Origin of the sequence: Embleya australiensis, assembly GCF_051903075.1 — a bacterium.
GTDB lineage: Bacteria > Actinomycetota > Actinomycetes > Streptomycetales > Streptomycetaceae > Embleya.
Genome location: NZ_CP182423.1, coordinates 519,044 through 576,714, shown reverse-complemented (window position 1 = coordinate 576,714; position 57,671 = coordinate 519,044). Strand labels below are relative to the sequence as shown.

At 71.1% G+C, this 57,671-nt stretch carries 38 protein-coding genes (2 of these 38 running past the window's edge); 17 read left to right on the top strand and 21 right to left on the bottom strand.

Annotated features, from left to right (window positions below; translation table 11 throughout):
• On the bottom strand, window positions 1–522 hold the 5' portion of the coding sequence (locus ACMXN5_RS32830) for a DUF1365 domain-containing protein (RefSeq protein ID WP_439678530.1). 261 nt of this gene lie to the left of the window's left edge; 522 of the gene's 783 nt are visible here — the first part of the coding sequence; the start codon lies at window positions 520–522; the stop codon falls past the left edge of the window.
• A complete protein-coding gene (locus tag ACMXN5_RS32825) occupies window positions 519–1,790 on the bottom strand; it encodes an NAD(P)/FAD-dependent oxidoreductase (RefSeq protein WP_439681326.1) in 1,272 nt (423 codons plus the stop codon). The genes ACMXN5_RS32830 and ACMXN5_RS32825 overlap by 4 nt, the downstream gene beginning before the upstream one ends.
• A 422-nt stretch (window positions 1,791–2,212) precedes the next feature.
• Between ACMXN5_RS32825 and ACMXN5_RS32820 the strand changes: the two genes are divergently transcribed.
• Window positions 2,213–2,860, top strand: a complete 648-nt coding sequence (locus tag ACMXN5_RS32820) for a carbonic anhydrase (RefSeq protein WP_439678529.1) — start codon at window positions 2,213–2,215, stop codon at window positions 2,858–2,860.
• Window positions 2,861–3,032: 172 nt separating this feature from the next.
• On the opposite strand, the gene ACMXN5_RS32815 is transcribed toward ACMXN5_RS32820, so the two are convergent.
• The gene (locus tag ACMXN5_RS32815) at window positions 3,033–4,019 is read right to left on the bottom strand and encodes an L-threonylcarbamoyladenylate synthase (protein WP_439678528.1); all 987 of its coding nucleotides are present in this window, start codon (window positions 4,017–4,019) and stop codon (window positions 3,033–3,035) included.
• A gap of 311 nt (window positions 4,020–4,330) precedes the next feature.
• Entirely contained in the window at window positions 4,331–5,254 is a 924-nt protein-coding gene (locus ACMXN5_RS32810; protein ID WP_439681325.1) for an NmrA family NAD(P)-binding protein, read from the bottom strand.
• Window positions 5,255–5,360: 106 nt separating this feature from the next.
• Here ACMXN5_RS32810 and ACMXN5_RS32805 point away from each other — a divergent pair, with 106 nt between their 5' ends.
• Window positions 5,361–5,924 (top strand): TetR/AcrR family transcriptional regulator, encoded by a 564-nt coding sequence (locus ACMXN5_RS32805; RefSeq protein ID WP_439678527.1) that lies wholly within the window; start codon window positions 5,361–5,363, stop codon window positions 5,922–5,924.
• A gap of 335 nt (window positions 5,925–6,259) precedes the next feature.
• On the opposite strand, the gene ACMXN5_RS32800 is transcribed toward ACMXN5_RS32805, so the two are convergent.
• On the bottom strand, window positions 6,260–7,174 hold the full coding sequence (locus tag ACMXN5_RS32800; protein WP_439678526.1) for an MBL fold metallo-hydrolase: 915 nt from the start codon (window positions 7,172–7,174) through the stop codon (window positions 6,260–6,262).
• Window positions 7,175–7,275: 101 nt separating this feature from the next.
• Here ACMXN5_RS32800 and ACMXN5_RS32795 point away from each other — a divergent pair, with 101 nt between their 5' ends.
• From ACMXN5_RS32795 to ACMXN5_RS32780, 4 genes are all read left to right on the top strand, one after another.
• A complete protein-coding gene (locus ACMXN5_RS32795; RefSeq protein WP_439678525.1) occupies window positions 7,276–8,205 on the top strand; it encodes an AraC family transcriptional regulator in 930 nt (309 codons plus the stop codon).
• Between the two features lie 363 nt (window positions 8,206–8,568).
• A complete protein-coding gene (locus ACMXN5_RS32790; RefSeq protein ID WP_439678524.1) occupies window positions 8,569–9,741 on the top strand; it encodes a hypothetical protein in 1,173 nt (390 codons plus the stop codon).
• A gap of 269 nt (window positions 9,742–10,010) precedes the next feature.
• The gene (locus ACMXN5_RS32785; RefSeq protein ID WP_439678523.1) at window positions 10,011–11,723 is read left to right on the top strand and encodes an FAD-binding oxidoreductase; all 1,713 of its coding nucleotides are present in this window, start codon (window positions 10,011–10,013) and stop codon (window positions 11,721–11,723) included.
• Window positions 11,724–11,850: 127 nt separating this feature from the next.
• Window positions 11,851–12,648 (top strand): alpha/beta fold hydrolase, encoded by a 798-nt coding sequence (locus tag ACMXN5_RS32780; protein ID WP_439678522.1) that lies wholly within the window; start codon window positions 11,851–11,853, stop codon window positions 12,646–12,648.
• Between the two features lie 158 nt (window positions 12,649–12,806).
• Here the strand turns inward: ACMXN5_RS32780 and ACMXN5_RS32775 are convergent, their stop codons facing one another.
• The 9 genes from ACMXN5_RS32775 to ACMXN5_RS32735 all read right to left on the bottom strand — a co-directional run bounded on the left by ACMXN5_RS32775 (window position 12,807) and on the right by ACMXN5_RS32735 (window position 33,037).
• Window positions 12,807–13,280 carry an ATP-binding protein gene (locus ACMXN5_RS32775; protein ID WP_439678521.1) on the bottom strand — a complete coding sequence of 158 codons (474 nt, stop codon included), beginning with the start codon at window positions 13,278–13,280 and terminating at the stop codon, window positions 12,807–12,809.
• A 220-nt stretch (window positions 13,281–13,500) separates the two neighbouring features.
• Entirely contained in the window at window positions 13,501–14,655 is a 1,155-nt protein-coding gene (locus ACMXN5_RS32770; protein ID WP_439678520.1) for an acyl-CoA dehydrogenase family protein, read from the bottom strand.
• Window positions 14,652–15,443: an aspartate/glutamate racemase family protein gene (locus ACMXN5_RS32765; RefSeq protein ID WP_439678519.1), complete on the bottom strand. Its 792-nt coding sequence runs from the start codon at window positions 15,441–15,443 to the stop codon at window positions 14,652–14,654. Before ACMXN5_RS32765 ends, ACMXN5_RS32770 begins: the two co-directional genes overlap by 4 nt.
• Window position 15,444: 1 nt before the next feature.
• A complete protein-coding gene (locus tag ACMXN5_RS32760) occupies window positions 15,445–17,904 on the bottom strand; it encodes a condensation domain-containing protein (RefSeq protein ID WP_439678518.1) in 2,460 nt (819 codons plus the stop codon).
• A 1-nt stretch (window position 17,905) separates the two neighbouring features.
• Window positions 17,906–19,738 carry a non-ribosomal peptide synthetase gene (locus tag ACMXN5_RS32755; RefSeq protein ID WP_439678517.1) on the bottom strand — a complete coding sequence of 611 codons (1,833 nt, stop codon included), beginning with the start codon at window positions 19,736–19,738 and terminating at the stop codon, window positions 17,906–17,908.
• A gap of 26 nt (window positions 19,739–19,764) precedes the next feature.
• Complete coding sequence (asnB, locus tag ACMXN5_RS32750; RefSeq protein WP_439678516.1) at window positions 19,765–21,624, bottom strand: asparagine synthase (glutamine-hydrolyzing); 1,860 nt, start codon at window positions 21,622–21,624, stop codon at window positions 19,765–19,767.
• Between the two features lies 1 nt (window position 21,625).
• Window positions 21,626–25,507, bottom strand: a complete 3,882-nt coding sequence (locus tag ACMXN5_RS32745; protein ID WP_439678515.1) for a non-ribosomal peptide synthetase — start codon at window positions 25,505–25,507, stop codon at window positions 21,626–21,628.
• A gap of 34 nt (window positions 25,508–25,541) precedes the next feature.
• Window positions 25,542–31,928 (bottom strand): amino acid adenylation domain-containing protein, encoded by a 6,387-nt coding sequence (locus ACMXN5_RS32740; RefSeq protein WP_439678514.1) that lies wholly within the window; start codon window positions 31,926–31,928, stop codon window positions 25,542–25,544.
• 83 nt (window positions 31,929–32,011) lie between these two features.
• Window positions 32,012–33,037 (bottom strand): amidinotransferase, encoded by a 1,026-nt coding sequence (locus tag ACMXN5_RS32735; protein WP_439678513.1) that lies wholly within the window; start codon window positions 33,035–33,037, stop codon window positions 32,012–32,014.
• Between the two features lie 428 nt (window positions 33,038–33,465).
• On the opposite strand from ACMXN5_RS32735, the gene ACMXN5_RS32730 reads away from it, so the two are divergent.
• The 6 genes from ACMXN5_RS32730 to ACMXN5_RS32705 are packed head-to-tail and all read left to right on the top strand — an operon-like array spanning window position 33,466 to window position 39,508.
• Entirely contained in the window at window positions 33,466–34,413 is a 948-nt protein-coding gene (locus tag ACMXN5_RS32730) for a methyltransferase domain-containing protein (RefSeq protein WP_439678512.1), read from the top strand.
• Window positions 34,414–34,472: 59 nt separating this feature from the next.
• Entirely contained in the window at window positions 34,473–34,952 is a 480-nt protein-coding gene (locus ACMXN5_RS32725) for a VOC family protein (RefSeq protein WP_439678511.1), read from the top strand.
• On the top strand, window positions 34,949–35,914 hold the full coding sequence (locus ACMXN5_RS32720) for a hypothetical protein (protein WP_439678510.1): 966 nt from the start codon (window positions 34,949–34,951) through the stop codon (window positions 35,912–35,914). The genes ACMXN5_RS32725 and ACMXN5_RS32720 overlap by 4 nt, the downstream gene beginning before the upstream one ends.
• Before the next feature lie 5 nt (window positions 35,915–35,919).
• A complete protein-coding gene (locus ACMXN5_RS32715; protein WP_439681324.1) occupies window positions 35,920–36,813 on the top strand; it encodes an LLM class flavin-dependent oxidoreductase in 894 nt (297 codons plus the stop codon).
• Window positions 36,810–37,688 (top strand): PhzF family phenazine biosynthesis protein, encoded by an 879-nt coding sequence (locus ACMXN5_RS32710; protein WP_439678509.1) that lies wholly within the window; start codon window positions 36,810–36,812, stop codon window positions 37,686–37,688. Before ACMXN5_RS32715 ends, ACMXN5_RS32710 begins: the two co-directional genes overlap by 4 nt.
• 23 nt (window positions 37,689–37,711) lie before the next feature.
• The gene (locus ACMXN5_RS32705; protein ID WP_439678508.1) at window positions 37,712–39,508 is read left to right on the top strand and encodes a gamma-glutamyltransferase family protein; all 1,797 of its coding nucleotides are present in this window, start codon (window positions 37,712–37,714) and stop codon (window positions 39,506–39,508) included.
• A 54-nt stretch (window positions 39,509–39,562) separates the two neighbouring features.
• Here the strand turns inward: ACMXN5_RS32705 and ACMXN5_RS32700 are convergent, their stop codons facing one another.
• The 3 genes from ACMXN5_RS32700 to ACMXN5_RS32690 all read right to left on the bottom strand — a co-directional run bounded on the left by ACMXN5_RS32700 (window position 39,563) and on the right by ACMXN5_RS32690 (window position 44,271).
• Window positions 39,563–40,870 carry an MFS transporter gene (locus ACMXN5_RS32700; protein ID WP_439678507.1) on the bottom strand — a complete coding sequence of 436 codons (1,308 nt, stop codon included), beginning with the start codon at window positions 40,868–40,870 and terminating at the stop codon, window positions 39,563–39,565.
• A 217-nt stretch (window positions 40,871–41,087) separates the two neighbouring features.
• Window positions 41,088–42,242, bottom strand: a complete 1,155-nt coding sequence (locus ACMXN5_RS32695) for a hypothetical protein (protein WP_439678506.1) — start codon at window positions 42,240–42,242, stop codon at window positions 41,088–41,090.
• Between the two features lie 22 nt (window positions 42,243–42,264).
• Entirely contained in the window at window positions 42,265–44,271 is a 2,007-nt protein-coding gene (locus ACMXN5_RS32690; RefSeq protein WP_439678505.1) for a S8 family serine peptidase, read from the bottom strand.
• Between ACMXN5_RS32690 and ACMXN5_RS32685 the strand changes: the two genes are divergently transcribed.
• From ACMXN5_RS32685 to ACMXN5_RS32675, 3 genes are all read left to right on the top strand, one after another.
• Window positions 44,270–45,274 (top strand): DUF2278 family protein, encoded by a 1,005-nt coding sequence (locus ACMXN5_RS32685; RefSeq protein WP_439678504.1) that lies wholly within the window; start codon window positions 44,270–44,272, stop codon window positions 45,272–45,274. The genes ACMXN5_RS32690 and ACMXN5_RS32685 overlap by 2 nt on opposite strands.
• Before the next feature lie 193 nt (window positions 45,275–45,467).
• Window positions 45,468–48,281, top strand: coding sequence for a hypothetical protein (locus tag ACMXN5_RS32680; RefSeq protein ID WP_439678503.1), 2,814 nt, complete (start codon window positions 45,468–45,470; stop codon window positions 48,279–48,281).
• Between the two features lie 63 nt (window positions 48,282–48,344).
• Complete coding sequence (locus ACMXN5_RS32675; protein WP_439678502.1) at window positions 48,345–52,262, top strand: hypothetical protein; 3,918 nt, start codon at window positions 48,345–48,347, stop codon at window positions 52,260–52,262.
• Between the two features lie 167 nt (window positions 52,263–52,429).
• On the opposite strand, the gene ACMXN5_RS32670 is transcribed toward ACMXN5_RS32675, so the two are convergent.
• The 3 genes from ACMXN5_RS32670 to ACMXN5_RS32660 form a co-directional block, all read right to left on the bottom strand.
• The gene (locus tag ACMXN5_RS32670) at window positions 52,430–53,560 is read right to left on the bottom strand and encodes an rRNA adenine N-6-methyltransferase family protein (RefSeq protein ID WP_439678501.1); all 1,131 of its coding nucleotides are present in this window, start codon (window positions 53,558–53,560) and stop codon (window positions 52,430–52,432) included.
• Window positions 53,557–53,679, bottom strand: coding sequence for a hypothetical protein (locus ACMXN5_RS32665; RefSeq protein WP_439678500.1), 123 nt, complete (start codon window positions 53,677–53,679; stop codon window positions 53,557–53,559). The genes ACMXN5_RS32670 and ACMXN5_RS32665 overlap by 4 nt, the downstream gene beginning before the upstream one ends.
• Window positions 53,680–53,873: 194 nt before the next feature.
• Window positions 53,874–54,884 carry a zinc-binding dehydrogenase gene (locus tag ACMXN5_RS32660; protein ID WP_439678499.1) on the bottom strand — a complete coding sequence of 337 codons (1,011 nt, stop codon included), beginning with the start codon at window positions 54,882–54,884 and terminating at the stop codon, window positions 53,874–53,876.
• Window positions 54,885–54,985: 101 nt separating this feature from the next.
• Between ACMXN5_RS32660 and ACMXN5_RS32655 the strand changes: the two genes are divergently transcribed.
• A complete protein-coding gene (locus tag ACMXN5_RS32655; protein ID WP_439678498.1) occupies window positions 54,986–55,939 on the top strand; it encodes a LysR family transcriptional regulator in 954 nt (317 codons plus the stop codon).
• Between the two features lie 263 nt (window positions 55,940–56,202).
• A complete protein-coding gene (locus tag ACMXN5_RS32650) occupies window positions 56,203–56,676 on the top strand; it encodes a Dps family protein (RefSeq protein WP_395795214.1) in 474 nt (157 codons plus the stop codon).
• A 481-nt stretch (window positions 56,677–57,157) separates the two neighbouring features.
• On the opposite strand, the gene ACMXN5_RS32645 is transcribed toward ACMXN5_RS32650, so the two are convergent.
• Window positions 57,158–57,671, bottom strand: partial view of an NIPSNAP family protein gene (locus ACMXN5_RS32645; RefSeq protein WP_439678497.1) — the 3' portion only. Its footprint extends 71 nt past the window's final position; only the last 514 of its 585 coding nucleotides appear in the window; the start codon falls outside the window, past its right edge; it ends in the stop codon at window positions 57,158–57,160.

Here is a 57,671-nt window from a genome sequence, read left to right as displayed (position 1 = left end):
CCCGCCCGGCTCGGGCAGGACCAACCGGTAGTGCCCGTCGACCGGGAAGAACGGTGAGACGGGAAACTCCTTGGCGGTTCGGGCCCGACCCGCGGGATCCGGGCGCAGGAGGTAGCGGTGCCGGCCACCGTGGGTGTTGTGCACCTCGGCGACGGTGCACAGCGGACGGCCCTGGTCGTCGCGGCACCAGTACACGGTCAGCGGGTTGAAGACGTATCCGAGGGACCGCGCCTGGGTGAGCATCAGCACCCGGCCGGTGCCGAGCCGCACGCCTCGCGCGGCCAGGTAGCGCGCCAGGTCCTGACGGATCGTCAGTTCCGGGTGGGCGGCGTCCTGGATGTGGTCGCTCGGCCGAAATCGCGCCAGGGGCCGCAGCGGTCGGGGCACGGCCGGAGGTCGGTCCGGGTCGATCAGCCACAGGTATCCGCGGTGGTGGAAGGCGTATCGGTGGGGTGTGGTGCGCACGTGGGTGATGCGGGTGTCGTAGAGGACGGCGCCCCATGGGCCGGGCGGGATGTTCACGGTGCGCTCACTCCCAGCAGGGATCCGGCCGCCTCGACGCCGGAGCGGCAGCCGTCCTCGTGGAATCCCCAGCCGTGGTAGGAGCCGGCGAACGCGGTACGCCCGCCGGCCAGTTCGGGCAGGCGGCGCTGGGCGGCGACGGTGCGTGCGGTGTAGACGGGATGCTCGTACACGGTGCGAGAGAGCACCAGGTGTTCGGGGATCGGGTGCCGCGGGTCCTCGTTGAGGGTGACCAGGTAGTCTCCGACGCCTTCCAGGCTCAACAGCCGGTTGAGGTGGTAGCTGACCCGCACCCGATCGGAGGGGGCGGTGCAGTGCGGCATGCGGTAGTTCCAGGAGCCGCGGGCCGATCGCGCGCGCGGCAGGACGGTGGAATCGCGGTGCAGCACCGTGGGATTGCGCGAGTAGGTGAAGGCGCCGAGGATCTCGCGCTCGCCCGCGGTGGGGTCCGCGAGGAGCCGTAGAGCCTGGTCGGCGTGGGTGGCGACGACGACGGCGTCGGCCGGGGTGCCGCGTCCGTCGTCGGTGATCACGGTGACGCCGTCACTGTGGCGGCGTACCGCCCGGACCGGGGCGGAGCGATGCACGGTGGTGAGGCGTTCGGCGATCTTGTCGACGTAGGTTCGGGAGCCTCCGACGACCGTGCGCCAGGTCGGTGAGCCGCTCACGCCGAGCATGCCGTGGTTGGCGAGAAAGACGAAGAGGTAGCGCGCGGGGTAGTCGCCGGCCAGATCGGGGGCGCAGGACCACACGGCCGCGACCACCGGGGTGATGAAGTGGTGCGCGAAGTAGGTCGAGAACCGCTCGGACGCGAGGAATTCGCGGAGGGTGGGATCACCTGCCGCAGGGTCGGCGAGCAGGCGGCGGGCCGCCCGGTGGAAGCGTGGTACTTCGGCGAGAAGCCGCAGATATCTGCCACGCAGCACGACATCGGGCCGGCCGAGCAGCCCGAGCAGGCCTCGGGCGCCCGCGTATTCCAGGCCGCACCCGTCGCAGCGCACGGACATGCTCATGTCGCTGTCCCGGGTGCGCACTCCGAGTTCCGCGAACAGTCGCACCAGGTGCGGGTAGGTGCGCTCGTTGTGCACCAGGAAGCCGGTGTCGAGCGCCGATACCCGGCCGTCGGGCTCCACGACCGTCCGGGTGTGCGCGTGGCCGCCCAGGCGCCCGTCGGCCTCGAACAGTTCGACGTCGACGCCCGCCCGGGACAACTCGTACGCGGCGGTGAGGCCGGCCACCCCCGAACCCACCACCGCCACCCGGCCCATGCGTGCGCCACGGCGTGCGGGTGGATGGCCCACGGAGGTGGAGACGGTGTCGAACATCGATGCGATCGCCCCTCGCGTCGGGACCGCGGCGCGGTCGCCTCGGTCTCCTTTACGGGATCTTCGGAGCGGATCGACGCGCGGATTGGTCCGTCGTGGTGACGAATGTCAACCGACGCGGCGACCGTCGACCCCATCGGTCGGGCGCACCACCCACTCGGCGCCGAACCAGGTGGCAGGCACCGATCGTTCCTTGTACCGACCACGACCCGATCCGACGGGAGTCTCCGCCGCGAGCGCTGCGGCCGGACCCCGTGGCCGGTCCGATCGTCCGCATGGCCCGCCGCCGCCGATTGGCGAACCCCAAGGCCGCCCACCCGCCGGCCGCCTCGGCAACCTCACTGGTCAATGCATAGGCTGCGGTCATGACCGACCCACGGATCCCGACGCCCCGCGAAGCCTTCGAACTGCTGTTGGCCGGTAATCAACGCTTTGTCTCGGGCTCTCCCGAGCATCCGAACCAGGACGCGACGCGCCGCGCCGAGACCGCTCCCTCCCAGCAGCCCTTCGCCGTGCTGTTCGGGTGCTCCGACTCCCGACTGGCCGCCGAGATCATCTTCGATCGGGGGCTGGGCGACCTGTTCGTGGTCCGCACCGCAGGGCATGTCGTCGGTGCGGAGGTGCTCGGCTCCGTCGAGTTCGGTGTGAGCGTCCTCGACGCGCCACTGGTCGTCGTCCTGGGCCACGACTCGTGTGGCGCCATCGCCGCGGCCAACTCCGCCCTGGCGGACGGGCAGACGCCGGGCGGCTTCCTGCGCGACGTCGTCGAACGGGTGACCCCGAGCGTGCTCGCGGCCCGCGCCGCCGGACGCGACACAGCCGACGAGATCCTGGCCGAGCACATCGAGCACACCGTCGACCTCCTGCTGGAACGCTCCCACGTCCTGGCCGAGCGATTGGCCGCAGGCCGCGTCGGCGTGGTGGGCCTGTCCTACCGGCTGGCCGACGGCAGCGCCCGCCTCGTCGCCTCCCGCGGACTCGACGAGGCGCGTCCCGGTCCCCCGGTTTCCTGAGCGCTTCGGCGCCGACCGCGCCGCCGCCCGGCAACGAGGGCGATACTTCGAGGAGTTCCGCGTCGGCGCGACGCACCGCCGCGTACGCGCCGACCGAGCCGAACGTGAACACTTCGGCCATCGCCGCGTGACGCGGATGCCGCAGCGCGCCCAGGCCCATCGCGATCAGCGGTTACGGGGTGGGTCGCGGTCCCGCGGCGCGGCGGAGCCGGTTGGCGATCGCCAGTCCCAGTCCCTCCTCCTCCGGCAAGGACGCGATGATGACGTCGCACCCCTGCCGGTCGAGTTGGCGCAGGAACCCGTACAGCCCGCGCGCGTAGGCGGCTGTCGAAGCGGGCACCGCCACCACGGCGTGGGCCTTCACCGGCGTGCCGGTGAGGGATGCCGGCAGGAAGACGCCCACCCGGTGTCCCAGATCCCGGGCGAGTTCCGCTTCGGCGACGATCTTCCCGGGCTCGACGAGGACGACGCGCGCCTGCGGCGCGTAGTGGGACGGATGCCGGCCCGGTACTCGAATGGGGCTGGTCGACGGGACCGAGAGCGGGAACCCCAGCACCGCTTCGAGCTCCTCGCGCGTCACCCCGCCGGGCCGCAGGATGCTCGGGACATCCCCCGTGACGTCGACGATGGTGGATTCGACGCCGACCTCGCAGGGGCCGCCGTCCAGGACGAAGTCGACGGCATCCCCGAACTCGGCACGCACGTCGTTCGCCGCGGTGGGACTGACCCGGCCGAACCGGTTGGCGGACGGAGCCGTCACACCCCCGCCGAAGGCCGCCAGCAGCGCGAGCGCCACGGGATGGTCGGGCACGCGCACGGCGACCGTCTCCAGGCCACCGGTCGCTTCGAGGGGCACCCGGCTGCCGCGCCGCAGAACCAGCGTGAGCGGCCCCGGCCAGAAGTGTTCCGCCAGCAGGCGCGCCGTCGCGGGCACGTCCTGCACCCAGTCGTCCAGGTGTTCCGCCCCGCCGATGTGGACGATGAGAGGATGGGAGGGCGGACGCCCCTTGACCTGGAAGATGCGCGCGACGGCGGCGGGATCCTCGGCGTCGGCGCCCAGTCCGTAGACGGTTTCGGTGGGCAGGGCCACCAGGCCGCCGGCGCGCAGCACGGCCGCCGCCTTCTCGATGTCATCGGTGCTTGCCGTCACCCTCGTCATCCAATCACGGTTTCGCGATCGCAACGAAGCGGGCCGCTGCCGGATCCCGTCGTGTGCGCGGCGGAACACTCGTCCGGTGTCTCGTCCCTCGGGTCCAACGGCTCGGATGTTCCGGGGAGTTGGGTGCGCGAGTGGTTCACCCGAACGTGGCGCGCATCGGGAGAGGGGTCATGCGAAGGGGGCCCAGAGCGCGCCCGGCGGGGGCGGTGCAGGCGCCGGCGACAGCGGCTCGGTCGGCGAGTGCGACACCGACGCGGCCCCCGGCCTGGCCGCACTCCTGTGATCACCACCGCGATGGATCGCGCTCCCGCTCAGGCGGCGGTTCGCAGATGCTCGTGCGCCCACTCTTCGAAGCCGGTCGGCTCGATGCCCAGCGCACGAGCGAACCGCGGCCGGGCCGGCTGGCCGACCACCTGTATGAACTCGTGCGTGGCACCCATGTCTCCCATGCCCGCCGCACGTGCCTGTTCCTCGGTCATGTCCGGGGCGCTCAGCGGGACTCCGACGGCGCGGGAGAGGATCTCGGCGATTTCGGCCATGGTCAGGTAGTCGCCGGCGAGCTCCAGTTCCACTCGATGAAACTCGGCGGGGGCGGACATGGCAGCCGCCGCTGCTCGGCCCACATCCTTGGCTGCCACGAGTGCCAGGTGCGTGCTCGGTTTGACGATGGTGACCAGTCCTCCCTCGAGGCCGCGGGGGAAGTAGAACCGCATGGACGGCTCGAAGTTCTCCATGAAGAACGACGGTTTGAGCAACGTCCAATACGGAAAGTCGAGTTCGCGCAGCCGGTCCTGGATCGCGGCCTTCGTGCCGAGCGGGGCTTCCAGCGCCGCCCACCGTCCTTCGGCCCAGCCCGGGGCCTCGACGTGCTGTCCCACGCCGCTGGTGGAGGACTGGACGAACTGCTCCACACCGGCGGCCCGCGCAGTCGTCATGAGGTTGTCCGCCTGGCGGACCTCGCCGGCGAAGTCGAACCCCTGCTCGGTGTATGCGGGCATCTGCACGGAGAAGACGGCCCGCACGCCGTCCACGGCCGCCTCAAGGGTCGCCGGTTCGGTGAGATCGCCCACGAACAGGTGTGCGCCGAGTTCTTCGACGGCTCGTGCTCGCGGCGTACTCGGGTCGCGCACCAGGGCGCGCACCGGTGTTCCTTGCGCGAGCAGGACGCGGGCGGTGGCACCGCCTTGACGGCCGGTGGCTCCGGTGACGAGAACCGGTATCGCGGCATCGATCATGTGCACGTCTTCTCCTCGGCGGCCACGCGGCATAAACGGCGGGGCCCGCCGTTTCGTGTTCGCTACGATACGGCGGGGCCCGCCGTTTATCAATGTTGGGGAGATCATGACCGGCCAGCGTTCGGACGCCCGCCGCAACCACACGCACATCCTGGCCGTGGCCGAGGCCGAGGTGGCGGCCCAGGGGGCCCAGGCATCCCTGGAACGGATCGCCCGTATCGCGGGAGTCGGATCAGCCACCGTGCGGCGCCACTTCCCCACCCGCAAGGCCCTACTCGAAGCCGTCTTCAAACAGCGCGTCCACGACCTGTGTGATCGCGCTCATACGCTCAGCGGCGAGCAGGACAGCCGCTCCGCGCTGGTGGAATGGCTGCGCGAGCTGCTCGCCTACTCGCTCGCCGCACGCGGTCTGGCAGACGTCCTCTCCTACGAGCCCCTCGGGAAGGAGGCCACCCCGGACTCCTGTGCGCCGGCCATCGGTGCGGCCGGAGCCGTGCTGCTGCGCAAGGCCATCGACGACCGGACCGTCCGGCCGGACATCACCATCGACGATCTGCTCGTACTGATCGTCGGAATCGCCCTGGCCACCGAGAATCACGCCGACCCGGCGACGCAGGCGGACCGCGCCTTCCGGCTGGCCGTCGCAGGCTTCGGCGCCGACGGCACCTGAGGCCGTCGCAGGCCATCCCTCTGCGGATTCGGGGGAGGGGCGGGCGCACCGGCGGACGGCGAAGGGGCGGCGCTTGTGAACGTCGGGCCGGTGGTGGCGATCGCTGGGTGAGCCCCCGATGTGGCACCGTCGTCGGGCGCGGGGAACTCGTCCGGCGCGAGTACTGCCGCCGTGGTGCCGAGCGCGGCCGACACGACGACGGCCAAGGCGGTCGCGGCCCGCCGGCCGTTGCGCCGGCCGCCTCTTCGGCCCTGCGGCGGCAGGTCCGACCCGGCGGCGACACGAGTGGACATCGCGGCGGGGCGGGCCCCGGGGCCGAGGGAGCGACCGCACACTCACAGCGTGCGGTAGGCGGCCCACGGTCCGAGGGCGAGGCCGCTCCCCGCGCGTCGGACCTCCACGGCTCCCGCTCCGCCGAAGTGCGCGGGGATGACCAACTCCCGCTCGTCAGCCGCCCGTTCGAGTACGCGCCGTCGACTGGCCGCAGCCCGTACCGGGTCCAGGCACAGGCAACTGCTGCACGCGGGGGCGAGGATCTGTACCGGGCTGTGCACCAAGTCGCCGACCAGGACCGCCCGTTCACCCCCGGAGTCGACCCGCAGCACGGACGAGCCGGGTGTGTGGCCCGGGGCCGATTCCAGCGTGAGAACCGCGTCGATGCGGTGCGCGCCGTCCCACGACACGACCTGCCCGGCCCGGTGGAGCGGGGCAATGCTGTCCTCGTAGATCAGCCGGTCGTCCACGCGCAGTTCGCCTCCGTACGCGTTGGCCGGGCCGAAGTGGAAGTCGTCGGCGGCGGGCAGCAGGTATTGGGCGTTGGGGAACGTCGGTACCCACTCGCCCGCGGGGCCCGTGGTGTTCCAGCCGACGTGGTCGGCGTGGAGGTGGGTGTTGACCACGATGTCCACGTCCTCGGGGCGGATTCCGGTTCGCCGGGTCAGCCGGTCGGGGAAGTCGCTGCGCCAATGGTGGAACACCGATCCCGGACGCTCGCGTTCGTCGCCCATCCCCGGGTCCACCACGATGGTTCGGCCGCCGCTGCGCAGGATCCACGTCTGCAACGCGACCACCGCCTGGTCGTCGTCCGGGTTCCAGTGATCCGGGGCGAGCCGGTCGCGGTTCTCCTTCCACAATCCCTCCGGCGAGTCGGGGACCAGCGTGCGGGCCGGTACGTACGGCCCCTGCCACTCCACGAGGCGGATGATCTCGACGTCTCCCAGCACGATGCTCGGTGCGTTCTCGATGCTCATGCCGTCGACCCTAGAAAGCAGGGATGGCGCTCTCAATGTCTCGAAAGCTCATTCGGATACGCGTACGTCTCACTCCTTCGACTCATGGATACCCTGACCCCATGGATGTCGTGAGCGACGCGATAGGCGCCGTACGGATCGGGCGCCCATCCTGCACCCGCGTCGGCATCAGCGGAAGCTGGTGCACCCGGCTCGCCCCGTATGACGGCGCGGGTTTCCACGTCGTACTCGAGGGCGGATGCCGCCTGTCGCCCGACGGCCCCGGCCCCTCGCTCCTGCTCGGCACCGGCGACGCGGTACTCCTGCCGCACGGCGCGGGGCACACGATCGCCGACCGCCACACCGAACCGGACGCCGCCGCGCGGGAACGGGCCGTCCCGTTCGAGCAGTGGCAGGCGACACGTCCCCCCGACCATCCGGCATCGGACACCGACGAAGTGCGAATGTTGTGCGGCAAGTACCGGCTCGACCGCGCCCGGATGCATCCGCTCATGGCCGAACTGCCCCAGGTCGTACACCTCCCGCACCAGGTGGGCGGCCATCCCGCGCTCCGGTCCGCCATCGACCTGCTGGGCCGGGAACTGGGCGAACGGCAGCCCGGGGCCTGCGTCGCGGTCCCCAGCCTGCTCGACCTGCTCCTCGTCTACATGATCCGCGCGTGGATGAGTGAGGACACGACGGGAATCTGGCCGACCGTACTGGGCGATCCGGTGACCGCCGCCGCACTCAGGGCCCTGCACTCCGATCCCGCGGCGCCCTGGACCAACGACCGCCTCGCCGCCGAGGTCGGCGTGTCGCGCCCCACTCTGGCAAGGCGATTCGCCGTCCTGGTCGGCCGCCCTCCGATGAACTACCTCACCTGGTGGCGCCTCACCCTCGCCGCAACCCTCCTGCGCGACACCCCCGACTCCCTGGCCACCATCGCCCGCCAGGTCGGCTACGGCACCCCCTACGCGCTCTCCCACGCCTTCAACCGCGAGTTCCACACCACCCCGGGACGCTACCGCGCGGCGCCGTCCCGACCGGAGTGACCACGAGCCGACCACCGGCGCCGCCGAGAGGGCGCCGCCCCGCCGGTGGCGAAACCGCGGGGCGCACATCGCCGACGGATCCGAACGGGACCCGACGACCGTGCCCGTCACCGACGGCCGGGGGCGCATCGAAGGCCGGAGTCGAGCATCGGATCGTCGACAATACGGGTCCCCGGGAGAGTCGCCCCCCCGGCGTCGAAGCGGGAGCATCCCTGCGGATGGGCCATGTCCGAGGCGCTCGCGCGCGATCTTCGACCGGGCCCACCCGCCGCAGACCGGGCCGAGCGTGCGACGAGTGGTGGCCCGCCGGACGAAGGCGCGTGGAGGGACCCGAACGCCGGTCGGCGAACGTACGATCACCGTGTGTCGATCATCTCGCATCTCTACCACGGTGAGTTGGGCGAATGGTGCCAGTCGAGGCTGACCGGCTCGGAAGAGGCAGCAAGGCGCGTGACCGAGCACCTGCGCGAGCACGCGATCATCCGGCCCGAAGGCAAGGTCGAGAGGCATCACTGGAGCCAGGCCGACCGGACCCTGGCTCTGCGGCTCGGCGCACTGATCCAGCCCGCCCCGCCCTATTCCGCGCTGCTGGGCCTGGCCCGGGCGGGGCTGGTCACGCGGTCCTGGGCCGACGCCCAGGCGGCACGGTATCCGACCCACGCCCCGCTCCCGGCACACTTCCGGCGTCGGGCGCTGGACATGCGCCCGACGCCGGACGGCTGGCTCGACCTGCAAACCATGCGGGATGCCGGAGCGACGGTCGGCGACGACTTCTCCTCGAACGAGCGCGACCACCGCCGCTTCTCGCGTCCCGGTCTGCCCGACGAGGCGCCGTTGGCCGAGCTGTTCGAGCGAATACGGGCCTATTTCGCCGCGCACGCTTTACCGGGCCGCTTCGGCGGGCCCGGACCGGAGAAGGGCCTGACCCGGTTGTGCTGGCTCCTCGGGTCGTTCCAGTACGCCTACCGCAACGACAGCGTCGAGCACCCGCTGTTCCGGATCTTTCGCGACGACGCACCGACCGTGACGCAACTGCACCGCACCGCCGACGACGAGGTGATCGCCGACCCGCTGGCCCTGACACAGCGGCTCAATGCCTCCGGCGCGCTGTCGCGGATGCGTCGTCTGGCCGGCGATCCACCGGTCGGCAGACCCTGGGGCATCACCAACCCGGTGATCTTCGAGCACTGGGACGACAACGTCTTCCTGCTCAACGGCCCCAACGGCGCGACATTGCTGGAAGTGGTGTCGCTGGTGAGGGCCGACGACGCGCACACCCGGGGTCGCCGTCGCCTGTGGAAGATGCTGACCGGCGCCTGGCTCGACACCGCCGACACCTTCCGCATCCGCGCCCTGGCCGTGTATTTCGCCCGGCACGGTGTGCTCTTCAGCTGGAACCTCGACTCCTACGCCGGCTTCCTCCTCGAGGGCCGCGACCCTGACAAGGCCCGGAAGGAGTTCGTCGCCCTCGCCGCGCGCCTGCGCGATACGGACCGCGCCCGCCGGACAGCCTGGCGCGAGACCCACGGCGCGTGACGGCCGTCAGCGCGGTCGGCTCAGTCATCCGGCCTGTCCCCGCCCAAGGGGGCGGACGGGGAGCCCGTCCGGATCGACGCCTACGGAGGCGAGAGCGGGAGCAAGGCGCACATCGAGGGCAGGGTGGCCGTTGGCTCCATCGGGGTTTTTGTCGAGTCGTGGGATTCGGCGGATGTCCCCGTCCTTCCGGGTGCGGGAGGATCGCCGTATGGGGCGCCGGAGGGCGGGAGTTCGGTCGGCGCCGCGGGTCCGGACAGAGGGAGATCGTGATGAATCCACCCGATCCGAAGCCCTACTCGATCGATCGTCGAGGGTTGCTCGCCGGCGCCGCCGGTGCGTTGGCCGCGAGCGGACTGGCCGGCGCGCTCGGCCCCGAAGCCGCCGCCGCGCCCACCGATCCGACGCCCGAGGCGCCGGCGGCCCCGGCGCCGCCCGAGACTCCCGCGCCGCCACAGGCAGCCGCACCGCCGGAGGCCACCGCGTTCGGGCCCGTGACGGTGCGGCCGAACGACGCTCGCTACGGCGCGTTGGTACGCGGCAACAACTTCCGGTTCGTGGGTCGTCCGAGCGAGATCCGGGTGCTCGGCTCGACCGAGCAGGTGGTGCGCGCCGTCTCCGACGCGGTACGCACCGGTCGGCGCATCGCGGTTCGCAGCGGCGGCCACTGCTTCGAGGACTTCACCGCGGACCCGGCCGTAAGGATGTTGCTCGACCTGTCACCGATGGACGCGGTCGGATACGACGCCGGACGCGGCGCGTTCGCGGTGCAGCCCGGGGCCACGCTCGGACACGTGTACCGGACCCTGGCCAAGGGCTGGGGTGTGACCATCCCGGCCGGCGGATGCCCCGAGGTGGGCGCCGGTGGCCATTTCGTCGGCGGCGGATACGGGCCGCTGTCGCGCCGCTACGGCTCGGTGGTGGACCATCTGTACGGCGTGGAAGTGGTCGTGGTCGGCCGGGACGGCACCGCGCGGGCGGTGGTCGCGACCCGCGAGGAGGGTGACCCCCATCGCGACCTGTGGTGGGCACACACCGGGGCGGGCGGCGGCAACTTCGGTGTGGTCACCCGGTATTGGCTGCGCTCGCCGGATGCCGTGGGCCACGATCCGTCCCACGTGCTGCCGCCCGCGCCGCGCGACATGTTGGAATACCTGGTCGTGTGGGCATGGAACCACCGGATGACCGCGCACGTGTTCACGTCCCTTCTGCGCAACTTCGGCCGCTGGCACGAGCGTTGGAGCGCACCGGACTCGCCGTACGCCGGCCTGTACGCGATCATGCTGCCCCGACACCGCAAGGCCGCGTCCTTCGAGATGATCGTGCAGATCGACGCGGACATCCCGAACGCGGCCGCGATGGTGGCCGACTTCGTGACGGCGGTCCGCGGCGACACCGACGTGGAACCGATCGTGAACCAGGGACTGACCATGCCCTGGATGCACCTCACCACCTGGCCCGGCCTGGGCGAACCCGGCGACGTGTTCACCCGTCGGTACAAGCTCAAGGCCGGCTATCTGCGCCGCTCCCTCACCGATACCCAACTCGACACCGTCCACCGCTACCTGACCGACGACACCGGCACCGAGCACGGCGGCATGCTGCTCATCGGCTACGGCGGCCGGGTCGGCGCGGTGGCCCCGGACGCCACCGCGATCGCCCAACGCGGCGCGATCATGAAGGCGGTCTACCAGACGCTCTGGCTGAGCGAGGACGACGACGCCGACAATCTGGCCTGGGTCCGCGCCTTCTACCGCGACGTCTACGCCGACACCGGCGGCGCCCCGGTGCCCGGCGAGGTCAGCGACGGCACCTACATCAACTACCCCGACAACGACCTGGCAGATCCGGCCCGGAACACCTCCGGCGTCCCCTGGTACACCCTCTATTACGGGGCCAACTATCCGCGCCTGCAACGCGTCAAGGCCAAGTGGGACCCCCGGGACGTCTTTCGTCACACCCTGTCGATCCGCCCGCCGAGCTGACGGTCGGATTCCGGGCCGGGCTCACCAGGGACGTACCCGGGGCATGCGGCCGCACCTCGTCGACCTCGCGTCGCTTCTGCTCCCGGCGTGAGCTTCGTTGTCGGTGACCCCAGGCATGCTGTTCCCCATGACACTACGGATATCGGGCGAGATCCCCGCCGAACCGTCGAGATCCTGTCTGGACGTGGACGGGAGGAGCTTGTCGTTCCTCGACTTCGGCGGGTCGGGGCGTGTCCTCCTCGCCCTGCACGGCCACTTCGACGAAGGCCGCACGTTCACCCGCCTGGCCGAGGAGTTGACGCCCGACTGGCGGGTGATCGCACTGGATCAGCGAGGGCACGGTTTCTCGGACCGTACGGCCGACTACTCCCGTGCAGGGTACGTCGACGATGCGGTGAGGTTGCTGGACCACCTCGGCGTCGGCCGGGCCGTCGTGCTCGGCCATTCACTGGGCGGGGTCAACGCCTACCAGCTCGCCGCTCGCGAGCCGCACCGCGTCGAGGCCTTGATCATCGAGGACATCGGGGTCGAACTGGATCACGACCTCTCGTTCGCTCTCGCCTGGCCGCGTCGGGCGGCGACTCGATCCGGTCTGATCGAAGGGCTCGGTGACTCGGCTCGCTACCTCACGGGTGCCGTGCGTGAGTTCCCCGACGGGTGGGGCCTGGCGTTCAGCCCGGAGGACATGGTCCGCTCCGGGCGCCAACAGGTCGGCGACTATTGGAGCCAATGGCTGGCCACCGATTGTCCGGCCCTGCTCATCCACGGCACCAAAAGCGACATCCTCGGATCCGTGGAGGCCAAGGCGATGGCGCAACGCCGCCCCGGAACACGGTTGGCCGAGCTCCCGACCGGCCACACCGTACATGCGACCGACCCAGCCGGGTTCATCGACGTCGTCCGCGAATTCTTGGAGTCGCTGTGATCCGGGTCGCCTACGGGCACCCGAAGCATCGGGGCGTGGATCTCAGGCGGATCCGGGCCGGCCCGGGGATCAACGCGGACGGGCCCGCGGAGCCGGGTTCGCGAGGGCTCCTGGTCGTCACCGTCGGCGGGCAGCGGTCCCGGGGCGGGTGTGGTCCGTCACGGTGGGCGGCCTGCGGGGTCTCCCGCGGGGTCGTCGGCCAAGGCGATGGTGGCGGTGATGCGTTTGCCGACGGGTTCGCGGCAGGCGGTGAAGCCCCGGGCGACGGCCAGGACGATCTCGAGTCCGTGTTGGCCGACCCTGCCCGGGTCGGCGGCGCGGGCGATCGGCAGCGTGGGATCGCCGTCCCACACCGTGACGTCGATCGTGCCGTCCGATGCCTCCAGGGTCAGCGTGCACGGGCCGGGGGCGTGTCTGCGGGCGTTGGTCACCAGTTCGCTGACGACGAGTTGCACCACGCCCATGACGCGGTTCGAGACGGGAAGGCCGTGCACGGCCTGCAGGTCGGTCAGGAAGTCGCGGGTCAGAGCGCGGGCGGCGGCAATCTCCTCGCCGCCCTCGAACATCGCGGTGACCATGACGGGGGCCCCGACCGGCACCCGCCGGTCCCCTTCGTCGACGACCCGAACCATGACGGCCCACCCCGCATCCCCCGTCGCGTGCATCCGAAGAGATCATGTATGCCCTCGAATCCTCACTCCATGCCTGCCCGGCCCACGGCGGAATGAAGATGTGATCGGAGCCCGGGGAGCGGGTTCCTCGCGCCCCGAGTCGTCGGCGCCGGCGTCCACTGCGCCGGGGTCGGGCCGCGCGGACGTCCGTCGCCATGCCCGGGCCTGCTCGGCGGTGGGGTCAGGACAGGCCGAGGTGCCTGGCGATCATCATCTGTTGTACCTCGGTGGTGCCTTCGCCGATTTCCAGGATCTTGGCGTCGCGGTAGAAGCGGCCCACGGGGCTGTCGTTCATCACGCCGGAGCCACCGAAGATCTGGGTCGCGTCCCTGGCGTTGTCCATCGCCGCCCTGGAGGAGACCAGCTTGGCCATCGCCGCCTCCTTCGAGAAGGACTCGCCGCGCAGCATCGAGGCCGCAGCCGAGTAGTAGGCCAGGCGTGCGGAGTGGGCGCGCGTCTCCATGTCGGCGATCTTGAACTGGATCGACTGGTACGCGCCGATGCGCTGCCCGAACGCCGTCCGCTCCTGGGCATGGCGCACACACTCGTCCACGCAGCCCTGGGCCATCCCCGCTCCGACGGCCGAGATCGCGATCCTGCTCTCGTCCAGCACCGACATGAACTGCGCGATGCCCAGGCCGCGTTCGCCGAGCAGGTGCTCGGCCGGCACCCGGCAGTCGGCGAAACCGAGTTCGTGGGTGTCCGAGGCGCACCAGCCCACCTTGGAGTACGACGGCGCCACCGTGAAGCCCGGTGTGCCCGACGGCACGACGAGCGCGGAGATCTCCTTGGCGCCGTCGGCGCGGGTACCGGTCACCGCCGTTACCGTGACCAGGCTGGTGATGTCGGTGCCGGAGTTGGTGATGAACGCCTTGCTGCCGTTGATCACCCATTCGTCGCCGTCGAGTTCCGCCTTGGTGCGGGCCGCCGCCGTGTCGGTCCCGCCGCCGGGTTCGGTGAGCCCGAAGCCGGCGATCCGCTCGCCGGTGCACAGGGCGGGGAGCCAGCGTTCCTTCTGTGCCGCGGTGCCGAACCGATGGATGGGGATCGCGCCGAGCGTCACGCCCGCGGACAGTGCGACGGCCACCGAGCAGTCCACTCTGGCCAGTTCCTCGATGGCCAGACACAGGGTGAACACGTCCCCGCCCATGCCGCCGTAGCGTTCCTCGAAGGGCAGTCCGAACAAGCCCATGCGGCCCATGGCGGCGACCAGTTCGTAGGGAAACTCCTCGCGTCGGTAGATATCGGCGATCACCGGAGCCACCTTGGCGCGGGCGAAGTCGGCGACCGTCTCGCGCAGCAGCCGGCGTTCCTTCGACAGGCGTGAGCGTGTCATCGTGCTCCTTCGGGGGGATCGGACGTGGACCCGGAGCCGGACCCGGCGACCGCCCGTCGGGCCGTCGACGAGAGCAGGCCCGGTACCGGTCCGCGGTGGGGGTACAGGGCGTGCGCGCAGGCCGACGCCAGCGCGTCGACGCTGGACACCTGGAATTCCGCCGGCAGCCCGCTGTGCGCGTAGGCGAGCGGGAGTTCGGTACAGGCGCTGATCACCGGCAGGCACCGAATGCGCAGCAGCTCGTGGACCGCCGAACCCAGGGTCGCGCCGGCAGCCGGCAGCCGGTTCGCCTTCACCAGCACGGTGGCGGCGTGGATGCGCTGCTGGAGCGCCTCGTCGGGGAGCAGGAGTCGGTATCCCCGGTGCCGCGCATAGCGCTGATAGATGCCGCCGGCGACGGTACCCGCGGTGGCCGTCAACCAGGCCCCGTCGGGACTGGCGACCTCGGCGGCCCGCACGCTCGCCTCCACGATGTGCACCAGGGGCACCGGCAGTCGGCTGCGGAATCGGTCGATGTAGACGTGCGCGGTGTTGCAGGGCACCGCGAGCAGCTCCGCGCCCCAGCCGGCAAGGGTGAACAGCGCCTGCCGGATCGGCAGGAGCGGTGCGTCGTCGCCCCTGAGCAGCGCGGCGGTCCGGTCCGGGATGCCCGGCTCGGACAGCATCAGGATCCGGGGGTGCTCCTGGTCGCCGCCGGCCGCGACGCGCACGGCCAGCAGCCGCAGGAACTCCGCCGTCGCCGCCGGTCCCATCCCACCGAGCACACCGAGGGTGCGTGAGCGCGCCACCTCAGCCGGCCTGCTCCCCGATCAGCCGCCGCGCGACGCGCTCGGGGATGTGGGCCGCCGCCAGCCGCGTGCCCACGGAGGCGGGACACCACCAGGTGAGCACAAGCTCGCCGGCGTCGACGACACCGGTGATCGTCGCATCGGTGTCGCCCGGGTGCCCCGGCCCGGCGAAGTCCCGCCACACCGTGTCGCGCAGCGTCCAGGCCACCCCCGACGGAAGCAGCGCGGCGGCCGGATCGCCGAAGTGTTCGTAGCGCACCCTGGCCGGCTCGGCCGCTCCCGCGGCCCGTACGACGCTCGCTCCCCGCACGAGCGGGGTCACCACCCAGCGGTCCGCTTCGGCCAGCGGACCGATCACCCGTGCCGCGGGCCTGCGCGTGGTGTGATCGAGGACGTCCGCGACCAGTCGCCCGCCGCCGAACTCCTCGACCAGCACGTGCGCGATCGCAGCGGCGACGTCACGGGCCGTCGCCGCGCGCACCGGACAGCGCGCTTCGAGCGGCTCCTCGGCGATCGGCTCGGGTGCGGGCGAACCCGGGAGGACACAGGCGGCCCCGGCGACCTCCGGGCCCGCCTCGTCCTCGACGCCGGCGGGCTCGGCCGGGTGGTCCAGGAACGACGCGGCAGGCGGCAACCGGACGTCCGAGCCCGCCTGGAGCTGTCCCAGCCCCAAGGCCAGGTCCGCCAACAGCACCCGCCAGGACTCGACATCCGCGGCCAGTTCGTGCACCACGATCAACAGACCCGCCGGCCGGGTGCCCCGGTCGACCACCGCGGCCCGCAGCAGCGGACCCCGATCGACGTGCAGCCGGGCCCGCATCCGGTCGGTGAGCCGACGCAACACCTGCCCCTGCGCGCCCGGGTCCTGGCCGGTGAGGTCCACCCGCGAGACGTGGACCGCACCGCCGAGGCCGCCCCGGGACTGCCGCCAGCCCTGATCCCCGTGGCCGAACCGCAGCCGCAACGCCTCGTGGTGCAACAGCAGTTGCAGCCACACCCGCTTCAGGTCGGTGACCGGGAAACCGGACTCCGAGGTCAGGAACAGGGCTCGGGCCCGGTGCGCCGCCCGGACCGGATCCCGATCGAGAATCCGACGCTGTACCGGACGGACCGCGACCGAGCGATCGGAATCCGCGTCCGCGGTGACGCCCCCGCCCCGCGAGCCCGGGGCCTTCGGGCGGTGCATCCCGCGCAGAGCCCACTGATCCACGGCGCCCGCGACCCTGGGGATCTCCGCCACCCGCACCCACTGCGCCGGTACCAGTGCGGGCGGCAGGGCATCGGCCACCGCGGCCGCGAGCCGGTCGCCCGACGCGCTCGGGTCGGCGACGTAGTAGACCGCCAGCCGGGCGCCCGTCCGGTCGGCGTCGGCCGGGTCCGGATAGCCGATCCTGGCCAGCATCCGTTTCACCTGCGCGGTCTCCACCGGAGGGCGCAGCTCCGCGTCCGCCTCGGCGACGTCCAGGTGCCCGAGCCGTACCTCCCAGCGGGTCGGCGCCTCGTAGTTGTGGAAACCGCGCTCCGCGGCGTGAACGTAGGTGCCCACATCGTTGATCATGCAGTTCGAGCTGCAGAACCCGGTATCGGTGGGCTGCGCCCAGAACGACGAGCGCTCGCGCAGGAAGGTTCGCACGTCCTCCTTGGTCACCGCCGAGTAGCGGAAGTAGTCGACGACCTGGACCGCGTTCACCGCGGCGGCGTCGACCGTGCCCGCGGCCCGGTGGTACACCTCCCGGCCCAGCCGCAGCTTCTCCTCGATCTCGGTCACGTCGAAGATGCCCCGCTCGTGGAACCAGGACAGCCGCTCGTCCATGATCTGGCCGCGGGAGAGCCCGGTGACCACCGTGGGGATGTCGCGCCGGTGCGCGAGTTCGGTGCTCAGGTCCAGGAGGGAGCGGAAGCACCCGTTGCATACGCTCTTGTGCTCCTGGAGCGAGTTCAGGAAGATCCGCTTCTGGTCGGCGTGGGTGGCGGTGACGTGTTCGATGCCCAGTTCGGCGGTGACGGTCTCGACGTTGCGCAGCGCGGTCCGCGAGATGAACCCGTTGTCGAAGGTGAAGGTCATCACCCGCAGACCCAGTTCCACGAGCTGGTAGAGCACATACGTGCTGTCCTTGCCGCCACTGAACAGCAGCAGGCAGTCGTAGTCCGAGCCGCGCCCCCGCGCGGCCTCGCGCAGGCGCGGTGCCAGCTCCCGCGGGTCACGGAAGTAGGCGTGCATCGCCGATCGATGGGCGGCGTAGCGCGCGCACAGCGAACAGACCCCGTCCGGGTCGAAGCGCAGTCCCGGGTACGCCGCGCTGATCCCGCACCGGACACAGGCGCGGGCGCCGGCCGCCGCGGGGTCGGCCTCGTTGAACACGACGGCGCAGTCGAGGACGCCGTCCTGGTCCAACACGGCCGTCCGCACCCGGCGTTCGACGGAATCGGCCTGCTCGGCGTCCAGTGGCTGGTCGGTCATGTCAGCTCCCGAAGAGGTCGTCGTCGGCGTCGTCGTCGGCGAGCAGCAAGCGCTCGACCAGGTTCGACAGGCCCTCGATCGTCTGGTTCGCCAGGAAGTCCGCCAGCGGGACGGACACCCCGAACTCCTCGGTCAGTCGCGCCAGTACCGAGATCACGGCCAGCGAGGTGCCCACGTCGAAGAACCGGGTGTGCACGTCGTCGACCGGGGCCGGCAGCGTACGCGCCCAGATCCCGGCGATCGTGCGTTCGGTGGCGGTGCGCGGTGCGACGGCGTCCGGGTCGGGTCGGGCGGGGGGCCGCACGGGCACGGTGAGCGCCTTGCGGTCGATCTTGCCGCTGATGGTGCGCGGGATGAGCTCCAGCGGCACGATCACCGCCGGGACCGCGCCGTCCGGCAGGTGCTCGCGCAGATGCTCGCCCAGCCGGGAGCGAAGCTCCTCGGGATCCGTTCCGGAGCCGGTCTCGACGAACGCGCACAGGTACGGCGGGGCGTCGTCCGGCTCGACCGACACGACGGCCGCCTCGGCGACCGACGGGTCCTCGCGCAGGAGTTGCTCCACCCCGTCCAGCTCCACCCGCACGCCGCCGACCTTGACCTGTCGGTCCCTGCGGCCGAGGAAGTCGAGCGTGCCGTCGGGTAGCAGGCGGGCGAAGTCCCCGGTCCGGTAGACGACTTCGTCGCCGCCCGGCCGGGTGGGGTCGGCGATGAAGGCGCGTTCGGTCTCCTGCGGCCTGCGGTGATACCCGAGGCTGCGGTAGGCCGTACGCAGGTAGATCTCGCCGACCCGCCCCGGCGGTACCTCCCGGCCGCGTTCGTCGAGCAGCAGGACGACGGTGTCGGGCATCGGGCGCCCGATCGGGACGGACCTGCCCCGGGCATCGGCGGCGGTGACGAAGTGGAAGGTCTTCGTCATGGTGGTTTCCGAGGGCCCGTAGAGGTTCAGCAGCCGGATCCGCTCGCCGAAGCGGTCGAACCAGCCGGCGGCGTCGGCGGGCAGCACGCGCTCGCCGGACAGGGCCACGCACTTCAGCGCCTCGAACCCCGGCCGGACCGCGTCGATCGCGCCCGCCAGGGCGCGAAGGACCGAGGGCACGCAGTGGATCAGATCGATCCGTTCCCGGTCCAGCCACCGGCACAGGGCGACCGGGTCGAGCCGGACGTCCTCGGGCGGCACGCATACCGTCGCGCCCACGCTCAACGGCAGGAGCAGGTCGCGCAGCACGGCGTCGAACGCGGGCGAGATCAGCTGGCCCACCCGCCATTGGGGACCGGCGCCGAGCAGCTCCGCCTCCCAGCGGATGTAGTGGTCCACCGCGCTCAGCCGGCCGAGAATCCCCTTGGGCCGGCCGGTGGAGCCGGAGGTGAAGAACAGGTAGCAGGGGTCGTCCGGCGCCGGCACGTGGGGCGGGTAGTCGTTCCCGGGTCGGTCCTTGACCGTGCCGAGATCGACCAGGCCGGCCCGGTCGCACGTGTCGCGCACGTCCTCCGCGAGGTCGCCGTCGTCGGCGCCGACGACCAGGAGATCAGGGTCCGCCTCGCGCAGCATCCGGCCCAGCCGATCCGGCCGGGTGCCCACATCGAGGGGGACCACCACACCGCCCAGCCGCAGGACGGCGAGCAGGGCCGCGGTCAGCTCGGCCCGGTCGCCGGCGAGGACCGCGACGACGGAGCCGGCCCGGGCTCCGCACCGGTACAGCTCGGCCGTGACGGCGTCGACGCGTTGATCCAGTTCGCGATAGCGCAGCGAGCCGTGCGCGGTCTGTACGGCCACTCGGTCGGGGAAGCGGTCGATCGCGCGGGCGACAAGCGACTGGATCGGTTCGAACGCCATTGCGGTTTCCTTTGCTCGACCCGCGTTCACACGTGACCGGGAAGGTTGAAGGTGTCCAGCAGAATTCCGAACGTCAGGACGACGAGCAACAGATCGTCGTCCAGGTGCGGATGCAGGTCGAAGCCCGCGTCCAGGCTGCGCGAGCGCAACCGCTCCACGACCGCCGGATCGAAATAGCCCTGCCGGGCGATGCGCGCCGGGGACAGCAGGTCGTCGACCCATTCGACGTTGCGCCGGAGCAGCCGAGGGCTCGCGGGCGCGCGGAACCCGTACTTCTCCCGGCGGATGATCTCCGGCGGCACCAGTGCCTCCGCGGCCTGTTTCAGCACGAGCTTCTCGCCCCGCGCGCCCACCTTGAGCCGGTTGGGAACCTGGGTGGCGAAATCGAGCACGGCGCGGTCGAGGAACGGGTAGCGGGCCTCCACGGAATTGGCCAGGGCCATCCGGTCCCCGTGGTCGGTCAACAGGTGGTCCGACAGCCGCAGGGTGAAGTCCAGATAGGAGCGCTGACTGAGCCGCGGCCTGCCCACCAGGCGCTCGTGGTCGACGACCGGGTGGTGCAGACAGTCGAACTCCTCGAAGGCGGCCCGGGCCTGCTCGGAGTAGAGCTCGAACTTCGCGTCCCGCCACGCGTGGTACCGGCGCTCGTAGAAGAGCTCCGGGTCGCCCCACAGCCGGGCGCGAAGGTCGTCCTCGAAGGCGTCCTCCAGCGGGTCGCCCGACACCGCCGGGCCGCGCCCACCCGCGTCGAACCGGTACCCGGGATACCCGCCGAAGAGTTCGTCGGCCCCCTCGCCGGTCAGGATCGCCTTGACGCCGTGTTCTCGCGCGAGCGCCGACAGCACCAGCGAGCAGGTGTTGTAGGTCTCCTTCACCGGGCACTCGGCATGGCGCACCATGCGCTGGAGTTCGGCGACGGTGTCCTGCTCCGTGAAGACCGCCTCGTGGTGCACGGACCCCACCTTGGTCGCCATCAGGCGCTGATACCCGGACTCGTCGATGGCCGCGTCGGGGAAGGTGATGGAGAAGGAGTGGGCGGGGGGCCCCGATTGCGACGCCAGCGCGCCGATCAGCGAGGAGTCGAGGCCGCCGCTGAGATAGAAACCGACCTCGACGTCGGCCCGCATCCGGAGCCGAACGGCCCGGGTGAGCAGTTCACGCAGGTGTTCCGGGTAGAACTCGTCGGGCCGGTGCGCGACGTCGTCGCGGGGGTAGTCCAGGGCCCAGTAGCACCGGTCGGTGACGACACCGTCCCGCACGATCAGGTAGTGGCCGTTGCGCACGCTCTCGATGCCGCGGAACATGGTCCGCGGACTCACCAGCCCGGGGAAGGTGAGGACCTGGTCCAGACCGGTGAGGTCCACGTCGCGCGGTACGCCGGGGTGTTCCAGGATCGACTTGATCTCCGATCCGAAGACGAAGTGCCCGCCGGTGTCCGTGTAGTACAGGGGAGCGATCCCGGCGTGGTCGCGCGCGAGGAAGAGCTGTCGCCTGCGCCGGTCGTGGATCGCGAACGCGAACTGCCCGTTGAGTCGCGCCAACAGCTCGGGCCCCTCGTCCTCGTAGAGGTGCAGGATCACCTCGACGTCGCAGGACGACCCGAATCGGTGGCCCCGGGCGAGCAACAGGGCGCGCAGCTCGACGTGGTTGAAGATCTCGCCGTTGCACACCATCGTGACGCTGCCGTCCTCGTTGGACATCGGCTGCCCGCCGCCGGCGAGGTCGACCAGACTCAGCCGGCGGCAGGCCAGCGCCACACCGTCCTGGATCAGGGCGCCCGCCGCGTCCGGGCCGCGGTGCGTCAACGTATCGCTCATCCGCTCCAGTACCTCGGCCGTCGTCGGTCGAGCGTTGTTCAGGACCATGGACCCGGTGATGCCGCACATGTCAGATCCGCTCCTTGACCGCCGGCGACAGGGGCATCGTCGATCGCAACGCCCGGGCGAGGACCGGTCCGATCACGCGCAGCGCCGCGGGGCGCATCATCCGCAGGTGCTCGCTGTCCACCGGCACCACCGCGATGTCCCCGCCGATGCAGGACCGCCACCGTTGCCCGACCCGCGTTGCCCGGCCGCCGGGCGCGGCCTCGAAGAGCAGCAGCGAGCCGTCGAAGAACTCCGGGACGATCCCCGGATCCCGCAGGAGGCGGATGTTGTTGCCGGTGGCCCGCAGCAGCGCGGCCACCGACTCCTCGTCCAGGGCCGCCATCGCCTCCCCACCGTCGAAGGCCACCAGCCGGACGTCGGAGGGCTCTTCGGTGTCGCGATCGGTACCGACGCCCGCCGGCCAGGCGTCGATGGCGGCGAGCAGAGCGACCGCATGCCCCGACGCGCGCAGTCGGACCGCGACGGCATGGGCCGCGGCTCCACCGAAGGACCAACCGGCAAGCAGGTACGGCCCGTTCGGTTGGATGTCGACGATCCGCGCGCAGTAGTCCCGGACGAGCTCGGGGAAACTGCCGGCCAGGGCGGTGGAGCCGTCGAGGCCGCGCGCCTGGAGGGCGTACACCGGGTGTCGGGCCGGAATGTACGGCAGCAGGCCCGCGTAACTCCAGCCCAGGCCACTCCCCGGATGGATGCACCACAGCGGCCGACCCGTTCCGCCGCGTAGGCGGATCAGCGGGCCGAGCAGGTCCGCCGTCGCGGGCCGGTCCCGGAGCAGCTGCGCCACGGTGGGTCGCACGAACAACTGCTTCAGGGTCAGTTCCAGCCCCAGGGCCTCCTTGGCCCGGGTGAGCAACCGCGGCATGAGCAGCGAGTGCCCGCCCAACTCGAAGAATCCGTCGTCGATGCCGACCGTGTCGACGCCGATCACCTCGGCGAACACCTGGCACAGCGACGCCTCCGCCGGGGTGCGCGGCGCCCGCCGGTCACCGACCGGTGCGTCGGTCTCCGGCGGCGGAAGAGCGGCGCGGTCGAGCTTGCCGTGTGGCGTGACCGGCAGTTGGGCAAGGACCACGACGGCCGAGGGGACCATCGGTGCGGGCAGCGCGTCGGCGAGGGCCGCCCGGACGGCTGCCGGGCTCACGCTCGCGTCCGGACCGGTCGGGACGACATACCCGATCAGGCGTCTGTCGTCGGAAGAACGCTCGTGGACCACGACCGCGCACCGGGAGATGCCGGGCAGGGCCAGCAGCGCGGCCTCCACTTCGCCCGGCTCGATGCGGTGGCCGCGCAATTTGATCTGGTGGTCCGCCCGCCCGACGTATTCGAGTTCGCCGTCGGAGCGCAGGCGAACCAGATCACCGGTGCGATACATCCGGGTACCGGCCCGGCCGAACGGATCCGCCACGAAACGCTCGGCCGTCAGCGCGAACCGGTCCAGATAGCCTCGCGCGAGGGCCGGACCCGCCACGTACAGTTCGCCCGCGACGCCGCTCGGCACCGGGCGCAGCCGCTCGTCCAGGACGTACAAGCTCAGGCCGTCGTGGGGGCGGCCGATGGGAACCGGTCCGGGCGGTGTGGGCTCGCCCGGGTCGAGCCGGAACCGGGCACAGTCGACGGTCGCCTCGGTGGGGCCGTAGACGTTGTGGACCACGACGTCCGGGTGTTGCTCCCGCCACCTGGCCAGCGACTCCCCGCGCAACGCCTCACCGCCGATCAGCAGGCATCGGGTCGGCGACGGATCCACCGGCATCGCCGCCATCAGGTCGAGATGGCTCGGCGTGACGTCCAAGAGGGAGTGGCGGAGCGGGCCGGTGTGAGGCCCCGCCAACTCGTCCAACCGCGCGTGCCCGCCGCTCACCAGCGGGGTGTACAGGGCGGTCACCGTCAGGTCGAAGGACAGCGAGGTATGGACAAGGCTCGACCCGGCCGCGTCCGGATACGCCGCCCGTGCCTGTTCCAGATAGGCGGCCAGGGAACGGTGTTCCACCACCACGCCTTTGGGGCGGCCGGTGGAACCGGAGGTGTAGATCACATAGGCGGCGTTCGCCTCGTGCGGCACATCGGCCCGCGCACTGCGGGTCGGTCCCGTTTCGGGCGGCATATCCACCGCCTCGTGCTGCCGGGCGGCGATGTCCAGCACGGGGACGGTGCCCGCCCCGGCGGGGCCGGCCGTGCTCCCCGTGGTGATGAGCAGCGTGGGCGCCGAGTCCGTGAGCATGAAGGCGATCCGGGCGGCCGGGTAATCCGGATCCACGGGCAGGTACGCGGCGCCGGCCTTGAGCACGCCGAGCATGGCGACGACCGCGTCGATGGAGCGGGGCAGCAGCAGCGCCACGATGTCCTCGGCGCCGATACCCCGGCCGGTCAGCCATCGGGCCAGCCGGTCGGCCCTCGCGTTCAGTTCCCGGTAGGTCGTCCGTGCCTGTCCGGCAATCAGTGCCGTCGCCTCCGGAGTACGCGCCACCTGTGCCTCGAAGAGCCCGGGGAGCAACTGCTCCCGGGTTCGAGCCGGGGCCGGGCGGCACCCGCCGAGGAGGGCGCCGCGCTCACCGGGCCGGAGAATCTCCACGTCGCCGATGGAGCGGTCCGGGTCCGCAGCCATGGCCGCGAGCACCGACTCCAGCCGTTCGACCATGCGTTCGGCGGTGATCGAGTCGAACAGATCGCGGGCGAACTCCAGGCCGCCTTCCAGGCCGTCGGGGCTGCCGTCGTCGGTCTGTCGCTCCCGGAGATGGAGCGACAGGTCGACTTTCGAGTCCGGGTTGTCGATCTCTTCCTCGGTGGCCGGCAGGCCCGGGAGGTAGGGGAGGTTCGTGGTGCGGTCCTCCAGGACGAGCATGACCTGGAACAGCGGGTTCCACGCCGCCGAACGGGAGGGGGCGAGCACGTCGACGAGCCGTTCGAACGGCACGTCCTGATGTGCGTACGCCGCCAGGTCCGTCTCCCGTACCCGGGCCAGGAGTTGCCGGAAGGACGGATTACCGCCGGTGTCGGTGCGCAGCACCAGCGTGTTGACGCACATCCCCACCAGATCGTCCATCGCCTCGTCGGACCGGCCGGCGACGGCCGAACCGATGGGGATGTCGGTGCCGGCGCCCAGCCGGGTCAACAGGGCGGCGAGCCCGGCCTGCAACACCATGAAGAGACTGACCCGCTCCTTTCTGGCCAACTCGATCAGGGCCAGGTGCGTCCGGGCTGCGATCAGCATCGGGATCGTCTCGCCGCGATGGGAGGCCGCGGCCGGCCGCGGCCGGTCCACGGGCAGCGACAGATTCTCCGGGATGCCGGCCAAGGCGCCGCGCCAGTGGGCCAGTTGCTCGCTGATCAGACTGTTCGGATCAGCCTCGTCGCCGAGCAGTTCACGCTGCCACAGGGTGTAGTCGATGTACTGGACCGGCAGCGGATCCCAGCCCGGCGCCCGCCCCGCGCACCGCGCCCCATAGGCGGTCGCCAGGTCGCGCAGGAGTGGTTCTCGCGACCAGCCGTCCGCCGCTATGTGGTGCAGGAGGATCAGCAGGACGTGCTCGTCCGGTCCGAGCGAGAACAGGGTGAACCGCACGGGCGCTTCGGTGGTGAGGTCGAAGACGTGCGCTCCCGCGGCTCGAAGGACCGCGGGCAGTTCCGGCGGCCGAATTCGTTCGACCGCCAGGACGGGCCAGGTTGCGGGGTCCTCCAGGACCACCTGGCGGGGGGTGCCGTCGGACTCGGGAAAGATCGTGCGCAGGCTCTCGTGTCTGGCCAGGACATCGGTGAACGCGACCCGCAGCGCCGGCACGTCCGGCTCCCCGACGAGTCGGTACACCAACGGGATGCGGTAGCCCGTCCCGTCGTCCAGCTTGTTGAGGAACCAGATCCGGTGTTGCGCGTACGACAGCGGAATCATCAGCGGTACCCCAGGTGGGTGCGGTCCGAGTGGATCACGAGCCGTCGCTCCGTTCTTCGGCCGCGGGCCCCGGGCGGGGCATCCGCCGCAACGCCGGCCGGCGCGAACGTTTCGTGCCCTTGATCCGGGCGGCCAGCGCCGCCGGCGTCGGCGCCTCGAACACCGCGCCCACCTCGACGTCGATGCCCAGCACGGTTCTGATCCGGCTCGTCAGTCGGGTGGCCAGGAGCGAATGACCGCCGAAGTCGAAGAAGGAGTCGTCCGGTCCGACCCGCTCCAGTCGCAGTACGTCCGCGAACAGCGCGCACAGGGCCTCCTCTTCCGGCGTGGCCGGTGCCCGGGTCGAGGCGAACTGCGCGAAGTCCGGGGCGGGCAGCGCCCGGCGATGGACCTTGCCGCTCACGGTCAGCGGCAGGTCGGCCAGGACCAGCACCGCGGTGGGCACCAGGAAGTCCGGCACCGACTCGGCCACGAAGCGGCGCAGCGCGACCGGGTCCGGACGGGTGCCCGCGGCCGGCACGACGTAGGCGACCAGCCGCTTCTCTCCCGCCTGGTCCTCGCGCACGACGACCGCGACCCGGTCGACGTCCGGGTGCCGGGCGAGCACCACCTCCACCTCTCCGGGCTCGATCCGAAACCCGCGCACCTTGACCTGATCGTCGACGCGGCCCACATAGTCCAACCGGCCGTCGCCGGACCAGCGCACCAGGTCGCCGGTGCGGTACATGCGCTCGCCGGGGCCGTCGAAGGGGTTCGGCACGAACCGGTCGGCGGTCAGGCCGGGACGATTCCAGTACCCGCGGGCCAGGGCCGCGCCGGCGATGTACAACTCACCGGTCACCCCCGGCGGAACCGGCCGCAGGGTCCGATCCAGCACGTACATCCGGGTGTTCCAGATCGGCGTGCCCAACGGCGCGGTCGAGGACTGCCAGCGCGTCAGGTCCGCCGGCAGCGAGAAGGCGGTCACCAGATGCGTCTCGGTGGGGCCGTAGAGATTGTGCAGCCGCACCTTCGGCCGCGCGGACAGGAACTCCCGGACCCCGGGGGTCAGTCGCAGCACCTCGCCGCCCTGTCCGATGTCGCGCAGTGCCGGCAGCGCCAACCCCTGGGCCAGGGCCGCCTCGCACACCGCCTCCACCATCACGTTCGGCGCGCAGAACTGCTCCACCTCGTGCTTGTCCAGCCATCTGGTGAACGCCGCCGGGTCGCGCCGGACCTCGTCGTCGGGGACGACCAGGTGCCTGCCGGAGGTGAGGGTCTCGATGATCTCCCAGGCCGAGACGTCGAAGCTGATCGCCGCGAACTGCGCCACCGGGCCGCCGATGCCCGTCCGCTCCCGCCGGACCCACCGGGCGTGCGCCTGCACCAGGTTCACCATCGCGCCCGTACCCATGGTGACGCCCTTGGGCCTGCCGGTCGAGCCGGACGTGTGGATTACATACGCTGGGTGCAGCGCCGACAACGGCCCGGTCCGTTCGTCGTCGCGCAGGTCGGCGGCCGACTCGGCGGCCGCCGCGGCGCCGGTCCGCGGCTCGTCCAGGAGCAGGCGCGGGACGCCGGGCGGCAGTTCCGCACTCGTGCGCACGGTGGTCAGCAGCAGGGCCGGCCGGACGTCGTCGAGGAGGAAGGCGATCCGCTCGGGCGGATACTGCGGATCCAGCGGCAGGTACGCCGCACCCGCCTTGAGCACCGCCCACACCGCCGCCACCAGATCGAGCGAGCGCGGCACGGCCAGGGCGACCACGGATTCGGGCCCCACTCCGGCGGCCACCAGCAGCCTCGCCAGCCGGTTCACCCGGGCGTTGAACTCGCGGTACGTCATGCTCCCGTCCGGCGCGGTGACCGCCGTGCGCTCGGGGCCCTGCTCGACCCGGGACTCGAACAGGGCCGGCAGCGTGGTCTCGACGACCGGGTGATCCGTGTCGTTCCAGTCCCGCACCACCCGCTCGCGCTCGCCGGGCGCCCACGGTTCGAACGCGCCGATCCGGCGGGTGGGCTCGCTCACCACCTGTGCGAGCAGGCGCCGCAGCCGGTCCGCGATGGACAACGCCGTGCTCCGGTCGAACAGGTCGGTGCCGAAGAGCAGGGCGCCGCTCAGTCCGGTGGGGCCCTGCGACCCGGCGGACTCGTCGTCGAACTCCACCACCAGGTCGAACGGGGACATGCCGGTCCACACCGACTCGGGGTGCACCTCGATGCCGGGCAATACCAGTTCGCCAGGGCGGGTGTTGCGCAGCACGAGCGCCACCTGGAACAGGGGATGCCGGGCGAGGGAACGCTCCACCGCCAGGTCGCCGACCAGCAGTTCGAAGGGGACGTCCTGGTGGGCGTAGGCGTCCAGGCAGGTTTCCCGCACCCGGGCGAGCAACTCGGTGAAGGTCGGATCTCCCGACAGGTCCGTACGCACCACGAGGGTGTTGGTGAAGAACCCCACCAGTTCCTCCAGCGCGTCGTCCAGACGTCCGGCCACCGGCGCACCGATGGGGACGTCGTCGCCGGCTCCGAGCTTGGACAGCAGCACGGCCAGCACGGCCTGGAGCACCATGAACGTGCTCGCGTCGTGCGCCCGGGCCAGGTTCACCAGCCCCAGGTGCACGTGCGCCGGGATCTCCAGCGGAACCGAGTCGCCCGTGTAGGAGGGCAGGGCGGGCCTGGGCCGGTCCGACGGGAGGCTGATCTCCTGCGGCAGCTCGGCCAGGGCCCGCCGCCAGTAGGCCAGTTGTCCGGCGTGGACACTGTCCGGATCCGCCGCCGAGCCGAGCCGGTCCCGCTGCCACAGGGTGTAGTCGGCGTACTGGACCGGGAGCGGCGCCCAGCCGGGTTCCCGTCCGGCGGCGCGCTCGGTGTATGCCCGGCCCAGATCGGCCAACAGCGGACGCAACGACCAGGCGTCGCCGGCGATGTGGTGCATCACCAGCAACAGGACGTGTTCCCTGGGCGACAGGGCGACCAACCGGGCGCGCAGCGGGATCTCCGACTCCAGGTCGAACGCCCGCCGGGTGGCCCGGGCCAGGTCCTGTGCCAGGTCGGCCGGGTCGATCGGCACCACGGGCAGGTCGAGGTCGACCGAGTCGGCGGGGAGCACGTGCTGATACGGATGGCCGTCGTCGGCCGGGAACACGGTGCGCAATACCTCGTGCCGGCCCACCAGGTCGCGCAGCGCGGCGCGCAGGGCGGCGACGTCCAAGGCACCGAGCAGACGCAGCCCCATGCCCTCGTTGTACGTGGCGATCGGCCCCTGGAATTGTCGAAGGAACCACAGTCGGGACTGGGCGAACGACAGCGGGATCCGGTCGGGCCGCACCGCCGGGACCAGTGCGGGCCGGGCCGGGCCGGCCGTGCCGAGGCGGGCGGCCAGCGCCGCGACGGTCGGTGCCTCGTATACGGTCCGAATACCCGTCTCCCGGCCCAGCACGGTCCGGATCCGGGTGAGCAGGCGCGTCGCCGACAGGGAGTGGCCGCCCAGCGCGAAGAAGCTGTCGTCGACGCCGACCGAGGTCAGGCCCAGCACCTCGGCGAAGATCGCGCACAGCGCCTTCTCCGCGGGTGTCCCGGGCTCGCGTCCGCCGCTCGGGGCCTGGCGGGAAGGCGCGGGAAGGGCGCGCTCGTCCACCTTCCCCGCGGTGGTCAACGGCAGCGCGTCCAGCACGACGAAGGCGGCGGGCACCATGTAGTCGGGCAGGAAGCCGGCCATCTGCGCACGGATCGCGGCGATGTCCGGCCGCGCTCCCGCCGCGGGCACCAGGTAGCCGACCAGGCGCTTGTCGGTGCCGGGGTCCTCGCGCACCACGGCGATCGCGGCGGCGACGCCGGCGCACCGGGCCAGGGCGGCCTGCACCTCGCCCGGCTCGATCCGGAAGCCCCGGATCTTGACCTGGCGGTCCGCCCGCCCGACGAAGTCCAGATCGCCGTCCCACGTCCAGCGCACCAGGTCCCCGGTGCGGTACATCCGCGATCCGGGCGCACCGAAGGGGTTCGGGACGAAGCGCTCGGCGGTCAGGCCGGGGCGCCGCAGATAGCCCCGGGCCAGGCCGGGTCCGGCGACGTAGAGCTCGCCGACGGCGCCCGGGGGCAGCAGGTGCAGACCGGCGTCCAGCACGTACGCCGTGGCGTGGGTGACCGGTGGGCCGATCGGCGGCGATCGGCCGTCGGAGGGCGCGACACACAGTTTCTGCGCGGCGTCGACGGTGGTCTCGGTGGGTCCGTATCCGTTCCAGAACTCTCGTCCGTCCGCGGCCCACTGGTCCACGAGCGTTGCCGGCACGCGCTCGCCACCGGCGGACACCGTACGCAGCGTGGGCAGTTCGTCGGGCCGCAGCAGATGCATCAGGGCCGGGGACAGATGCGCGACGGTGACCCGGTGGGCGGCCATCAGCCGTTGCAGGGCTTCGACGTCGAGCCGTTGGTCGTCGTCGGCCAGCACGATCCGCGCCCCGGCGGCCAGGGAGGCCCACAGTTCGAGCATGGAACCGTCGAAGGTGAAGGCGTACGCCGCCAGGACACGGTCCTGCTCGCCCACGCCGTACGCCTGGACGGCGTGCGTCACGTACCGGGCGATCGACCGGTGTTCGATCACCACCCCCTTGGGACGTCCGGTCGACCCCGAGGTGTAGATCACGTACGCCGGATGCGCCGGGAGGAGGTCGGGGGCGGGTGCGTCGCGTGACTCGGCGAGGGGCGTCCGGTCGGCGGCGCCGGTGACCTCGTCCACCACCAGACACCGTGGCCCGGTCCAGTCGGGTGGAAGTCCCCGCGCCAGGTCCGCCGTCGTCACCACCAGAGCCGGTCGCGCGTCGTCGAGCATGTACGCGATGCGCTCCGGCGGGTACCCGGGATCGATCGGCACGTAGGCGCCTCCGGCGGTGAGTGTGGCCAGGAAGGCCACCACGCCCGCCGGGGAGCGGGGCAGCAGTACGGCCACGAACCGCTCGGGTCCGACGCTCCGCTCGGTGAGCACGCGAGCCAGCCGCCCAGCCCGGGCCCGGAGTTCGGCATACGTCAAGGAGGTGTCCCCGTACACCAGCGCGGTCCGCTCCGGGGTGCGCAGGGTCTGCTCGGCGAGCAGCTCGGACAGGGTGCGCGGGGGGAGCGGTGCGGACGGCGGGTTCCACCGGGTCAGGAGCAGTCGTCGAACGGCGGCCGGCAGCACGTCGATTCGGCCCACCGGGGTGTTGCCCGGCGTGTCGAGGACGCGGTCGAGCGCTTCGTCGAGCAGGCGCGTGCAGCCGGCATGCGTGCGCTCGTCGAACCGGTCGGGATCGGTGTCGACGGCCAGTTGCAGGCTGCCGTCGCGCGAGATGTCCCACAGGTTCAGGGAGATCTCCTCGAAGGGCCCGGTGGCGAGGTTGTGGGCGACGAAGGGCCGGCCGGCGAGGGTGACTCGGTAGTCGAACGGCATGACGTTCAAGGAGACCGCCCAGGGCGCCTCCCCCGGGGCGAGGCCGAGGTCGTGGCGGATGTCCTCGTAGCGGTATCGCTGGTGGCGCATCGCCTCCAGGACCTGGACAACGCTTCGGTCGACCAGGTCCGCCAGGGTCGTCTCGGGACGCACCGACAGGCGGATGGGGACCACATTGGCCACGACTCCGGGAATCGTCTGCTCGATGCCGGGGCCGCGGCCGGGTACGGCGAAGCCGATGACCACGTCCGTCTCGCCCGTGGCCCGGGCGGCGAAGAGCGCGGTGGCCGCGACCGCGAGGCCGGCCAGGTTGGTTCCGAAGCCGCGGCAGGCGGACCGGAGTCGGTCGGCTGCCGCGGGGTCCAGGTTCCTCGTCTCGCGCCGGCGCGCGCGGGCCGGTCCCTGCACCGCCCCGCCGGCCAGGGACACCGGGCGGGGCCGGTCCGCCAGCAGGTCGAGCCAGTACCGCCGGTCCTCGTCGAACGCGGGGGAGGCGCGGTACGCCGCATCGGCGTCGACGAGGGCCTGCACGGACTCGATGGGTTCGCCATCGGCCGAGCCGCCCTCGAACAGGGCGGTGTAGAGCTCGGCGACGCGGGCGACCACCAGGGGAAAGCCGAATCCGTCGTTCACGATGTGGTGGCAGCCCTGGTACCAGTGGAAACGCCGATCGTGCAGCTTGAAGAGCGCGAACGTGACGAGCGGCCCGCGTTCGAGGTCGCGCGGGCGGGCCAGATCGGCGTTCATCCACTCCAGCGCGGACCGGTGCGGGTCCCGGTCCGCGCTCACGTCGACGACGTGCAGGCGATGTTCGAGGTCCGGGTCGACCTCCTGGCGGAGCCCGTCCTCGTCCTCGAAGAATCTCAGCCGCAGGGTCTCCGCCTCGGACACGGTTTGCCGCAACGCCTCCTCGAACAGGCCGATGTCGAGGGAGCCGTCGATGTCGAGATACTCGCCCTCGTTGAGGATCGGGCTCTCGGGGTCGAATCGATGGGCATACCACAGGCCTCGCTGCCCTGCCATGAGCTCGATACGTCCGGCGCTGCGGTCCGACATCTCACACTCCAGATCGAGACGACGCTTGGCGAGGTGCTCCCTGCGGTGGGTCAGCCGGGGTGGTCGAGATAGGAGTCGAGTCCGCCGCTGCGTCGCACGTCGAGGGTGGCGCAGTGGAAGGAGCCACCGAAACTGTTGAAGTTGCGGAAGCTGCACGGAATGGGGGTGAAGCCCCACTCCTTCATCGCGGAGATCATCGGCTCGTCGTCGCGTTCGACCACGACGCGGTTCTCGTCCAGCATCAGGACGTTCATGTTGATCCACTTGCTGGTCAGATAGAGCGGGTGACTGTCGGGAATCACCGGCCGGGGGGCGCGCATCACGTCCCAGCCCTTGAAGATCGCGGGTACCTTCGACACTCGCTCGGGGTGCACGAGCAACTTCCCGGGAGCCAGCGGGGCCAGCGTGGCGTCGATGTGCATGGGGTGCGTGTCGTCGAACTCGAGGACGTGGATCCGGTATCGGTCACCGAGATGGCGGCGCAGCCAGTCGATGCCGAACTCGTTCGTGACGTTGCTCTTCTGCGCGACGATGTCGCGCCCGAGCCGCAGGAAGTCGGCCGCGTCGAAGGTCGGCTCGAACTCGGTCACGATCAGCCGGGTCGGCATCCCCTCGGCCGGCTCGGTCCAGGTCAAGTCGTATTGTTCGTCGGTGAGTTCGGGCTTGGGTCCGGCGCTCCACCGGGCGCCGGACCGGAAGTACTCCTTCAGGAGCGGCCGGTAGGCGAGGGTTTCGTAGTACCGGGAGCGCCAGGCCATCGGGCACTCGATGACGTCCTCGCCCACCACCAGGAGGCAGTCGCGCGGCATGGCCGCGTACAGACCGGTGCTGGTCCAGTCGCGCGTGGCGTAGGGCGTGCGCTGCGCGACCGGCTCGGGGCGTCGGACCGTCACCCCCTCGGCTTCGAGGATGTGCACGAACTCGTCGAGTTCCTTGCGGGCCGCGGCGATCAGCTCCGCGGGAAACGGTTGCCCACCACGGCGGCGGAAGGTCTCGTGCTGGTGCGCCGGAATGACCGGTTCCAGTGACGCGTGCCACGGGGGAAACGTGGCGTCGTCGACTATCCCGACAATCACTTCTTCGAGTGGGTCCCACTCGGTATATGACGAGACGGAAGAATTTCGCGATAAGGGTATGTCTGCTGACGAATCGGACAACGTGAACTCCAGTCACTCTGCCGCATTCCGGTCCGACGGTCGCGCCAAGCCCTGTCCAGGGAGGCCGCAAGGCACGCGGGGTGACATGAATTCAAGCCGCCGTCCCGGCGTGCCGAGTGGTCGGCGGCCCTGGTCGTCCAGGTGGGTCATGGTGAACCTGCCGTCGGTGCGGTCGCCCTGTCAACACGGCGCCGATGTGACGCACGTCACTTGCGTTATCCGATCGTGATCATGGATATTAAATGTCGCCTGTCGTAAATTTTTGTTTCTCACCATTTTGCGTGAGAGGGGTGGATGTGACGCCGGGGGACAGCGAAAGAGCGATAATCCACATATACAATTCTGCGGTGGCGGCTTCGGCCATCGGTGCCGCCTGGGAACTCGGTATGTTTGACGAGTTACACACGCAGGGAATGCTCGACGTGCAGAGTTTCGCGGCCGAACGAGGACTCGACACCGTTTCCGTTCTCGCCCTCTTTCGGGCACTGTCGGCGGTCGAGATCGTCGAGCGCGAAGATTTCAAGATATTACCGGGCGTCCACTTCTCCGAGGCATACCGAAACAAATCGTTCTTTCACTGGCTCACCAGGGGGAGTGCCGATCTGTTCCGGCGGGCGCCCGAGGTCGTGCGCACCGAGAACCGGGTGGGAAATTTCTGCCCGCGCGACAGCGCCGCCATCGCCTTCGCGTGCCGGGAGATCAGCACGTTCTGCTACGACCCCTGGTTCTGGCAGACGGTGCAGGGACTGGACTTCGACTTTCACGTCGTCGCCGACCTGGGCTGCGGCAGCGGCGAGCGGCTCATGCAACTCCTCGACCGCCATCCGGGTACCCGGGCCGTGGGCATCGACATCGCCCAGCCGGCCGTACGCATGGCAACCGCCGCGGCGGCGGCGGCCGGCCTTGCCGACCGGACGACGTTCGTGCAGGCCGACGTGCTGACGATGGCCCCGGTTCCGGCGTTCGAAGAGGTCGAACTCCTGACCTGTTTCATGATGGGGCACGACTTCTGGCCCCGGCAAAGGTGCATCGAAAACCTTCGGCGGCTGCGCACCCTGTTCCCGCGGGCGCGCAGATTCCTGCTGGGTGACGCCACCCGCAGCGAGGGAGTCGCCGACCGTGACCTGCCGATCTTCGCGCTGGGATTCGAGGTCGCGCACGACATGATGGGCACCTTCATTCCGACCGTGCGCGACTGGGAATCCGTTTTCGAGGAAGGCGGTTGGCGGCTCAGGAGTAAGAATTCGATCGACATCGCCGTCGGCGAGGTCATCTTCGAACTCGAAAGGCTCTGAGCCACGCAGGATGTCGGAGACGGGCCGACGCAGGCCGCCGGCCACCGGAGAGGATTCGTATGCCCGATCTCGAATCGGTGCCCGTCCTGCACCACATCGCGGTGCAGACGGACAACCTCGACAACTCGATTTCATGGTACGAGGACTTCTTCGGCGGCCGGCTGACCTGGGCGACGGACATATTCTCGGACCTGACCGTCTCCCGCCTGCCCGGCGTCGTGCGGATGGCCGAACTGGCCGTCGGGGCCGCGCACTTCCATCTCTTCGAACGCGGCACTCCCGCCGAGGGCCGGGCCGCGCCGGACGCACCTCGTTTCCAACACGTGTGCCTGAGCGTCGAAACGCCCGCCGAACTGCGTACCTGGCGCAGCCGTTGGTTGGAGCTCTCCGGTTCGCACCGCTACACATTCGCCGACCCGGAGCAACCCACCGAGATCGTGACCGACGCGCAGGGCACCCAAAGTTTCTACTGTCTCGACGTGAACGGCCTGGAATTCGAGTTCACCTGCATCGGGGGAGCAGTGGGGGAAAACGCATGAGGCGCCCGTCGGCCGTCGCCGCACTCTCCCTGCCCGGCACCAACGGCTGGGACTTCGGCGACTACCCCTACGGCCTGGAACCGCTGACGATGCCGGCGCCGAACAGCGCCGCGCCCGACGGCGGCAGTCGCGACGAAGCCGACCTCGACGACGCGTGCCTGGGCTTTCTGGCCCGCGCCGAGGAGGGCTTCGGGATCACCTTGCCCGTCGACGACAACCGCCTGGGGCAACTGTTCTGGTTTCGCTGGATCATCGGCCATCACGTCTCCTTCGTGATCTGGCGCCTGCTGGCGGACGAACTGTCGCGACTGTCCTCGAACCCGAAGGACCGCGAGGCCGCCTCGGTCGCCGTGACGGAATACGTGCGGGCGTACTGCGGGATGCTGCTGTACACGGGCTCGTGCAACAGCGCCATCTACAACGTGGACATCCGACCGAGCATGCATCGGCTGCACAGCACCTTCAGCGGTACCTGGGCGCCGGACTACCCGCCGGTACGAAGCCTGTTCCGAGGCCGGAAACTGCCGCCCGTGGTCGACTCCGAGCGGGAACGGCTGGTCCGACAGGTCGAGTTGAGCCACCGCATCCACCTGGGGGTCGCGGCCAAGCTGGTGGAAGGCGGCAGGTCGCTGCTCCAGCAGTCGGTCGCGCAACGCGACGCCAACCAGCCCCGCATGTGGGAGGGGATCTTCGACTGCTACTTCCTGACCCTGCGGGCGCCGACCACGCGGCAGGAGATCCTGGCGCAATTGTTGCGGCGCAACAAGGCCATCGTGATGGACCTCGCCACGAACGGCCTGTACCCGGGGTCGCCGGAGAGCCGGGACGAGACATTGGCGGAGATGCGACACCCCGACATCGTGGAGTGCGAGGAGGATCTGACCCCCTCGCTCTTTCGCGTCGCCGGTCTGGCCGCCGGCTTCTCCGCGGCCCGGGTGGCCAAGGAGATGACCGCCTCGTGAGCGCCATGCGGCACGGGGTGATCCTGCTGCCCGAGCAGCGCTGGTCGCACGCACGGCGACTGTGGACGCGCGCCGAGGAACTCGGCTTCGACCACGCGTGGACCTACGACCACCTGATGTGGCGATGGTTGCGCGAAAAGCCCTGGTTCGGCGCCGTCCCCACGCTGGCGGCCGCGGCCGAGGCCACCTCCCGGATCGGACTCGGGACGATGGTCGCCGGCGCGTCCTACCGGCACCCGGTGACGTTCGCCAAGGAATTGATGACCCTCGACGACATCTCGGACGGCCGGATGATCTGCGGACTCGGCGCCGGCGCCGGAGGCCACGACGACCGGGTGCTGGGCCACACACCGCCGTCCCCGGCCGAACGCCACGACCGTTTCGCGGAGTTCGTCGAAATGACCGACCTGCTGCTGCGCCGACGGGTGACCGACCACCGGGGTGCCTGGTTCGAGGCCCACGGCGCCTTCATGGTGCCGGGCTGCGTCCAGCGCCCGCGCCTGCCCCTGGCCATCGCCGCGACCGGCCCCCGAGGCATCCGGCTGGCGGCTCGCCACGCCGACATCTGGGTGACGGCCGGCGACCCCGGCTGGGGCGAACCGAGCGGCTACGCACCGGCGATCGCGAAGCTTCGCGCACAGGCGCACGCCCTCGACGCGGCGTGCGCGGACATCGGCCGCGACCCCTCGACGGTGCGCCGACTGGTCGTCACCGGCGCGATGATCACCGGCGTGATCGATTCGGTGGACGCCTACGAGGACGCCTGCGGGCTGTTCGCGGACATCGGCTTCACCGACCTGGTCGTCCATTGGCCCCGAGCCGACTTCCCCTACCAGGGCAGCCCCGAGGTCGTGGAGCGGATCGCCGGCAAGCTCTTCACGTCGACGGGCACACGATGATCGGCTACGAGCTCGTCAACATGTTCACCGACCGCCCCTTCACAGGCAGCGCCCTGGCCGTGGTCCCCGACGCGACGGGACTGTCGTCCGCCGTGATGCAGCGCGTCGCGGCGGAACTCGGCGCCGCGGAAACCGCCTTCGTCCTCCCCGCGACCTCGCCCCACGCGTCGTACCGGGTGCGCGTCTTCGGCCCGGACGCCGAATCACCGCACGGCGCGCATTCCGGCGTGGGGACCGCCGCCACGCTGGCTCGGTTGGGCCGCGTTCCCACCGGCCGGCTGGTGCAGGAATGTGGCACCGGACGTCAGGTGCTCGCGGCGCGGGCCGACCGCGCCACCCTGCACGCGACCGGGCCGGTGCGCGGCGAGCCGCTGGATCGGCAACCACTGCTCGACGCGGTGGGGCTGACCGAGGCAGACCTCGCCGATGCGGACGGCGACGGCGGGCCGCGACTGGCGGGCTTCGGCGGGGGCTTCGCGGTGCTCCCGGTCCGCGCCGGCGCGATCGCCCGGGCCCGACCCGACTACGCGCACATGCGCGACGTCGCTCTGCCGGCTCTGTGCCTGTTCACCTGGGACCCGGCCGATCGCCTCGCCCGGGCCCGGCTGTTCGCCCCCGGCTTCGGCATCCCCGAGGACCCCGCCTGCGGACCGGTGGCCATGGCCCTGGGCGGGTGGCTGATCGTCGCCGGCCGACTGCCCGCCACGAACGGCGAGCACGGATACACGGTCCGCCAGGGAGCCGAGGCGGGCCGCCCCGCACTGCTCGAGTGCACGGTGACGGTCGAGAACGGCCTCGTGGTGCGAGGCAGCGTGACCGGCCGAGTGACACCGGTCGCCTCCGGACACCTCGCGGACCCCGTCGAATCCCCTTGACCGACCCCCCGGAAGGACGTCTCGTGCTGCATCGTCCGGAACTGCACGGCACCGCGTGCGCGGTCTCCTCCACGCACTGGCTCGCTTCGGCGGCGGGTGTGGCGATGTTCGACCGCGGCGGGAACGCGTTCGACGCCGCCACCGCCGCGGCCCTGGTCATCCAGGTGGTGGAGCCGCATCTCAACGGCCCCGGCGGAGACGTCCCGATCATGGTCTACGACGCGGCGACCGGGTCCACCCAGGTCGTCTGCGGACAGGGTCCGATGCCGCGGCAGGCGACGCCCGAGGCGTTTCGCCGGCGCGGGCTGGCGGTGATACCCGGCTCCGGACTGCTGGCGGCCACCGTGCCCGGGGCCTTCGGCGCCTGGATGCGCCTGCTGCGCGACTTCGGCCGGCTGACCGTACAGGACGTGCTGGAGCCCGCGATCGGCTATGCCGAGGACGGATATCCGCTGCTGCCCAAAACCGCCGCGATGATCGAGGTGATGGCGCCGCTCTTCCGCGACGAGTGGACCGAGTCCGGCCGTACCTATCTGCACCACGGCGCGGCTCCCGCGCCCGGCGCCCGGATGCGCAATCCGGCGCTGGCCCGGACGTATCGCCGCATCCTCGCCGAGGCCACGGCGGGCGGACGAACGCGCGAGGCACAGGCGGACGCCGCGATCTCGGCCTTCTACGAGGGGTTCGTCGCCGAGGCCGTCGACCGGTTCATGGCGACCGAGGAGCCGATCGACTCCACCGGCCGGCACAACGGCGGCTTGCTCACCGGTGACGACCTGGCCGGCTGGCGGGTACCCGTCGAGGCCACCGTGGCCCTCGACTACCGCGGTCACAGCGTGCACAAGGCGGGTCCCTGGTCCCAAGGCCCGGTCTTCCTCCAGCAACTGGCCCTGCTGGAGGGCTTCGACATCAACGCGATGGGCTTCGGGAGCGCGGACCACGTGCACACCGTGATCGAGTCCGCCAAGTTGGCCTTCGCGGACCGGGAGGCGTGGTACGGCGACCCGGAGCACGCCGACGTGCCGCTGGCCGGCCTCCTCGACCCCGCCTACGCGGCGGCCCGCCGGACCCTGATCGGATCCGAGGCGTCCGATGTCCTGCGCCCCGGCTCCCCCGACGGTCGAAAGCCGTGGATTCCCCCGGTACTGGATGTGTCCGCCTCCTCCGGCGACCCGGACTGGCTGCGGCAGTTGGCCGACGGCATCCCGACCGTGCTGCAGCGGACGGCGGCGAAGGGCGACACGTGCTGCGTGAGTGCGACCGATCGCGACGGCAACATGGTGGTCGCCACCCCCAGCGGCGGGTGGCTCAAGAGCTCGCCGGTGGTCCCCGGTCTCGGATTTCCGCTGGGCACCCGAGGCCAGATGGCCTGGTTGGACGAGGGACACAACAACTCCGTCGCTCCCGGCAAACGGCCCCGTACGACGCTCAGTCCGACCTTGGCGCTCCGGGACGGCGCGCCCTACCTGGCCTTCGGTACCCCCGGGGGCGACCAACAGGACCAGTGGACCCTGAACTTCTTCGTCAACCACGTCGACTTCGGCATGAGCCCCCAGCAGGCGGTGGAAGCGGCGACCTTCCATACCGACCACGTACCGAGCTCGTTCACGCCCCGCCGAGCGCGGCCACTGACCGCGGTCGTGGAGCAGGACGGGTTCGATCCGGCCGTCCTGACCGAGCTTCGCCGGCGCGGCCACGAGGTGCAGACGGTCGCGCCGATGACCCTGGGCAAGGTGTGTGCCACGGGCCCGGGCTCGCACGGCGGCGTGCTGGCGGCGGCGAGCCCGCGTGGGCAACAGGCGTACGCGGTCGTTCGGTGACCGTGGACGGGCGCGGTGGGAGCCGCGCCCGGCCTTGCGGAAAGCGGTGCCCGGTCACCGGGGGAGCGTCGGATCGTCGACCGGATCCGGATCCGGATCCGGATCGGCTGCGCCGTCGAGTCCGGCGGGTCGGCTTCGAACCGCCTCGAGACTCGCCAACCCGGGGACCACGACGAGGGAGGTCAGCAGGACGACACCGCCGAGAACGGCGGGGGTGCGCACGGAGAACGCGGAACCGAGCCAGCCGCTGAGCCCGGCGCCGACCAGGATCCCCAGACGGCTCAGCAACAGGTAGCAGCTGTTGACCCGACCGAGAAGCCGACGCGGTACGACCCGTTGCCTGAGGGAGACCACCTGCACGTTCCAGGTCACCACACCGAAACTGGCCACGGCATACAGGACCGCCGCCAAGGCCACGGAGGAGCCGACCCCCAGACCCAGCAGTGAGGCTCCCATCAGGAAGAAGGACAGACCGATTCTGGACGTCAGGCCCAGGCGGTTGCGCAGCCGGCCCGAGGTGACGCCGGCCAACGCTCCGCCGACGGCACCCGAGGCCAACACCATGCCGTACGCCACGGGCGACGCCCCCAGGGTCTTCGTCAACAGCAGCACCAGCATGGTGACCGCCAGGTAGAAAGCCATCGAAGCCACCGCTGCCACGATGGCCAGCAGCCGGATCCCGCGGTGCGTCCAGGTCCAGCGAATGCCCTCGCGGATGTCCGCCGCCACCGGGCGACGAGGTGACGGCGTGCTCGCGCTCGACCGACCCAACGCGGCCACCAGGGCGGCGGCCAGGACGAAGGAGACGCCGTCCACGGCGAACGGGTACCCCGCGCCGACAACGAACAGGGCGGAGCCCAGCAGCGGGCCGACGAAGTGTCCGCCGACGATGAGACCGCCCTCCAGACGACCGTTGGCGGCCTCGAGTTGCTCGGGCCGCACCACATCCGGCAGGGCGGACGTGGACGCGTTGACGAAGACCGTCTCGCCGCATCCGAGCACGAAGGCCAGCAGGGCCGGCACCACCAACGGCGGGCTCGCGACCAGCACCCACGCGGCGAAGCCCAGGACCACCACGGCGCGCACCAGGTCGACCTGCCACATCAGGCGCCGCCGGTCGAACCGGTCGGCCAGGACACCCCCCACCAAGGACATCACCAGCCAGGGCAGCGTTCCGGCCACCGTCACCAACGCCACGGCGCTCGGTGACGACGACACCGTGGCGGCCAACAAGGGCAGGGCCGCATCCCGCATGCCGTCACCCACGGCGGAGACCGACGAGGCCGACCACAGCAGCGTGAACTTCCTCCCCAGCCTCGACGCCGGAAGCCCCTGCGATGCCGCCGATTTCGCCGTAGTCACCGCCCCAGTCTGGCAGCCGGCCGGCCCCGACGACCGGGAGACGAGAGGGATGGCGCCCGGCAGGCTCCCACACGTCGACGGCGCATGCGACCCGTCCGCCCGATTCGTGGTGAGCACCCGGATCCGGGCGAGGACGTCGCCCGTGGGCGAGTTGCACACACGCTGGGCCCGACCGCGGGAATCCTCGGCGGGCGGCGACGCGAGGTCCTCGGCGGGCTCAGCTCGGTTGGGCCGGTGAACCGCGCATCGTCTTGCCGGGGTTGCGCGTCGTCGGGCCGCCGACGGAGTTGAGGACCAGCTGGGCCTGGTTGTCCACGAAACGGGTGAACAACTGCTGCGCGTAGCCGAAGATGACCGCCCAGGCGATGATCTGCGCGGACGAGTCGAGCGCGCTCAGGCCGGGAATGAAGTCGCCGCGCATGAGCAACAGCCCCAGGAGCGCGGTGAGCGCGCCGGTGGGGAGCTTGAGCAGGGCCAGCGCCACGGGCACGTTGTACGGCGTCGAGGTGCCGTGGATCCGGCGCAGCGACGCGGCGGCGGCCACGGCGGCGGCGACCAGGCCGACCAGTTCGACCACCGGGTAGTCCCACTGGGTGGCGACGTCGGCGTACATCTGGTCCAGGCTTCGCCCGTCGACCCGCTCGCCGTTCGCCGCGGCACCGGCGGGGGCGGGGGCGGTGGCCGTGGCACAGACGATGCCGATACCCGTGGGGTTGAAGCACAACGGCACCGTCCCGGGCGAGGCGGCGCCGGCCATGGCGATCAGGGCGGCGATGATCGCGAGCGCCGCGGTGACGCCGAAGACGATGTGCGCGAAGCTGCGGACCCTGAGCTTCTCCTTCAGGTGCACCTGGTGTGCCACCGTCGAGGCGTCGACCAGGACTTCGCGCTGGTTTTCGGTCAGCGTGTCACCGGCGCGGACGGACAGCGCGATTTCGTCCACGTGGGCGCGGCGTTCGTCGCCGAGCGGCAGGTGCTCCTTGATGAACGCCACGATGCCGGGCAGGTGTGCGGTCATGTCCTCCAGCGTCAGCAGCCGGAGCAGGAAGATGTAGGCGACGTCCAGTTGCGTCTGGGCGACCGCGATGTGCGCGGCCGGTCGGCCGTGTTCGTGCCCCAGGGCCTCCTTCGCCTCGCCGAGCGACTCGAGGGCCCGGTCGGCCAGGATCTGATCGCACGCGGTGAGCGGGCCCGGCGCGGTCTTGCTCTTGAGGAGTGCCTCGAGTTCGATGACGCGAGAGCGCAGTCCTTCGCGCAACTCCCACTGTCCGCGTTCGTGCCGTCGAAGGTTCCGAGCCTGCGAACGCGCGTTTCGACGGGAGTTGTCGGCGGGCGGCGGGGGTGGCTCCGAGGGTGTCGACTTTGACTCCATGCATTCGACTATGAACGACGAGTCAGACGAATTCCCGCGCGATCAGCTTCTTCAGGTCCGGCATCACCCCGATGGACGCGCCGGGAGCGCCTGCCGTGCTGTTGCCGGGGGTGGTCAACACCGTGCGCATACGCTTCGGGCGCAGTTTGCCCGGGGCGCCGACGCCCGGGTTCAGCCTGGTGAACAGGTCCTGCACCAGCAGGCACACGCCGGCGATGATCGCGGCCGCGCCCGAGGTGCCGCCGAAGAACGGGCCGGTCCAGTAGGCGTCGGCTTTCGTGGGCGTGTTCGGGTTGCCGGTGGTGACGATGTTCTCGCCCCACGCGAAGCAGTCGACGCGACTGCCGAAGCTGCTCTGCGAGGAGCCGGTGGCCAGGTTCTCCACCGCGATCCGGCCGTGCGGCTGCGCGGACGTGCCGGACCCCACCATGATGGCCCCCGACTCACGGAACTCGCCCGGCTCGTTGCGGTTGAGCACGCGCTGATTCGTGACGGGGTCGCGGAATTCGTCGAGGTTGGCATTCTTGTTCCCCGCCGCCTCCACGACGATCACGCCGCGGGCGGTGGCCAGCGCGATCGCGGCGAAGCAGCCCGGGTCGGTCTCCACCGGCACGAAGCGGGGCACGCCGTTGAACTGCGCCGCGAACTGGACTTCCAGCAGCAGCACGTCGCCGGCGGAGAGCTCCGACTGCGCCCGCATGATGGCGTTGGCGACACGTTGCCGGTCCGCCGGCGAGTTGAAGGCCTGCTTCGAGTGGAAGTAGGAGATCATCCGTGCCGACGCGTTCGGTGCGATGCCACAGATGCCCCGGGTGTTGTCGATACCGACGATCGAGCCCACGACGGCGGCGCCGTGCGCGAAGCTCAGCGGGGTGTTGACGCCGTCGATCAGGCGCAACCCCGGGGGAAGGTCTTCGTGGCCGACGAACCAGCCCTGTTCGAGGTCGATGAACTGGGTGCCGTCGCCGCCCGCGCCCTTGGCCCACGCCGCTTGCACGCCGATGCCGTCCAGTGCCGGGTCCAGATAACCCTGTCGGAAGAACAGCGCGTTGCCGGTGCCGACCACCGGATCCGAGGCGAGCGGCATGCTGTAGGCGAATTCCACGGACCCCCCGAACGCGGCCATGGAGGCGGCGAGCGCCTCGGTGTCGAATCCGGCGGGGCAGTCGATCTCGAGGTAGTTCTCGAAGTTCGTCCGCTCGTAGTCGGGTTCCTCCTCGACGGCCTGATCGACCAGCACCTGGATCTGCTCTGCGGACAGTCCGTCGAAGACGCGGTGCAACGTGAGGTCGGGCAGCAGCGCGCGCACCGCCTCGACGGCGAACTCGCTGCCCGGGCCCAGGACATCGGCGGCGAACCGGTCCAGGTCGAGACTGCCGCCCTGGCCGAGTGGCACGAAGACACTGTCGGCGATCTTGACGATCACCTGCGGGGCGATCTCGGGATCGGTCGTTCGCACGTTGATGCCGAAGGCCGGGTCGAAGGTGATGTCGCCGAGTTCGAAGCGGTTCATCCGCCCGCCGAGGACGTCCGGGTCGTCGACCTCGTCGGTGATCGGATAGCCCAGTCCGCCGGTCTCCGCGCCCATCCCGAGATAGTTGTCCATGATCAGTCCGTGCAGCTCGAACGCCTCGCCCACGCGCGGATGGAAGTAGATGCGTCCGAATGTATAGGCCCGGCAGGAGCCGCCGTCGTAGAGCTCTTCCTCTTCCCCGACCGGATCGCCCAGGTTCAGGATGCCGTCGGAGATGAGGGAATCGTGTTTCTCGTCGATGGGCGACATGGCCCCTCCAGAATGAATGCGTGAGCGGATCCCCGCGCTCGACCCTGGGACGGGGTGCCGCTCTTCCAGCCTAGGCCAGGGTGCCGGCGCGGTCGCGTCGGACCGGTCGGCGCCGGGTGCGGCCCGTTGCCGCGCCGCGTGAGTCGCCGTCGCCCGGTGTGTCGCGCCCGATACCGGGGGGTACGCCCGCCACGATGGCCAGGTCCGCCCGGCGCGGGTCCGGGCCCGGTGGGAAGGGATGCCCATGCCGCTGAGGAGCTACGGAGTTCTGGCCGCGCGGGCGGTGGCGCGCGTACGCGAAGGCGCCTCCGGCACGCCGCACTACCAGATCCATCTGGCCGACGACGCGGGCACCGCGTACCGTGCGGCGATCAACGTGCTGTCCAAGGAAGCGCCGTCCGAGCTGCTGTTCGTGGTGGTGGAGGACTTCCGCCACCCGCTGACCGACTCGCTGCCCGCCGCGGGCAGCGGGTGGACGCCGCTCGCGTCGCAGCCCGGCCACGCCGCGCTCGACTACATCCGCGCCAACCTGTTCGACCCGACGACCGTACGGCCGCTGCCCCCGGACCTGCCCGGCGAGGACAACGACCTGGCCGATCTGCTCGACCACTACGTGCAGCGCGCGATCGGTGACGCGGCGGCCGCGGTCTACGTGTTCGGCGAGCGCTTCGGCCCCGAACCCGACAAGCCGGACAAGGTGTTCGGCTTCCTGCCCGGCAACGGCGTGCACGACGTGCACATGAACCAGGGCAACAGCGAGGATTTCCGCCGGGACGACGGGGTCTGGCAGGACGGCGGCCTGCTCATCCGCCTGCCGGACGGCCGCTGGGTGGCCGTCTTCCTGGCCTTCCAGTCCCAGTCCTGGCACACCGACGACACCACCGGTCACGCCCTCGACACCGCGCCGCCGCTGCCGGGCACCGGCGAGGAGCGAATGCGGATCGTCGGGGCGCTGGTCAACCCGCCCGGACCGGCACCCGAGGCGGAGACCGTCACCCTGCTCAACGCCTCCCCCGCACCGATCGTGCTCGACGGCTGGCGGCTCGTGGACCGCAACAAGACCGCGCTGCTGCTCCCCGCGACGACGCTGGCGCCCGGCGCCGTCCTGCAGGTGCCCGGAAGCCCGTCGTTCCAACTCGGGAACCGCGGCGGCGCGATCACCCTGCTCGACCCGGACGGGCTCAAGGTGCACGGTGTCACGTACACCGCGGACCAGGGGGGTCGCGAGGGTTGGACGATCGTCTTCTGAGCGGTACGCGCGGAGGGGCGGCGCGATGCGCGTCGCCCCTCCGCCGCAGGCCCGGCGGACACCGCCGGCCGCCCGGTCCAAAAGGTGCGTGCCGGGGCCGCGTTTGTCACGCTGGAGACAGGTCGCGTGCCCCGCCGTGGCCCGACGGTCGGCGAGGTGCGTCCCCGGCCGGTCGATCGGAAGGCGGGCAGCCATGACTGCCGACCCGTTCAGCATCCTCCGCATCGAGGACATGCTCTTCCTGCGCGTCGAGGTGGTCAACCTCCGCCGCGAGGGGGCGCGTCTGGTTCGGGAGGATCCCGCCGCACCGGCGCTGGTGCTGTTCCACGCGCCGTCCCAGCACACGAACGAAGGCGTGCTGCTCGGTGGGCAGTTCCCGGAGACCGTGGCCGCCTTCGCGGCGGGAGGAAGCACGTTGGTGTTCCTGCTCCCGGACGGGCAGGACGGCATCGACCTGACCGTCGACGCGCTGCTGGACTGGAACGGGCTGACCCCGACGCTCGTCCCCGCCGACCAGCCGCGGGACGACCCGAACGAGCCGGCCCTGTTCGGCGGGATCCCGCGCACCGCGATCGAGTTCCCCACCGGCGTGCTGCTGGGCCACGACCACGACGGTTCGGCGTTCGAGTGGTCGGCGCGCCTGGCCGAACCGGTCGCGCTCGACGGGCGGGCCGAACTGTGGCACGCCGAACTCTCGGGCGGAAACGGCGGGCCCGTACACCTGAAGGCGTTCGCCGAGGCGCCCGGGCGCCCCCCGCACACCGGAATGCCGCTGGACCCGACCGTGCCCGGCGACCTTGTCGCCCTCACCAGCCTCGACGAATTCGTCGGCCCGGACGGGGTTCCGCTGCGCCGGCCCCTGGTGGCCGACCGGTTCATGCTCACGCCACTGGGCGCGACGGTACGCATGACCGGTTCCTGGCCCATCGCGCCGGGCTTCTCCTCGGTGAGCCTGACCGGTTACGAGCACATCGCGTCGCTCGGGCGCGACGAGTTCGTACACACCGTGCGCCAGGGCTTCCTCAGCAGCGGCCATCGGGCGTCCCTCGTCGACATCACCAGGCGGACCTACGACGACCCGGGCGACCTCACCTCGGTCGCCTATCTGCACAAGGAAAGGCACATCGTGGTGGACCAGGCCGAGGTCGCCTACGGTGCGAACGCGGGCTACGACCGGCATCAGGGACGGCAGATACCGTTCCGATCGCTGCGGCTCACCGACCTGGTCACCCCCGTGATCGATCCCGGGGAGGGCGCGTTCTGGGTGACCGTGCGCGGCGAGCCGTACCGGTTCCACGCCACCGCGACCGATGCCGAGGGCCGGCACGTCAGCCTGGACCTGCCGCTCGTGTTCGCCTCCTCGGACGCCCTCGACCGCATGGCGGCGGTCTACAACGACCCCGCCACCGCCGACCGCGCGAACGTGGGGCTGGGCGGACAGACCGTCGCCCTGGCCGAGAACCCGAGCGGGGACGGCAGCACCGGCATGCCGGTGACGTCGGCGCGCTTCACCCTGGCACCGGCCTCCGGGAACCCGGCCGGGGTGCTTCCCGCCATGGTCGACGCGGTGGCGCGGGTGCCCGCAGTCGAACAACTCACCGGACTGGCCACCGAAACCGCCGTACGGCTGCACGACGCCTACCTCGAACAGGGCTTGGACGGCCAACCCACCGGCGCGTTCCTGCATCTGGTCGACGCGCTGCCGATGAACCTCTCCGCCGAGAAGGCGGGCGGCCTGGCCAAACCCAGCATGGCCGTCCAGGCCGTCACCACTCGAGCGGGGTTGCTCGCACCGAAGTTCCTCGGCGCGGCGGGCGACGCGGTGGGGGTCGACTCCGCGTCGCTGGCACAGATCTTCGGCGGTACGAAACTGCTGGGCCCCATCGATCTGGCCGACCTGCTCGCGGACGTCCCGGCGACATCCGTCGCGGAGTTGCGGGACCTCGGCGAGGACGAGATCCGCCGCCGGCTCGACGGTGTCTCCCAGGCACTGCTGCCGGTACCACTGATGCGGATCGGCGATCTCGTAGACGGATCCGGCTCCGAACTGCGGTACGTGTGGAAGCCCGCGCTGAAGAACGACCTGCCGCTGCTGGATCTGGACGGCGCCGCCCTCGTCCTCGAAGCGACCACCGTGCGCTCGCCGGACGCCCTGAGCAAGTCCAGCGTGCGCGGCGAACTCAAGCACTTCGCATTCGTGTTCGCGGACATCGTGCGGGTCGACTTCGAACGCCTGACGTTCACCGCGCACCCCGGCAGCGCACCGGACGTCAGCGCCGCGGGTGTCGCGCTCACCTTCGAGGAGAGCCTCGAGTTCGTCAACCAGCTCCGCGAGGCGCTGCCCTCGGACGTGTTCGGGCCCGGCTCATTCGTCGACGTGAACACCTCCGGGATCACCGCCGGCTACTCGCTGACCCTGCCGACGCTCTCCCTGGGCATGTTCAACCTGAGCAACGTCGCCCTGGCCGCGCGCCTGACCATCCCCTTCGACGACAAGCCGGCACGGTTCCGTTTCGCCGTCTCCGAACGGCACAACCCGTTCTGCGTCAGCGTGTCGCTGTTCGGCGGCGGCGGCTTCTTCGCCCTCGAAGTGAGCACCCGCGGCATCGAACAGATCGAAGGATCCCTGGAGTTCGGCGGCAACGCATCGCTCGACCTGGGCGTGGCCAGCGGCGGCGTGCACCTGATGGCGGGCATCGCGTTCCAGATGGCCGGCGACTCGGTCACGCTGACCGGATACCTGCGCTGCGGCGGCTACCTGTCCGTGCTGGGCATCGTCGGCATCACCGTCGAGTTCTACCTGGCCCTCACCTACCACAAGGACAACGGCATCTCCGAGGTGATCGGCCAGGGCAGCGTCACCGTCAGCGTCCGCGTCGCGTTCTTCAGCAAATCCGTGAGCCTCGCGCTGGAGCGCCGGTTCACCGGTTCGGCAGCCGACCCGTCGTTGACGGACACCATGAAACTCGAGCACTGGCACGAGTACTGCCAGGACTTCGCCGAGTGAACCGCGCCACGGCCACCCCGATCCGAGGTCCATCCCGGGTGACCCCGCCTGGAAGGCACGCCCATGACGACCGCACAGAACATCCAGTGGATCGCCCTGCCGGCCGGTCTGTCCCCCGACGGGACGCAGGCGCGCCTGTCCGTGTTCGTGGCACCTCGACTGACGAGCGACGGCCCCGGCACCCTCGCGGCGTTCCCGGACTTCCGGGACTGGCCGTCCCGGGTGGCCGGCGCGACGTTCGCACTCGCCCTCGGGGACGAGTCCGGTGTCCTCGACGGTGGAGCCGCGGTCGTGCCGCTGACCCGCACCGGGCAGCCGAGCGATTCCGCGCTGTGGCAGCTGTTCTTCCCCGAGGGCACCCCGGTGGAGGTGTTCGAGTTCGACGACCACCGGCAGAACACCATGGTGAGCTACCCGGCCCGCGACCTCGCCGACACCACCCGCCAATCCTTCGCGAGCACCGCGGCCGAGTCACCCGACAGCATGCCCCCGAGCCAGGCCATGAGCACCCTCGCCGGGTTCGCCGCGGCCACCGACATGCAGGGCACCATGCAGGGCATGCGCGAGAACATCGTCGCGCAACTCGCCGCCGCCGACGAACGCGTCGCCGACCGGCCGGGCGAACTGGTCCGGCCGGAACTGAGCCCGCAGGAGGCGTTCCTCGCCTTCCACGAACCGCAACCGCAGATCGCCGGCCTGGTCGCGGACGGCGGCCCGCACATCGCACCGCCACCGGAGGTGCCGCAGGTCGACTTCCACCAGTTGTTGTCCTCGCTCGGCGACCACCCCAAGCTGCTCCGACGCCTGGGGCTGGTGCTGGACTTCGTGCTTCCGGTCGACAAGCTGCCGGGCGCGAGCGGGGAGCGGACCATCGTCCTGGTGCCCACCTGGGAGCCGCTGCTGGGCCGGGACGCGTCGCACGACCACCCCGCCGCGACGCGCTACGCTCTCGCTCCGGGCCAGGGCTTCTGCGCCGCCGCGGACGGCAACGACGCGTTCGGGCCGCCCGCGCGCGGGCTGCTGGCCCTGCCGGAGGACGAGTACACCATCGAGCAGGCCGACATCGACGGCGTCACGCTCAAACTGATGACCGCCGCCGTGGCGACCGCCACCGACGGGGACGCCGAGGCCGCGCCGCCGACGGTCCGCACCAAGGGGCTCTCGCTCGTGCTCGGCGACCGCACGCGGCACCTGCACGAGAACTTCCAGCGGGCCGCCGACCGGCAGGACGCGCTCGCCGACGAGGACACCACGGTGGTCCTCACCGCCGAGGACCTCGTGCGCGGACACCGCCTGGACATCTTCGACGAGACCCGGCAGAAGTGGTTCTCGCTGCACGAGCGTGAGATCGCCTACGACCGGGCGGGCAGCCCCGGCGACCACCTGGACACCGCGTCCGACGAGGGATTCTTCCAACTCAGCCTGGCCGCCCCGGTCACCGCGCCGGGCGCCGCGCAGCGCGTCCACGTGCACGAACACCTGGTCACCTGGGACGGGTGGGCGTTGTCCGCACCGCACCCGGGGATGGCCGTGGCGAAGGGGGACAGCCCCGAGCGCATCCCCAACACGGCGGCCACGACAATGCCGTTGGAGATCGAAACCCGCGCCCGGCCCGGCTCGCTGCCGCGCCTGAGGTTCGGGAACTCCTATCGGATCCGGGTCCGCACGGTGGACCTCGCGGGCAACGGGCCGACGGCGGCGGAGGCCGACGGACTCCTCGACCAGGACGTCCTGGTACTGCCGGCCGCGGGCGGGTCGGTCTTCCGCAGGTTCGAGGCGATCCCCCCGCCGCTGCTGCTGCCGCGCGTCGCGTTCACCGAAGGGACCTCGGCGCACCGACTGGTGATCCGCAGCACCGCCGAACTGTCCCCGGCACAGTACGCCGAGACCTTCAACGCCTCGCCGCCGGTCTCCGGCGGCACCCACGCGCCGTACCACGAGGTCGACGAGCGGCACGTGGTCGCGCCCAAGACGTCGCTGCAATGCGCCGAACGGCACGGCAAACTCGACGAGGCCATCGGCTCGGGCGACGCCGACGCACGCGAACGGGTGTACACGATCGCGTCGCGGGAGAGCGGGTCGCTCGACGACGCGTCCCGGCCCGGCACGGCGTCCGTGACGTATCCGTCGGCGACCCCCGACACGGCGCAGGGCCACTACGTGCTGTGCACGGGCGAGACGGTCGAACTGCCGTATCTGCCCGACCCGCTCGCCGAGGGCGTGGTCTTCCACGAACTCCCGGGCGTCCCGGCTGGCCAGGGGTTCACGCTGCCGTGGGACGCGCCGGCCTGGCATGCGCCGAAATCGATCCTCCTGCGCATCCGGGAGGGCAGCGGACCGCCCGTCTTCGACACCTCGACCCGGGTGCTGACCGTGCTGCTGCCGAAGGCGACGGTGGCGACCGTGCGGGTGTGCTCGCGGGTCAAGGTCAACGAGAAGACGATGGGCATGCTCAAGTGGTGCCGGGACGCGCTCGAACCCGACCGGTTCGAAAGCGTGATGGCCGCCGCCCGGGCCAACCGGCACTGGATGCTGACCCCGTGGTACGACGTGACGCTCGTCCATGCCGTGCAACGTCCTTTGGTCGCGCCGCTGTTGACGCTCGACGACGGGACCGACCGGCTGCTCGGGGCGACCGGCGAACACCTCGTCGGCTCGCTGGAGTTGAGCGCGGCGAGCACCGAACGCATCGACATGATCGCGTCGTGGAGCGAGAACGTGGACGACCTCGCCATGCCGGGCCCGAGCGTCCTCGACGTCACCACTCCGGTGTTCCGGCTGCCGCTGGCCGCCGCCGTTCCGCTGGATCCGGTCGCGAGCGAGGCCTCACCCAGCACCCTCGACGGTGACACCCTGACGTTCAACACAGTCGTGGCCGAGGAACTCGCCTTCGCGGTGGAACCGGGCCGGCCACCGGCGACACCGGTGCCGGCCAAGTGCGAGTTCGGTGACACCAAACGCCGCGACGTGACCTTCACCCCCGTGGCGACCAGCCGGTTCGGCGACTGTTTCCCGCCGGAGTTCACCGAGGACACCGAACGGGAACTCCTGAGCGTGCACGGCGGTCCCGTCGAGCACACCGTGCTCGGCAGCGCCAAACCGGCGGCTCCGCGGGTGTTGGGCAGCTTCCTCACCCTCGGGTTCGAGACCTCCGGAAGCCTGCCGAACGAACTGGTCAGGCGGCGCCGCGGCGGGGGTTTCCGGGTCTATCTGTCGCGGCCGTGGTTCTCGTCGGGAGACGGTGAGCTGTTGGCCGTGGTGTTGGGCGTGCAGGGCGACGAACAGCCGCCCCAGGCACACCCGTTCATCACCCTGATGGGACGCGATCCGATCCGCAGCGCGGCACCGGTGTTCCTCCCGTCCGCGAGCAACTTCCCCGGCGCGACGATCACGCTGGAACTGGCGCTGCCCGAGGTCTTCGACGGATTCACCGTCACCGCGGCCGGCTTCGAGCCCATCTTCGACAGACCGTCCGGCCGGTGGTACTGCGACATCGACGTCGATACCGGCGGCGCCTACTTCCCCTTCCTGCGGCCCGCGCTCGCCCGTCTGCAACCGCGCTCGATGGAGACCTGTCACCTGTCCCCGATCGTCCTCACCGACACCCTGCGGCTGTTGCCCGAACGCACCCTCACCCTGTCCGGCACCGACTCGCTGAACGTGCAACTCACCGGGCCCGCCTACCACGACGACAACAGTCCGCCCTCGGTGACGGCCGCCATCGAGCAGCGCGACCCCGACGTCCCCGACCCGGTCCTCGGTTGGTTCGAGCTCGGCGAGACCGTCACCGACCTCTTCGCCGACGATGACACCAGCCTCTTCCCCACCTACTCCGCCGAAGTCCCGCTCCCGGATCCCCGCCCGGACCGACCCCTCCGCCTGATGATCAACGAAATGGCGGTGATGCGCTCCGACTTCGCCGTCGACGAGTTCGGCCCGACGGTGGGAGACCTGGTCTACGCGGACGCGGTGGAACTGTGACCCGACCCGGGTATGCGCGAACTGGGACCCACGACGGTGCCGCCACGGGAATGCGTTCCTCGAGGGATCGCTTCGAGGGGATGAACCCGTTCGGATCCGGCCGTTGCGGGCCGACACGGCCCTCGGCCGCGTCGATCTGCCACTGCTCCGCCGCCGTGCCCGTGGGTTCACATTCTCCAGCGTTCGTCGGGTGTGCCGGCCCAGGCCCATTGGGTGTCGGGTTCGAGAGTGATGCCGAAGTCGTAGGCGTGGATTTGGGCGTCGTCCTGCCAGGCGATGACGGCGGCGGCCTCGTCCCACAGCCGTCGGGGACCGCCCTGGAGGGCGTGTCCGGCGTCGGGGGTGTCGTCGACCAGGGCCCAGGAGTCCTTGCCGTCGTGCAGCCACCATTTCGCACCGTCCGCCGCCGTGGCGCGGTGCACGTCCGCAAGCTTGAGCGCCAGCGCCTGGACGTGGTTGCCGTCCGCGGACACTCCGGCGAGGTGCCAGTCCACGGGCGTGCGGGCGTGGGCCGGGTATGCGGTGCGGATCGCCTCGAACACCTCGTGCCCGGGGCCGCGTTGACCGCGCAGGGGCATGAACGCCACGCTCTTGACGAACCGCCCGCTCGCCGTGCCGTGCTCGTCGACGACCAGGCGCAGCAGGCCGCCGGATCCGAAGGGCGGGGAGAACGGCACCGCCAACACCGCGCCCGGTGCGCAGTGTTCGATCCAGGCGTGGGGGAGGTGTCGGGTGACGGCGGCGGTGACGTGGACACGGTCCCACCCCGCGCCCGCCCCGGTGTCCGAGGCAGCGTGCTCGCCGTCGCGGGTCACGACGTCGACGGTGTCCGTCCAGGGGGTCAGGCGTGCGCGGGCGGCGTCGGCGAGGACGGGGTCGATCTCGACCGTCACCACCCGCCCGCTCGGGCCGACGCGGTGGGCCAGGAGCGCGGCGGTCCAGCCGGAGCCGGTGCCCACCTCCCACACCCGCTGCCCAGGGCGCACATCCAACGCGGTCAGGAAGCTCGCGACGGCGAGCCGGTCGCTGATCGAACTGGTCGCCGTCTCGCCGTGCTCGGTGTCGGCGCCGTCGTCGACCTGGGTGACCACCGGTCCGCGTCCGTCCACGATCGCGGACCACCCGGCGGGATCGGTGTGTCGGTCCACGCGGGTGTAGACGTCGCCGTCGTCGCGCCAGATCACCTCTGGGGCGAACGCCTCGCGCCGCACCGCGTCCATCGCCTCGCGGATCCACGGCGCGTCGGAGAACGCGCCTTGGGCGCCGAGTTCGCGCAGCGCGTCCTCGTGCGCGGTCACGGCTTCTTGTGCTTGCCGCCGCCGGGCTTTTGCACGCCCGGATTCTGCCCGTCCTGGTCCCGGGTCGGCTGCGGCGAGTCGTCCGGCTTCCCGTCGTTCGGTTTCGAATGCTCACCCATGGCAGCCCCCTTGCCTACCGACAGTCAGCGCTCCTTCGAGCATGGCGGGCCGCACCCACCGAAGCAATACCGCGGTCACTCGAACGTGCGGCTGATCTGCCAACTCCCGGACTGGGCGGGGATATCCGCAAACGGTGCGCTCTCGTCGGCAATCCCGTCGTTGCCGCTTGAAGCACCCGGTGATCATCGCCGTCCTACTCTTCGGCCTCGACGATCATCTTTCCGATGTTGGCGCCGCGCAGCATGGACACGAAGGCCTCCACGACCCGTTCGAAGCCCACGACGATCGTCTCGTCCGACACCAGGCGCCCGTCGCGCAGGAGGGGCGCCGCGAACGTGTACAACTCGTCCCGTACGTGCGTGTGGTCGCGCACCAGGAAGCCCTCCATGCGCAGGCTCTTCTCCACGAAGTCCGCGTGGTCGAAACGCACGGGCGGGGTGTCCGGCCGGTTGTACTGGCTGATCGTGCCGACCCGCACGATGCGGCCGTGTTCCCGCAGGGCGCCGACCGCTGCCGCGAGATGGTCGCCGCCGACGTTGTCGACGAACACGTCGACGCCGTTCGGGGCGGCCCGTGCGAGGAGTTCGGCCACCGGGCCCTCCCGATAGTCGAAGACTTCGTCGTAGCCCACCCGTTCGGTCAGGTACGCCGCCTTGGCCGGCGATCCCGCGCTGCCCACGAGCCGCCCGGCGCCCAGCAGGCGGGCGAAACGGCCGACGGCGGTACCGACACCGCCCGCCGCGCCCGAGACGAACACGTCCTCGCCCCCGCGCAGTGGCACGATACGGGTGAGGGCCACATACGCGGTCAGCCCCGTACCGCCGAGCAGGCCCAGGTGTGTCGACAGGGGCACACCCGGCAGGTCCGGAAGTACGTGCGCTTCCCCGGGGGCGACCACGGCGTGTGTACGCCATCCTCGGCGGTGGAAGACCACGGTGCCCTCGGGCAGTTCCGGAGTTCGGGAGGCGACGACCCGGCCGAGCGTACGGCCCTCCAGCGGAGCGTCGAGGGCGAACTCGGCGTCCATCATCTCGCGGTGGTACGGGTCCACCGACCAGTACAGGTTCTCCACCAACGCCGTGCCTTGCGCCGGCTCGGGAGGCGGCGCCTCCACGAACCGGAAGTGCGCGGCCGTGGGGAAGCCGTCGGGGCGGGCGATCTGGTGGACGGTGACCGCCGTGGTGTTCGGCAGGAGCGCGTTCATGACACGCACCGTAGGCAGGAATGCCGGGGCGGGGCAGGGGGTTACCCTCATGACCGATCCGTATCCATGAGCGGCCCTCATGTCCGCAGGTGGGAGCCCCGATGACCAACCCTGCCGAGCTTTCCCCCCAGGAACTCCGGATTCTGGTCGCGGCCGCCGATTCGGGAAGTTTCTCGGCGGCCGCCGCGACGCTGGGCACCACACAATCGGGCGTCTCCCATGCCGTGCGCGGTATCGAACGCAAGGTCGGCGCCGTCCTGTTCGCACGCGGTCGAACCGGTGCCCGGCCCACGGCGGCGGGCACGACGGCCGCGGCGCATGCACGACGCGTACTGCGGATGCTGGACGTCCTGGTCGTCGACGCCCGCGCGGCGGCCCGCGGCACGGGCACCGACGAGGCCGCCGACGGCCCGCTGCAGATCGCCGCCTTCCGCAGCGCCGCCCTTCACCTGCTGCCGCCGGTACTGGAACGCCTCGCCGCCCGCCGGCCCGGCATCGAACCACGGGTGCGGATTGTGCGCGAAGTCGGCACCGGCACCGCCGGAGAGGTGGTCGCGGGACGCGCGGACGTGGGTATCGCCACCCTGGAGACCGCGACGCCGACACCGCCCGGGCTGGTCGCCGGCGTGCTTCTGGAGGAGCCCTACGCGCTGGTGCACCCGGCCGGACACCCCGCGCCCCGCTCGCTGCCGCTGGTCGACTGGACCGAGAACTGTTCCTCGTACACCCGCGAGTGGTGGGCGATCCAGGAGTGGATCCCCAGGGCCACGATCGAGGCGGAGGACGACGGAGCCGTCCTGGCCATGGTGGCCGGCGGCCACGGCATGGCCATCATGCCCGCTCTCTCCCTCGCCGCCGCACCGTCCACTGTGCGGATCACCGATCTCGGCCCCGGACGCCCCACCCGCTCGGTGGGCTACGTGACCACACCCGAACTCGCCGCGTCCGCCGCCGTGCGGGCGCTCGTCCGCGAACTCCGCCTCGCTCATACGGGCGCCGTCACGCTGCCGACGTGGCATATCGGGGACGCGCCGGAGGCGGTTCCGCGCGGTTGAGAGACGCCCGCCACGGCGGACGCGAGTCGATCGTGGCGGCCTCGGGCTGTCCGGGCCTGCGGGAGGGTACGCGAAGGCCCCGCCGCGACCACCTACCCGTGCGCGTGGCGACGACCCGGGGGCCGGATGCGCGAGCCTCCGTCAGGTGTGGTTTTTCTCACCAGGGAGTATCTATCGATGGAATCGGGGCATTCGGTGCGGTGTACACCGGGTCCACCGACCCGGTGACCGAATCGACACCAACCCCGAGGAGTCGTAGCACCATGGTCGTCGTCAAGAGCCCCCTGTCCGACGATGCGCGCAAGGTTACCGGTGAGGCGCTCCAAGGCGCCCTCGTCGACCTGCTGGATCTTTCGCTCGTCGCCAAGCAGACGCACTGGAACGTGGTCGGCCCGCGCTTCCGCTCGATCCATCTCCAGTTGGACGAGGTGGTCGCTTCGGCACGCACCTTCGCGGACACCGTCGCCGAGCGGGCCTCGGCGATCGGGTACAACCCCGACGGCCGGGCCGCGAGCATCACCGCAGGCAGCGGCGTACCCCAGCCGGACTCCGGCTGGATCAAGGACGCCGACGTGGTCGGTTACTTCGTCGGCGTCTACGGCGCGGTGATCGAGCGCATGCGAGAGCGGATCGCAGCCACCGAGGAGGCGGACCCGGTCAGCCAGGACCTGTTCATCACGATCGCCGCAGACCTGGAGAAGATGAGCTGGATGTTCCAGGCCGAGAACCAGGTCTGAGGTCAGCGCCTCGCAGCGTTGTGACCAGGGCATAAGCGCCATCGAAACATGTCGAGGATGTCCGGTATATCGACGCTCTCGGCGCATGTCCGGCGCACGTGGCGCACGTGCGGCGCACCAAATGAGGCCGCCCCGACCAACGTTGGGGCGGTCTTTCACCGTCCTCAGCCAGGGTCGACAGGCAGTCGGTACACCAGGCTGAACCAGGCCGCCGCCGACAGGATGCCAACGGTCTCGACCGGCCGCCCAACCGTGTCGTGGTAGGTGCGTCGGATCACCATCACGATCGCCCCCGCCGGCTCACCCAGGAGCGCGGCGTCCTCGGGGGCTGCCGGCCGCGCAGGGCGGCGTGGTGGACGAGTCGGTCCGAGGTCGCGGCGGCGGCCCCGCCACCTCGGCACGGCGTGGCCGGGTATGCCCCCGGGAGGCCATCGGAAATGACTGCGACGTACCGGGGCCGTCACTCCCGCGTCGAGTTCGCTCACATGTCGGATCGGCCGCTCGTGCGGGTTCGAGGCCGGGTGGTCACGGGTTCCAGCCGCAGACGTCGAACCGGCCATGGTGCGGGCACCGCCGGGCCGAACCAGACCCGGACGTCTTCCCCGGCGCGGACCGGCAGCGCGGGGTAGTCGTTCTCGGCGTGCTCGGTGCGGTGCAACGCGTGCTCGGGGCCGAGGTGCCGGACGGCGTACGCGTCGAAGGCAGCCGCGTCGGGGGCGTGGCAGACGGTCGCGGCCACCTCGTGGGTACCGGGTTTCGGCAGGTAACCCGGCCCCCGCAACAGCAGCACGTCGTCGGAGTCGATCATGGTGGCGTTGGCCGCGTCGCGGTGCCGTCGCCACACTGGGCCCGTGTAGAACGCCTCCAGCGAGCGTCGCCGGTGGCTCAGGTCGGGGAACGCGCGAATCCAGACGAGGCGATCCGGGTCGTCCAGGTCGCGGAATCGGCCGCCGACGGTGATCCCGACCGCCTCCTGCCCGGTCACGAACTCGCGC

Bases quoted from the DNA above. Each gene is read 5' to 3' on its own strand.
- ACMXN5_RS32755 (WP_439678517.1), bottom strand. From the start codon at position 19,738: ATGGCGTTCGAACCGATCCAGTCGCTTGTCGCCCGCGCGATCGACCGC.
- ACMXN5_RS32725 (WP_439678511.1), top strand. From the start codon at position 34,473: ATGCCCGATCTCGAATCGGTGCCCGTCCTGCACCACATCGCGGTGCAG.
- ACMXN5_RS32770 (WP_439678520.1), bottom strand. From the start codon at position 14,655: ATGACACGCTCACGCCTGTCGAAGGAACGCCGGCTGCTGCGCGAGACG.
- ACMXN5_RS32690 (WP_439678505.1), bottom strand. From the start codon at position 44,271: ATGGGCATCCCTTCCCACCGGGCCCGGACCCGCGCCGGGCGGACCTGG.
- ACMXN5_RS32740 (WP_439678514.1), bottom strand. From the start codon at position 31,928: ATGGCAGGGCAGCGAGGCCTGTGGTATGCCCATCGATTCGACCCCGAG.
- ACMXN5_RS32820 (WP_439678529.1), top strand. From the start codon at position 2,213: ATGACCGACCCACGGATCCCGACGCCCCGCGAAGCCTTCGAACTGCTG.
- ACMXN5_RS32810 (WP_439681325.1), bottom strand. From the start codon at position 5,254: ATGATCGATGCCGCGATACCGGTTCTCGTCACCGGAGCCACCGGCCGT.
- ACMXN5_RS32720 (WP_439678510.1), top strand. From the start codon at position 34,949: ATGAGGCGCCCGTCGGCCGTCGCCGCACTCTCCCTGCCCGGCACCAAC.
- ACMXN5_RS32825 (WP_439681326.1), bottom strand. From the start codon at position 1,790: ATGGGCCGGGTGGCGGTGGTGGGTTCGGGGGTGGCCGGCCTCACCGCC.
- ACMXN5_RS32660 (WP_439678499.1), bottom strand. From the start codon at position 54,884: ATGAACGCGCTCCTGCCGAACACCACGGCGGTCACCGTCCACCAGATC.
- ACMXN5_RS32710 (WP_439678509.1), top strand. From the start codon at position 36,810: ATGATCGGCTACGAGCTCGTCAACATGTTCACCGACCGCCCCTTCACA.
- ACMXN5_RS32805 (WP_439678527.1), top strand. From the start codon at position 5,361: ATGACCGGCCAGCGTTCGGACGCCCGCCGCAACCACACGCACATCCTG.
- ACMXN5_RS32665 (WP_439678500.1), bottom strand. From the start codon at position 53,679: ATGGGTGAGCATTCGAAACCGAACGACGGGAAGCCGGACGACTCGCCG.
- ACMXN5_RS32655 (WP_439678498.1), top strand. From the start codon at position 54,986: ATGACCAACCCTGCCGAGCTTTCCCCCCAGGAACTCCGGATTCTGGTC.
- ACMXN5_RS32675 (WP_439678502.1), top strand. From the start codon at position 48,345: ATGACGACCGCACAGAACATCCAGTGGATCGCCCTGCCGGCCGGTCTG.
- ACMXN5_RS32800 (WP_439678526.1), bottom strand. From the start codon at position 7,174: ATGAGCATCGAGAACGCACCGAGCATCGTGCTGGGAGACGTCGAGATC.
- ACMXN5_RS32680 (WP_439678503.1), top strand. From the start codon at position 45,468: ATGACTGCCGACCCGTTCAGCATCCTCCGCATCGAGGACATGCTCTTC.
- ACMXN5_RS32745 (WP_439678515.1), bottom strand. From the start codon at position 25,507: ATGATTCCGCTGTCGTACGCGCAACACCGGATCTGGTTCCTCAACAAG.
- asnB (WP_439678516.1), bottom strand. From the start codon at position 21,624: ATGTGCGGCATCACCGGGTCCATGGTCCTGAACAACGCTCGACCGACG.
- ACMXN5_RS32775 (WP_439678521.1), bottom strand. From the start codon at position 13,280: ATGGTTCGGGTCGTCGACGAAGGGGACCGGCGGGTGCCGGTCGGGGCC.
- ACMXN5_RS32715 (WP_439681324.1), top strand. From the start codon at position 35,920: ATGCGGCACGGGGTGATCCTGCTGCCCGAGCAGCGCTGGTCGCACGCA.
- ACMXN5_RS32815 (WP_439678528.1), bottom strand. From the start codon at position 4,019: ATGACGAGGGTGACGGCAAGCACCGATGACATCGAGAAGGCGGCGGCC.
- ACMXN5_RS32650 (WP_395795214.1), top strand. From the start codon at position 56,203: ATGGTCGTCGTCAAGAGCCCCCTGTCCGACGATGCGCGCAAGGTTACC.
- ACMXN5_RS32695 (WP_439678506.1), bottom strand. From the start codon at position 42,242: ATGGAGTCAAAGTCGACACCCTCGGAGCCACCCCCGCCGCCCGCCGAC.
- ACMXN5_RS32785 (WP_439678523.1), top strand. From the start codon at position 10,011: ATGAATCCACCCGATCCGAAGCCCTACTCGATCGATCGTCGAGGGTTG.
- ACMXN5_RS32685 (WP_439678504.1), top strand. From the start codon at position 44,270: ATGCCGCTGAGGAGCTACGGAGTTCTGGCCGCGCGGGCGGTGGCGCGC.
- ACMXN5_RS32780 (WP_439678522.1), top strand. From the start codon at position 11,851: ATGACACTACGGATATCGGGCGAGATCCCCGCCGAACCGTCGAGATCC.
- ACMXN5_RS32760 (WP_439678518.1), bottom strand. From the start codon at position 17,904: ATGACCGACCAGCCACTGGACGCCGAGCAGGCCGATTCCGTCGAACGC.
- ACMXN5_RS32795 (WP_439678525.1), top strand. From the start codon at position 7,276: ATGGATGTCGTGAGCGACGCGATAGGCGCCGTACGGATCGGGCGCCCA.